General features: G+C 54.5%; 33 protein-coding genes, 1 other RNA gene and 1 pseudogene (1 of these 35 cut by a window edge). 15 read left to right on the top strand and 20 right to left on the bottom strand.

Annotated elements, in window-relative coordinates:
• Positions 1 to 330 precede the first annotated feature (330 nt).
• Positions 331 to 1128: an S-layer family protein gene (locus H6G53_RS14780; RefSeq protein WP_190534221.1), complete on the top strand. Its 798-nt coding sequence runs from the start codon at positions 331 to 333 to the stop codon at positions 1126 to 1128.
• Complete coding sequence (locus H6G53_RS14775) at positions 1125 to 3728, top strand: CHAT domain-containing protein (RefSeq protein ID WP_190534219.1); 2604 nt, start codon at positions 1125 to 1127, stop codon at positions 3726 to 3728. Before H6G53_RS14780 ends, H6G53_RS14775 begins: the two co-directional genes overlap by 4 nt.
• Here H6G53_RS14775 and H6G53_RS14770 read toward each other — a convergent pair.
• From H6G53_RS14770 to menA, 4 genes are all read right to left on the bottom strand, one after another.
• The gene (locus tag H6G53_RS14770) at positions 3708 to 4442 is read right to left on the bottom strand and encodes a DUF928 domain-containing protein (RefSeq protein ID WP_190534216.1); all 735 of its coding nucleotides are present in this window, start codon (positions 4440 to 4442) and stop codon (positions 3708 to 3710) included. The two genes, H6G53_RS14775 and H6G53_RS14770, sit on opposite strands and share 21 nt — an antisense overlap.
• Positions 4443 to 4605: 163 nt before the next feature.
• Positions 4606 to 6039 carry an AMP-binding protein gene (locus tag H6G53_RS14765; protein ID WP_190534214.1) on the bottom strand — a complete coding sequence of 478 codons (1434 nt, stop codon included), beginning with the start codon at positions 6037 to 6039 and terminating at the stop codon, positions 4606 to 4608.
• A complete protein-coding gene (locus H6G53_RS14760) occupies positions 6021 to 6998 on the bottom strand; it encodes an o-succinylbenzoate synthase (RefSeq protein WP_347343146.1) in 978 nt (325 codons plus the stop codon). The genes H6G53_RS14765 and H6G53_RS14760 overlap by 19 nt, the downstream gene beginning before the upstream one ends.
• Before the next feature lie 36 nt (positions 6999 to 7034).
• The gene (gene menA, locus H6G53_RS14755; RefSeq protein ID WP_099533213.1) at positions 7035 to 7973 is read right to left on the bottom strand and encodes a 2-carboxy-1,4-naphthoquinone phytyltransferase; all 939 of its coding nucleotides are present in this window, start codon (positions 7971 to 7973) and stop codon (positions 7035 to 7037) included.
• A gap of 289 nt (positions 7974 to 8262) precedes the next feature.
• On the opposite strand from menA, the gene H6G53_RS14750 reads away from it, so the two are divergent.
• Both H6G53_RS14750 and H6G53_RS14745 read left to right on the top strand, forming a co-directional pair.
• Entirely contained in the window at positions 8263 to 9732 is a 1470-nt protein-coding gene (locus tag H6G53_RS14750; RefSeq protein WP_099533214.1) for an isochorismate synthase MenF, read from the top strand.
• Positions 9733 to 10248: 516 nt separating this feature from the next.
• Complete coding sequence (locus tag H6G53_RS14745; protein WP_099533216.1) at positions 10249 to 10533, top strand: DUF1816 domain-containing protein; 285 nt, start codon at positions 10249 to 10251, stop codon at positions 10531 to 10533.
• Between the two features lie 252 nt (positions 10534 to 10785).
• On the opposite strand, the gene H6G53_RS14740 is transcribed toward H6G53_RS14745, so the two are convergent.
• Positions 10786 to 14133, bottom strand: a complete 3348-nt coding sequence (locus H6G53_RS14740) for a type ISP restriction/modification enzyme (protein WP_199309268.1) — start codon at positions 14131 to 14133, stop codon at positions 10786 to 10788.
• A gap of 54 nt (positions 14134 to 14187) precedes the next feature.
• Positions 14188 to 16773 (bottom strand): CHAT domain-containing protein, encoded by a 2586-nt coding sequence (locus H6G53_RS14735; protein WP_190534212.1) that lies wholly within the window; start codon positions 16771 to 16773, stop codon positions 14188 to 14190.
• 215 nt (positions 16774 to 16988) lie between these two features.
• Between H6G53_RS14735 and H6G53_RS14730 the strand changes: the two genes are divergently transcribed.
• Positions 16989 to 17579, top strand: a complete 591-nt coding sequence (locus tag H6G53_RS14730; protein ID WP_190534210.1) for a thioredoxin family protein — start codon at positions 16989 to 16991, stop codon at positions 17577 to 17579.
• Positions 17580 to 17694: 115 nt separating this feature from the next.
• Positions 17695 to 18678 (top strand): DUF2927 domain-containing protein, encoded by a 984-nt coding sequence (locus H6G53_RS14725; RefSeq protein ID WP_190534208.1) that lies wholly within the window; start codon positions 17695 to 17697, stop codon positions 18676 to 18678.
• Positions 18679 to 18907: 229 nt separating this feature from the next.
• Here the strand turns inward: H6G53_RS14725 and H6G53_RS14720 are convergent, their stop codons facing one another.
• Positions 18908 to 22597 (bottom strand): AAA-like domain-containing protein, encoded by a 3690-nt coding sequence (locus H6G53_RS14720; RefSeq protein WP_190534206.1) that lies wholly within the window; start codon positions 22595 to 22597, stop codon positions 18908 to 18910.
• A gap of 1 nt (position 22598) precedes the next feature.
• On the bottom strand, positions 22599 to 23900 hold the full coding sequence (locus H6G53_RS14715; protein WP_242030926.1) for an AAA-like domain-containing protein: 1302 nt from the start codon (positions 23898 to 23900) through the stop codon (positions 22599 to 22601).
• Between the two features lie 829 nt (positions 23901 to 24729).
• Here H6G53_RS14715 and H6G53_RS14710 point away from each other — a divergent pair.
• Entirely contained in the window at positions 24730 to 26937 is a 2208-nt protein-coding gene (locus tag H6G53_RS14710) for an ATP-binding protein (RefSeq protein ID WP_190534201.1), read from the top strand.
• A 95-nt stretch (positions 26938 to 27032) separates the two neighbouring features.
• Here H6G53_RS14710 and H6G53_RS14705 read toward each other — a convergent pair whose 3' ends face one another.
• From H6G53_RS14705 to dnaG, 3 genes are all read right to left on the bottom strand, one after another.
• Positions 27033 to 28649: a sensor histidine kinase gene (locus H6G53_RS14705; protein ID WP_199309267.1), complete on the bottom strand. Its 1617-nt coding sequence runs from the start codon at positions 28647 to 28649 to the stop codon at positions 27033 to 27035.
• Positions 28650 to 28682: 33 nt separating this feature from the next.
• Positions 28683 to 28814 (bottom strand): hypothetical protein, encoded by a 132-nt coding sequence (locus H6G53_RS19020; RefSeq protein ID WP_255512377.1) that lies wholly within the window; start codon positions 28812 to 28814, stop codon positions 28683 to 28685.
• 442 nt (positions 28815 to 29256) lie between these two features.
• Complete coding sequence (dnaG, locus tag H6G53_RS14700; RefSeq protein ID WP_347343145.1) at positions 29257 to 31365, bottom strand: DNA primase; 2109 nt, start codon at positions 31363 to 31365, stop codon at positions 29257 to 29259.
• Here dnaG and H6G53_RS19015 point away from each other — a divergent pair.
• Positions 31354 to 31488 (top strand): hypothetical protein, encoded by a 135-nt coding sequence (locus H6G53_RS19015; RefSeq protein ID WP_255512378.1) that lies wholly within the window; start codon positions 31354 to 31356, stop codon positions 31486 to 31488. The genes dnaG and H6G53_RS19015 overlap by 12 nt on opposite strands.
• Positions 31489 to 31532: 44 nt before the next feature.
• On the opposite strand, the gene H6G53_RS14695 is transcribed toward H6G53_RS19015, so the two are convergent.
• The 3 genes from H6G53_RS14695 to H6G53_RS14685 form a co-directional block, all read right to left on the bottom strand.
• Complete coding sequence (locus H6G53_RS14695; RefSeq protein WP_190534195.1) at positions 31533 to 31784, bottom strand: UPF0175 family protein; 252 nt, start codon at positions 31782 to 31784, stop codon at positions 31533 to 31535.
• A 200-nt stretch (positions 31785 to 31984) separates the two neighbouring features.
• Complete coding sequence (locus H6G53_RS14690; RefSeq protein ID WP_190534191.1) at positions 31985 to 32593, bottom strand: hypothetical protein; 609 nt, start codon at positions 32591 to 32593, stop codon at positions 31985 to 31987.
• A gap of 218 nt (positions 32594 to 32811) precedes the next feature.
• Complete coding sequence (locus H6G53_RS14685; protein WP_190534161.1) at positions 32812 to 33372, bottom strand: hypothetical protein; 561 nt, start codon at positions 33370 to 33372, stop codon at positions 32812 to 32814.
• Positions 33373 to 33747: 375 nt separating this feature from the next.
• On the opposite strand from H6G53_RS14685, the gene H6G53_RS14680 reads away from it, so the two are divergent.
• The gene (locus H6G53_RS14680; protein ID WP_242030925.1) at positions 33748 to 34923 is read left to right on the top strand and encodes an Npun_R2821/Npun_R2822 family protein; all 1176 of its coding nucleotides are present in this window, start codon (positions 33748 to 33750) and stop codon (positions 34921 to 34923) included.
• 9 nt (positions 34924 to 34932) lie between these two features.
• On the opposite strand, the gene rnc is transcribed toward H6G53_RS14680, so the two are convergent.
• Both rnc and rnpB read right to left on the bottom strand, forming a co-directional pair.
• Positions 34933 to 35769: a ribonuclease III gene (gene rnc / locus H6G53_RS14675; RefSeq protein ID WP_190534153.1), complete on the bottom strand. Its 837-nt coding sequence runs from the start codon at positions 35767 to 35769 to the stop codon at positions 34933 to 34935.
• A 24-nt stretch (positions 35770 to 35793) separates the two neighbouring features.
• Positions 35794 to 36318: RNase P RNA component class A (gene rnpB, locus H6G53_RS14670), an RNA gene on the bottom strand.
• Between the two features lie 261 nt (positions 36319 to 36579).
• Between rnpB and H6G53_RS14665 the strand changes: the two are divergent.
• From H6G53_RS14665 to H6G53_RS14650, 4 genes and pseudogenes are all read left to right on the top strand, one after another.
• Positions 36580 to 37404, top strand: a pseudogene (locus H6G53_RS14665) (Npun_R2479 family HD domain-containing metalloprotein); the annotation flags it as partial.
• A 426-nt stretch (positions 37405 to 37830) separates the two neighbouring features.
• Entirely contained in the window at positions 37831 to 38076 is a 246-nt protein-coding gene (locus tag H6G53_RS14660) for a hypothetical protein (RefSeq protein ID WP_143473012.1), read from the top strand.
• Between the two features lie 17 nt (positions 38077 to 38093).
• The gene (gene ruvA, locus H6G53_RS14655; protein WP_190534150.1) at positions 38094 to 38723 is read left to right on the top strand and encodes a Holliday junction branch migration protein RuvA; all 630 of its coding nucleotides are present in this window, start codon (positions 38094 to 38096) and stop codon (positions 38721 to 38723) included.
• Between the two features lie 196 nt (positions 38724 to 38919).
• Complete coding sequence (locus tag H6G53_RS14650) at positions 38920 to 40347, top strand: WGR domain-containing protein (protein WP_190534147.1); 1428 nt, start codon at positions 38920 to 38922, stop codon at positions 40345 to 40347.
• 322 nt (positions 40348 to 40669) lie between these two features.
• Here H6G53_RS14650 and rpmA read toward each other — a convergent pair whose 3' ends face one another.
• Together rpmA and rplU are read right to left on the bottom strand one after the other, a co-directional pair.
• Positions 40670 to 40942: a 50S ribosomal protein L27 gene (gene rpmA, locus H6G53_RS14645; protein ID WP_099533229.1), complete on the bottom strand. Its 273-nt coding sequence runs from the start codon at positions 40940 to 40942 to the stop codon at positions 40670 to 40672.
• 124 nt (positions 40943 to 41066) lie between these two features.
• Positions 41067 to 41405 carry a 50S ribosomal protein L21 gene (rplU, locus tag H6G53_RS14640; protein ID WP_099533282.1) on the bottom strand — a complete coding sequence of 113 codons (339 nt, stop codon included), beginning with the start codon at positions 41403 to 41405 and terminating at the stop codon, positions 41067 to 41069.
• A 519-nt stretch (positions 41406 to 41924) separates the two neighbouring features.
• Here rplU and H6G53_RS18785 point away from each other — a divergent pair.
• Both H6G53_RS18785 and H6G53_RS14630 read left to right on the top strand, forming a co-directional pair.
• Positions 41925 to 43640, top strand: a complete 1716-nt coding sequence (locus H6G53_RS18785) for an adenylate/guanylate cyclase domain-containing protein (RefSeq protein WP_242030924.1) — start codon at positions 41925 to 41927, stop codon at positions 43638 to 43640.
• A complete protein-coding gene (locus tag H6G53_RS14630) occupies positions 43637 to 45190 on the top strand; it encodes a serine/threonine-protein kinase (RefSeq protein WP_190534143.1) in 1554 nt (517 codons plus the stop codon). Before H6G53_RS18785 ends, H6G53_RS14630 begins: the two co-directional genes overlap by 4 nt.
• A gap of 145 nt (positions 45191 to 45335) precedes the next feature.
• Here H6G53_RS14630 and H6G53_RS14625 read toward each other — a convergent pair whose 3' ends face one another.
• A complete protein-coding gene (locus H6G53_RS14625; protein WP_099533232.1) occupies positions 45336 to 45797 on the bottom strand; it encodes a DM13 domain-containing protein in 462 nt (153 codons plus the stop codon).
• Between the two features lie 293 nt (positions 45798 to 46090).
• A protein-coding gene (locus H6G53_RS14620; protein WP_199309266.1) for an acyltransferase family protein crosses the window boundary here: on the bottom strand, positions 46091 to 46542 show its final stretch. 745 nt of this gene lie beyond the right edge of the window; the window shows 452 of its 1197 coding nt (coding positions 746-1197); its start codon lies beyond the right edge, outside the window; it ends in the stop codon at positions 46091 to 46093.

The following is a 46542-nucleotide window of genomic DNA, read 5'->3' as shown; positions in this document are numbered from 1 at the left end:
AATGAGCGTAACATTGGTGTACTACTTTTTGATTGTTTGGGGTAAGAATTACATCTTCTTACCCCTTTTTTATAACCTGAATCTGTCATTCAACACTTCTGCCTTAATCCTACAACTGGTCAAGTACAAGTAGCAGGTAATGGTGGAAGAATTAATATTTTTGCTGGTGAAAGGATCGAATTAGATAATTTACGTCCTAATCCACAAAGGTCAACAGGACTTTTCACTAGTACAAATTTCAACACAGTCGATAATATTTCCATTGATCCTAGTACTCCTTTTCCATCAGGGCGTGCGGGAAATATCCGCATTGTCACTCCCGAATTGATTTTGCGAAATGGAGCGCGAATTACTGCTACTAGCTTGGGCACAGGTGGCGCAGGAAATATTGATATTCAGGCAAATCGAATTCGGGTGATTGGTGAAAACAGCGTGATTCGATCGCTCTCCGGCGCGGGTGATGCGGGAAACATTCGCATTCAAGCTAATGAAATCGAACTGCGTGATGGCGGCGCAATCACCACCGATGCATTCTTTACCTCAACCGGCGGCAACATCGAGATTGATACTGATACTCTGGTGGCCCTCGGCAATAGCGACATTTCCGCCAATGCCGTCACCAACTTTGGCGGACGGGTGAACTTGCGGGCCCAAGGGGTGTTTGGGACGGCTTTTCAAGAGGCATTGACCGATCGCAGTGATATTACGGCTAGCTCGGCGCGGGGGCCAGAATTTAGCGGCACGGTGCAACTGGAGGTGCTGAATCCCGACCCGGCCCGAGGGGCGATCGCCCTGCCCAGTGATGTGGGTGTGCCGCCGGAGCCTACCAGTCCCTGCGGCCCCCGATCGGATCCGAGGGCGATCGAGTTTTTTGCCTTGGGGCGGGCCGGCCAAGCACCAAACCCGATCGAGGCGGCCACCCTGGAAGCCATGCCCTTTACGGCGGACTTGCGCCCGATCGCCCCAACGACCACCGCCAAAGCCGAAGCCACCCCTCCGCTGCGGGAGCCGATCTTGGAAGCCACCCATTGGCAAAGGACAGAAGCCGAACAAATTCAGTTAATGGCCGGCGCTCCGGTGCAATGGGCGGGGGGTGAATCGAGTTGCCGTTGGGGAGCTGAACCATGAATCGATCCTGGTCTCGGCGATCACTGTTGGGTTTGTTGGGTTGGGGCGGGGCGATCGCCCTGTCGGGTCTCGGAGAGCGGGCCCAAGCTCAAGCGCTGGATGATTTGCTCGAAGCGGGCCGGCAAGCCTATCACGAGGGTCGCTACCGGGAAGCGATCGCCCTTTGGCAATCGGTACTGGAGCCAGCAACGCAACGGGGCGATCGGGAAACCCTGGGGCTGGTGGCGAGCTATCTGGCTTGGGCCCACTTGCAATTCAGTGAAACCACGGCGGCCCAAGCTTGGGTCGATCGGGGGCGATCGGCCCTTGCGGGGGGTCTGTCGGCGGCCGTGGCCGCTCGGCTGTGGGGAGCGGCCGGAGCCACCGCCGCCCTCCAACAGCAGTGGAGTGTGGCGGAACAGGCTTTTCAAATGGCCGCCCAGCAATACCAAGCGGCCGGCGACCCCGTGGGAACCCTGAACAGCCAAATTGACGAGGCCGCCGTTTGGCAGGGGGCCGGCAACCAGCGCCGGGCCTTGGTGCGGCTGTGGGATTTGCAGCGCCACTGGCAACAGGAGCCACCCCGGGAACCGGAAGCGATCGCCGTTCGGGCCCGGGGGCTACATCGTTTGGCCCTGGCGTTGCTGTTGGCGGAGGATTTTGAACAGGCTTGGCAGGCGGCGATCGAGGCGAAACCGGTTTTGGGCGCGGTGGCGGAACTGACTTTGGCCCAAATCGCTAGTCGGCGGGCGACCCTGGGCGAATCCGCCACCGAGCAGGCCACTTGGGCTGAAACCGCGATCGAGCACTATCACGCGGTGATTTTGGGGCCCGATCCAACCCTGTGGCGATCGGCCATGGTTGGGCGATTGGAATTGGCCACAGAACGCGGGCGGCCAGAGTCGTCGGAGTGGGCGGAACAATTGCGACTGGCGGCCCAGCGCTGGACAGGGGGACGATCGACGGTGGCGTTGCAGTTGGCGGCGGCCCGGGCCTTAAGCCAATTAAACCAACCGATGCCCATGGCGCAGGTGTTGTCCCTGGTGCAACGGGCCCAACAACAGGCGACATCCTTGGGCGATCGGGCCCTGTTGGGCTGGACTTGGCAATTGCGCGGTCAGGTGTTGGCGCAAGGGGGCGATCGGGCAGGGGCGGCCCAAGCGGCCCGATCGGCCCTTGAGCAATGGGAATCGCTCGATCGGCCCGAATGGAACTATGAGGCCCTGTGGCTGTTGGGGCGGATGGCTCACCATTTGGGCCAAGCCCGCGAGGCCTTGGCTGCTTACCGCTTGGCCGCTGAAGCTGCCCAAGCCGCCCGCTCCAGTTTGGCGGGCCTGAGTGTGCGGCTGCCGGGACTGCATACGGAAGGGGTGCAAGGCTGGCTCGATCGCGCCGAGCCGCTCTATCGCCAAAAAATGGGACTGCTGTTTGCTTCGGCTGAAACCAGCGATCGGATTGAAGCCAGCCAACAGCTCCAAAATCTGCAACTGCAACGGATTGAGAATTTTCTGCAATGTCGCCTCGACAATCCCGCCCCATCGGACTTGCTCCAGTTGGCTGACTCAACTACCGATGAACGGGCGGCGGTGGTGGTGGTGGCCATCACGGAATTGCCGCCGGATTTGGCCTCGGGATCGGCCAACCGGTCGATCGATACCCTGGTGCGTTGGAAGGATCCCCAAACGGGCCAAGAACGCCAAAACCTGCACCGCCAGCCAATCAACCAATCTGACTTGGACAAGCTCCTTCAGCGCCTCGCCCTCAACTTCAGAAAAATGGGCAGGGGCCGCGCCTTACAACCGGACAGCCAACAGCTCTATCGCTGGATTTTGGAACCCCATCGCCCCATCCTGACAGCGGCGGGCATTAACCTATTGGTTTGTGTATTGGATCCTTCCCTGCGGAACTTGCCGATCGATGCTTTGTTTGATGGGGAGCGCTATTTGGTGGAATCCTTTGCCTTGTCGATCGCCCCTGATGTGAAGCTGGATCCAGCCTCCGATCGGGGACGGCGCGGCCCGGCCCTGTGGGCTGGCTTGTCCGAATCGCGCGAGGACTTGCCGGCCCTGGCTCCCGTGCCCCAACAGCTTGCCCAGTTGGGAAAACTGCTGAAGGGGCAAATTTTGCTCAATCAGGAATTTACGCCCACGGCCTTGACCCAAGCCTTGGTCAGCCAACCGATCACCGTGTTGCATTTGGCCACCCATGGGCGATTCAGTTCCCAGCGCGATCACACTTTCTTGCTGACCTGGGAAGGCAAGCTCAACATGGAGGATTTGGATCAGTTACTGAAAGAGCGCCGGGCCAAGCGATCGGAACCACTGGATTTGCTCACCCTGTCCGCTTGCCAAACGGCCACGGGCGATCGCTACGAAACCTTGGGTTTAGCAGGGCTGGCGGTGCGATCGGGTGCGCGTAGTCTGGTGTCTTCCCTGTGGAATATTCCCGCCGATGATGCGGTCAATCGGCTTTTTAGCGAGTTTTACAGGGGGTGGCTGGCTGGACTGTCCAAAGCCCGCGCCCTCCAGCAAGCCAAGTTGAAACTGCTGAGCGATCGAGGCGACCTCGCCGCCGATCCCCACTATTGGGCCGCCTTTGTCCTAATTGGTGACTGGCGCTAGCTGGGGCGGCGCGACCAAGGGGGCCTCGCGTAAATCGCTAAAGCCCTCCTGATCCAAGAGTTCTATCAATTGGGGCGATCGCCCTTGGCCGCCGGGACTCAAGAGCCGATCGAGCTGATCCAACCAATATTCCGTTTTGGCATTGGCCGCATGGACGATCGTGCCCGCCACAAAGTCCACCGATTCCTCGGGTCGATTGGCACAGTTCACCCGCAAATACCAGGAATAGAAACGATTAGGCGCAAGGCCCGGGCCGTTGGGCGATAGGGGCAATCGCAACAGCCCCGCTTGGGAACCCATCACCAAGCGCTGCTGATCCAGGGCATAACCGTCCGCATCTTGCAATTCCCATTCCAACACCGTGCCCGCTGGATAGCCCACATAAAACCACAACCCAGGCTGAGCATGGCGGGTTTCGCCCAAAACCACCGTTTCCCCATTTTCCCAAACAACCTGTGGAACCAGCGCCACCAGCAGCTTGGCCGGATCCGCCGCCCCCTCCATGGTGCAACCGCTATAGCTCCCGGCCCCACGCCCGCGGCCATTGATCGGTCGATCGCCCCGCACGGGGGGTCTGGCTTGTTTGGGTTGCTGCTGGGTTTGGCTCAGGGTGGGATTGGCCCGGCGGGTGATCGGCTGAAGCGGTTCGATCGCCCAGCCCGGCAAAGCTCCGAGCGTCACCCCTGCCAACAAACCAGCCAAAACAAGACCCATGTGGGTTAGTCCAAACCCAGCACAACGAGACTGAACATGAATCATGATCAGGAAAAGGGGAAGATTAAGTGCTCATTAATCATCTTCCTCGAAATTTCTCTGATTCGCCTGAATCCCGTGGTTATCCTTGGCTGTGGCGAGCAGGCGAGTCCACCGGCTTGGTTTAACCGAATGGGCGAAACTGAGCGGCTAAGGCCAGCCGATCGACCTTGCCTTGGGCGTTGCGGGGAATCTGGGTTAGGGGTAGCCAGCGTTTGGGAATTTTGTAGCGACTGAGCCGATCGCCCAAGGCCGATCGCAGTTGATTGGGCGTGATCATGGCGTTCACCGGCACATAGGCCGCCCCGATCGCCTGTCCCCATTCCCGATCGGGCAACCCCAACACCACCACATCAACCACCCATCCCGTCTCCCAAAGGGCCGCTTCCACCTCGGCGGGATAGACATTTTCGCCCCCGGTGATAATTTTGTGGCTGGCGCGGCCCACCAAATGCAGCCGTTGGGCCCCGTCAAAATAGCCCAGATCATCCGTCAGGAATTGCCCCGTGGCAGTGGTGTCCAGAGGGGTAAACCCTGGGGCGCTCAGATAGCCGGCCGCCAAGGAATTCCCCGCGATCGCCACTCGGCCAAGGGTTGAGCTGTTCCCAAGGGAATCGTGGGCCCAGTTTGACTCGATCGCCACCGTCGCATGGGGCAACACCTGTCCTGCCCCTCGGGCCCCGGCCAGAAATTCAGCGGGCCGCAGGGTGGCCACCTGGGAGGCGGTTTCCGTGGAGCCATAGGTGGGAGCCAGCCGCACCCCCACCGCTTGGGCTTGATCCAGCAGGGCCGGCCAGGCGGGCGCGCCCCCCAACAGAATCACGCGAAATTGCTGGAGCCACGGGGTTTCTGGCCCCAGCAGCCGCAGGAGCTGGGTGGGAACCAGGGACAAAAACCCGATCGACCCCAAGCGCAATCCTTGGGCGATCGGAGCCAGGGCTAACCGGCCGCCGCCCCAAAAGCAACGCAAGACCTGCATTAACCCGCTGGCATGGCACAGGGGCAAGGTGCAAAGGGTGCTGTGGGTTTGGGGGCCGGGCCAATCTTCCGCAAAATAAGCGCAAAAGCCGGCCACGGAAGCGGCTAGCGATCGGGGTTGGTGCAGTGCAAAGCGGATTTGGCCCGATGTGCCGCCCGTGGGTAGCCCAATCCAAGGTTCCGCCGTCGGGGGCAAGGGAGCACGATCGCCCGGGGGCTTATCTAGGATGGTTTCGCCCTGGTTTTCCCAGAGTCGATCGGGCTGCAACCAAGTCAGCACCTGGGTTCGTTCAGCGGTGCTCCATTGGGCATTACCTAAAAAAACGGAGCAGCCTTGGGCAACGGCCGCGAAAAATCCCGCCAAAAAGGGCAATGGCTCCGATTCCAACAGCAAAATTCGCCGTTGGGTTCCCTTGCAGCCCGATCGCGCCAGGGCCGCCGCTCGTTCCTCCGTGGCCCGCAGCAGCGCCTCGGCCTCAATGCCCCACAGCCAGCCGGCCGCTGTTCGATCGCGCAATGTGGCCAACCAGCGATCGGGCGCGGCCCAGGCCAAATCGGGCGTTAGGATCGCCGGTTCCATAGGCCTTCCAACCAGCGCGGGGGCAAGGGATCCAGCCAACTGCCCACCCCAAAGCCCAAGGCCCTTGCGCTCCCAGGCCGCGCCCCCACTTCCGCCAACCGCAGCGCAGCCCCTTGGCCCACAAAACTTTCAAACACCGAAGAAAACACGCAATCGAGGCCGCGGGTTTGAATGGTGGCCTGAAGGCGACTGGGAAATCCGGCAATGCTGGGTTTCAGAACAAACAAACCGCGCCAGCCCCCTTGGACGGCGGCTTGCAGGTGTTTGAACTGGGTCACCGATTCATCAAGGGCGATCGGGGTGCGGAAATGGGGGGCGATCGCCTGCATGGGAGCCACCTGGGCCAGGGGCTGTTCCAAAAATTCCACCCGATCGCCCGCTCCGTCGCACCGTTCCAGCCAGCCGCGACAGGCGGCCTCCGTGAGCGCCCCGTTGGCATCCAGTCGCAACCGGCCTTCCGGCGGCAGGTTCCCCAACAATTGTGCAAACCAGCCCCATTCCAATTCGCTGGCAAAAACGCCAATTTTCCACTTGAAGGTGCGATGGCCGGCTGTCCAGGGAGTTTGCCAACTGCTCAACACCCGTTCACCGGCCGGTAACAGGGCCGCCAAGCGATCGGGCGGGAGGGTAAAGGGGGCCGGTTCCCGATCGTTGGCCAGGCTTTTGAAGGCCGATTCCAGGGCAAATTGACAACAGGGCAAAGTGTCTGGAATTTGCCACAGTTGAGCCGGTGAAATTTCCCCATCCAGCGATCGTAAAAAGGTGATCGCCTGCTCCAGGGTTTCAGTGCCAAACCAAGGCAAGGGTGCGATTTCTCCCCAACCGAATCGATCGGCTTCATCTCGCAGCCGCACCACAATTCCTTCGCGCTTGGCCCAACTGCCATAGCTGGTTTGTAACGGACGCACAAAGTTGCGTTCGTAATATCGAAATTGCACATTCAAGCGATTCGATCGCACCAGTTTCCTCCTGATTTTAGGCCGGGGGGTTGGCCACTACTGTAACCAAGCCCCCAACAGAAAACCGCCACTGAGGGCTAAACCGCTCCAAAAATGAAATTTGACGGCGATGAATTTGCTGTTGCTGACCCGATCGGGCTGGTCGTGGTGTTGCCCCACATGCCGACACAAATGCAGGGCGATCGGCAAGCTCAAACCCGTGAGCAACGTCCAAAGGGGGAAAGCCCCCCACAGGACTCCCGCCACCACTACTCCAAAGGCTGTGCCACAAAACCAGGGCAGCAGGGCGGCCGATCGAGCCGTGCCCAGCCGGGCCACGGGCGATCGTTTGCCCGCCCGCAAATCATCCGCCACCTGATGGAAATGGGAACAGAACAAAATGAGGCTGGTGGTGATGCCCATAAAGACGGACGCGCCCCAATTCAACAGCGACCAACTTTGGGTTTGGCTATAGTAAGCAGCGGCCAGGGCCATGGGCCCAAAGGTGACAAAACAGATGGGTTCTCCCAACCCTAAATAGCCAAAGCGAAAGGGCGGCCCTTGATAGCTATAGCCCAAAACACAACTGGCTAAAATGATTGCCAAAACCGTCCAATCCTGTTGGAGCCAAGCGATCGCCCCAATGGATGCAATTCCAGCCACTAAAAATAGATTAGCGATCGCAAAAACCAGCGATCGGTTACCGGTTAAATTCACCACGGAATGGGCTTTATTCACATCAATGCCCGTATCAGAATCAAACACATCATTGGTTAGATTCAACCAAGCAATAATGGCAATGGCCGCCCCTAAAAACAGGGCCAAAATTCCCCCATTCAGCCGTTTGGTTTCAAAGGCGGCGATGGCGGATCCCAATAGAATCGGCATCACTGCCACGGTATACATGGGCAGTTTAATCGCCGCCTTCCAAAGTTGACGGCGGGAGGGCGCTTCGGGCGGGCTGTTGGGTGGGGCAGAAAGACTGGGAGCAGTCATAGGGCGATCACGACAGTCAACGGTGGTAGATGGTGGCTTGGGCAGCCGACAGGCCCAGAGCGGCCTCACCAATGCCCAAGGGGGTTCAGGCAGGATTCAGGCGCGGTTCAAGCAGGGCGATCGGGCAGAGCGATCGGGTGACTGCTGAATCATGCCAAATTTACCAGATGCGCCTTAGGGGGCGGGTATTATTGAGGAAACTCGATTAAGATAACCAGTAGTCGAAGCATTGCGGCAGTTCGGACGATAATTAATTTTTTTTACAGCCTTTAATCAAATCTGAATTCTAATGTTAAGCGCACTGGGTCAGCAAACAGATTTGCTCTCACCAACGCGCCTCTATTGCATACTTGAGGCAGCTCGGGACGAGTTCTTGCGATCGTTTCGATCGCAAATTGTGCGTTTAACTTTTGAAATTCCGGCGCTCGATCCCCTGGAAGTTTTTGCTGAGTTTTCCCAGGCGGATTGCCTCAGTTTTTATTTTGAAAAACCCGATCGTCGATCGGCAATTGCTGCCTTTGATCGCACGGTGGCCTTGGCGGTGGCCGGAAGCGATCGGTTCACAAAAACCAAGGCCTTTGCTCGAAAGATTCACGGCCTGTTGCGAGCGAGCGAGCGGGCCTATGGCATGGCCGAGGGCGATCGCCCGGCCTCGACCCGATCGATTCCCTCGCTGCTTTGTGCGTTTCCCTTCCTTGACGAACCGCGAGACCTGGGCAGTCCCTTTGGGGAGGCGTTGATTTTTTTACCCCGCTGGCAAGTGGTTCGCCGCACCACCGCCCAGGGCCCCATCACCACATTCACGGCCAATGCTTGGGTGGATGGTTGCACCGATTTGGATCAGCTCTGTGGGGAACTGTGGCAACCGCTCGATCGACTGTTGCAGTGGCGCAGCAGCAGCACCAGCTTGACTGCCAGGACAGCCCGTTACCAGTCCGGTGGGTGGGAGCTGGCCGCGCCGGATGATCCGGCCTTTTTGGCGGCGGCTCGATCGGCCCTGAAAGATATTGCTGATCGGCAGTTTTGCAAGGTGGTGCTGGCCCGGGCGATCGACTGGCAAGCCCCGGAACCCTTGGATCCGGCCCTGTTGCTCCATAACCTGCGCCACCGTCACCCCGGTTGCTACACCTTTGCGGTGGGGAACGATCGGGGGCAAACCTTCTTGGGAGCCAGCCCTGAATGCTTGGTGGCCATTGATCACGGCCGGATTGCCACGGAAGCCCTGGCTGGGTCGGCTCCGCGCGGCACCACACCGGAACTCGATCGAGCCTGGGGCGATCGCCTGCTCAACAACCCCAAGGAACTGCACGAACACCGATTGGTGGCGGACTTCATTGCCGATCGCCTCGCCCAGTTGGGGGCCCATCCCAAGGTGGCCGTCAAGCCTGGCCTGCGCAAATTGAGCAATATTCAACACCTGCAAACGCCAATCTGTGGCCGGTTGCCACGCAATGTGGATCCATTGGATGTGGTGGCGGCCTTGCACCCCACCCCAGCCGTGGCGGGTTTGTCCCGATCGGCCGCCATTGCCGCCATCGATCGCTACGAACCCTTTGAGCGATCGCTCTATACCGGGGCGATCGGTTGGCTCGATCCAATGGGGAATGCGGAATTTGCGGTGGGGATTCGATCGGCCCTAATCCAGGGCGATCGGGCCCGGTTGTTTGCGGGCGCGGGCATTGTGGCCGGATCCGACCCCGAGCGCGAGCTAGCCGAAATTCAACTCAAGCTCCAAGCCCTCTGGGCCGCCTTAATTTAACCATTGGCCACGCTAAGAGGTTGCAAGTTTGTGGATCCAATTACCCAGCGCCACCGGACATCCGGGCGATCGCCCCCATGGATCCCACTTCAACCCAGCCTCTAACTCAGTCTTTAACCCAATCAAGAAGGACGAAGCGCCAAACCCAGTTTTTGATCAGTACCAAAAATCTTTGCTACGCTGCAGGAGCTTAGCAACCGGAGTCATCACCGGATCAGCCGGGATCGCCCTCCAGTCTTTACTGATCCCCATTTCCTTGACGAATCGCCATAACTTTCCTTCGGACAGTGCTTGGAAAAATGGGCTAAGCAGAGTATAACGAAGTGTAAAGATCTCGATCGAGAGACCAACCGTTTCGATGTGACTGCCCCCATCGAGCGTGATTCTGTATCCTATTGCGCTTTCCTCAAAGCCACATTCCTCCACACTGACCGGAGTGTCGTCTGTTGCAGTCCGCGTCTTTCCCGTATATCCATAGCAATTGACTTTGAATAGCGCCCGCAAGCCACAGCGCCTATGAAAGACTTCTCTGCCCGTTTAATGAATGCCCTGGGCCTGGCCTATTGGGTCGAAATCACGACCCAGGTTCCTCGGTGCACCTACTACTTTGGTCCCTTTAGCTTGGAGTCCACAGCCAAAGCATCGGTGGCCGGTTATGTGGAAGATTTGGAAATCGAAGGAGCACAGGGCATTGCGGTGAAGGTAGCCCGCTGCAAACCCACGGATTTGACCATTTTCGATGAAGCAGAGGAGGCGGCCCCGAGCGATCGCCCTTTCTCGATGGTCAGTAGCCAGGCTTAGGGCCCCTGCGATTCTCGGAAAACTCCTCGTGCGATCGCCCGGCAGCCCTCGGTGATGGGGATGATCCCAACGGGCGATCGGGAGGTGAAGAATCGAGCGACCTGGCTACTCAATTTGATTCTGCATTGAGGGATGACGGTCAGTGCCATCTAAACCGTCATCCTATCTGGCATTCATGAGCCGTCATGAACCGTTTGGACATCTGTGTTCGCAACCTGTTGAGCTTACCTAGAGATTGCTAAGAACTAGACTTCAAAGTAACGGAATTTGACCGGGACTCACAGCAGACTTGCTCTTAACCACCGTTTCAGTCAGAGCGTTTGCCTTGATGAGTTGCTGCCGAGATAACGTGGCCCCCTGGCAAATCCGATCAAGTAATTCCGCCTGTTGGGGTTCCAACTCCACCAGCCAGCCCAGCACATTCAACAGGTTCAGTAACTCCGTGGTGTACTCAGGCAGCCAGTGATCGGGTTGGATCTCGCTCAAGGGAGAGGGGGGACGGCGATCACCCAATAGGGGACGGCTGCGATCTCGCTTGCGATAGCTGAACCAATGCAGAATCACCGGTTTACCAGAAACCTCATAATTCCAAACCGCAGCGGACACGTTGTCGATATAGCCATCGCCCACATGGAGTCGATTCAGGTTGGCATTGTGGCTAATGGTGTCTGGCATTCGGTCAGGATCAGCCGGAATTGTGCCCCCCTTGGGAATCGTCGGGCGGCGATCGCTCGGCAGACGCGGCGGCCCCGGCGGCCGGCCCTGGCTTGGGTCAGCACAGCGGTCGCCAAAGGTATGCAGCCACAGAACCTGTCGCCCGATTTCCACCGCCTCAGCGAATAAATTGGGATCGGCTGTCAATGGAATCCGAATACCTGGTGTTTTCAGCTCTGTTTTAAAGCGTTTTGTAAAACCTGAATGGGCAGCGATCGCTGCTAAATATGCCAACAGTAACTCTGGGCTAAAAAGCTGATTGTAAGTGTGACTTAAACAGTCTAAAAATTCAGGTTTAAAGTTGGAAACTTGAGCCTCTGAGTCAACCCATAATGGAAAAACTCTGCCACCACGAGCATTGTAGTGATCTAAGTCTGGGATAAGTGCGGTAAACGTCAGTCCCGGGCCGGTGGTCGGGGAAGTTCGATTGACAGCAGTTAGATAAATCTGATGGTCTGAGTGCCACTGCCAAATGGTTGGATTCGGTTGATTGATTAATCGATTATCAGGAATAATCCATTGGCGATCAAATGATCGATAGGCATACCCAACTGGTAGTAAAACTGATTGAGTATCATTTGCCACCGGTATTAAGCGTTGGGGTTGACCGGCTAAAGGCTGACTGATGATCTTTGCTGAGTGTTTGTCACCCGGCTTGCCTTTTCTGAGATGAGGATGAAAAAGCAGTTCTTTTTGATGACTGGGAGCCTTGACTAGGGTTTGCCAGCGTTGACTTAATGATTCAACATCAGGTGCAATCACCCAGGTACGACCTGGCATCACGCCCGAGCCGTTGTAGTTAAAAAAGTCCTGTAGGCAAGGATAGGTTGACCAAGCACCCGTTGAGCCAGGAGCGAAGGGCGATCGACTGCCCGATTGTGAACAGTCTGTATCCAAGCGACAGTCGAGCCAACCAGACCCATCAAGAGTAATTTGGCTCAATTCAGTAAACTTTTGATCTCGCAATCCGATCGGTAGTGTCCGAAATTTTACAGTCGCCAGCTCATTTGCTTTCTGCTGCTTAGAACGACTCGCTAGAACGATACAAACAGGCTGCTGAACACCTTGAAACAGTCGCGTGTTGACATCCGGTTGATGCCCTTCGGGAGAGCAGTCAATTACCCAGATGCGATCGCAGGCTTCCCGCAAATATTGCCGCATTCGCTGAAAACCAGGCCCGTTTAAAAAGCCGGAAACAGTGATAAAGCAAACGATTCCCGTACTGTTATCCGGGTGGTGGTCAAAAACTTTCCAAGTAGCCCAGCGCCAAAAATAAACATACAAATTTCGTAAGTGCTTCGCATGGGCACTTACACCCCAATCTTTCAGCGGTTGCCAGTCATTTAACGGTGCAAGGGTTCCCGTTTGAGAATTACCAGACTCGACCCAACCACCACGCCCTTTTGCTTTTTCCTTATAGGGTGGATTGCCAATCACAACGGTAATTGGTTCTGTACGTTTGATCTGGTTGGCGGCTTTGCGGGATTGGGCGATCGGGGCCAGCAGTTGCGGGATCCACCCGGCATCATCCTCAGGATCAGCCAAGGTATCAGCCACAAACATTCGCAGTGATTCGGTCGGACTATCACCAGTTAACGTAATAATTTCCGCTAAAATTCGCAATTGAGCCACAGCAAACGGCCCCAATTGCACTTCAAAAGCAATCAATCGCTTCAGAGCTGTATTAATCGCTTGGGGAACCGCCCCTTCTCCTTCGTTCTCGCGCACTGATTCAGCAATGCGCTTGAGAATTCCCAGCGCATAGGTTCCTGTGCCCGTTGCTGGATCGATGACCGTTACGGATGGTGAAGCTAAACCCGAATGCAGACCAAAATTGGGGCTTTTTAAGAGATCATCCACCAGCCGCACCATCGTTTCGACCACAATGGGCGGCGTGTAGTATGACCCAGTTTGTTTGCGTAGCTCGTTATCATAAACTTCTAGAAAATCTTCATAGAAGTAAAGCCAGGTTTCAGGATCACCTTTGCTGATGGTTGGCCAATCGACAGCATCGAGAACCTGAGTAAGCGATCGCAGCGATGTTTTAAGCGTCGCCTGATTTTCAGACGTTTCCGTTAATAATCGCAACGCTGCACCAATTAGCGAATGGTTTGTTTTGAGGGTAATGGCAACGCGATCGAGTCCCTGAGCTAATTCAATTCCATTAGCCCGAGCCATGAGCAACCCAAAGGTTACTGCTTGTGCATAACCATCTGCAAATTTCTCGTCCGTTGCATCGGGAAATAACAGTTTTCGCCAATCTTCTGCAAGGGCTGTCAGTGCCTCGGAACCCAAGGCTAATTGCTCGACTACCTCATCTCGTAATAACCGACAAAGACGCGCACTGATAACCGCCAATTCCTTTGCATTACGCGGTGGAACTGCCTGCCAAAATAGGAATTGGCGAAATAAATCAAGGAGACTCGCTGGTGCAGTTAATTGTTGTCCTGCCTTTGCAATGTCTCCGGAGCAGGAAACGATCGAGCCAACTAATTCCCCATCTTGCCAGAGGCTAAAGCTATTGCCATCGGAATAAATCAGATTGGGAAGTGCTTTTAGTTTTTCCCATTGAGCCTTATCGTGGCGATCCTTAAACTTTCTGGGATCTGACCCTTTTCCTGGGGCTTTGAGTTCAATAAATCCCACCAAAACGCGCCGCACAGTAACGGAATAATCGGGGCGGGTTTTCAAATCCCCAATGGCTGATTCTCCGACAGGGATCACATCGCCCTTTTTGAGACCGATCAACTCAGCGAGATCTATTAATAATTGCTCAAAGGGGCCTCTGAGCTGATCTTCAGGTTGTCCACTAGTCGCTGGGTTGGAAAGCTTGCCCTTAACTGCTTTTCCGAAAGCTGCAATTGAAGATTCAAGGCTTAGAGGCATTTTCGAGGGGCGCTGGATTGTGTGGATCGCTAAATCAGGTGCATTCTATTCACTTTACCAAGGACTGCCGATCGCCACGAAGGCAGCCCAGTAGTAGGGATGAGCCAGGGATCCGGAATTGTCGGGAAGCGACGGCAACGGGATCGGCCCCCGGGCGCTGGATGTGAGGCCGCTCCCTTCAACGCGGACTCGTCCTTCAATCATGGCCATTTGGGCCTGACGCAGGGCTTGGGACTTTGTGGGGGCGATCGAGAGTTGTCGATAAAACTCGCTCATGAGGGCTAGGGTTCCTTCATCGCTCACATACCAAAGGCTGGCAAGGGCAGATTTCACACCCGCCTGTACGGCTAGCCCTGCAAACCCCAACTCCGCATTCGCATCACCCACGGCCGTGCGACAGGCACTCAGCACCAGCAACTCCACGGGGGGATTGTTCAAACTCAGTTCCCGCAGTCGATCGAGCGTCAGGCGCTCCTGATTCCAGAACTGAATGTAGGAATTCACCGGTTGGCCAGGTTTGAATTCGCCGTGGGTGGCCAGGTGCAAAATGGGAGCCGGTTGCCGTTGGCGCTGGTTTTGCAGGTTGGCGATCGTGAAGGCTTCGTTCAAGAAGGTGGTGGTTTGGGCCCGTTCCTGGGCAATGGTTTGCAGTTCCATGGGGACGGCAGGCAGGGGATTTAACCCCGCTGGAAATTCAGAAGCTCCCATGGCCAAAATGGGCGCATTTCGAAGGCTGACGTAGCGGGCATCGGTTAGGTTAACGCTGGGGGTCATGCCTAAGGCAAACCGCTGCACCAAAAATTGCTGACCATCATGCAGGGCGGCCCAGGGGAGCGATCGCAGGCCCACATCGGGGGAGATCAGCAGGGTATCGATCTTTTGGGCGGCCAGTTCTGAGGCGATCGGGGCAATCAACCAGCGATCGAGCTGTTCTGCTGCCGTGCGGTAGGCGTTGCCCCGGCGCAACACAGGATTGGTGATCGCTTGGCGCAGGCGATCGGCGGCGGCCAACACTTCGGCCCGGCCCACGCCCGATCGCCGGTAGATCGGTTCCCCGCTGCTGGTAATCACCACCAGATCCGTTTGTTGTTCCTGCAACATCACGTAGATCAAGGCAGTTTGGCTGTTGGTCTGTTGTCGAATGTCGCTCAACAGTTCCCGTAAAGAGGCACTGCTGACGGGGTTGTTGGAGATTGAACTACCCAAATAGGTCTCAATTTGCTGCGTCCAGGTGTTTTCCAGTTGATCCAAGCCTAGGTCAAAGTTTCCTTCCAAGAAGGTGTCGCCTAGGCTGGCATCCAGGGCTAGATCACCGGCCTCAATGTCAGCCAGCATGGCGAGACTTTCGGGGCCCAGTTCACCGGGGCCAAATTCACCATCGGGCCCCAACTCTCGGGGGTCTGGGCCAAATTCACCATCGGGCCCCGGAGGGTGATCGGGGCCCAACTCCCCTGGATCAAAGGCTAGATTTCCCTCTCCCCCCGGGCCAATGGGGCCAAAGTCCCGATCGCCAAACTCCCCTTGCAGGCCGGGCGGGTCAAACTTTCCGGCTTCAAAGTCGCTGGCAATATCTTGGGCGTTGTTAGGGGGTAGCCGATCGCCCAGTTCATCGAGAGATCCGGGGCGATTGGGAACGCTTGGCAGCACAGGGAACGGCGATTGATCGCGCAACACTTGCAAACCCGTGCCCCCCTCTTGGCCATTAACCGGCCCCGTCACCAAGGCCGCGCCCGGCTCCAGAGTCACCGTTGCGCCAGTGCGGGTGAGTTGCACGGTTCCATCGTCCCCCACGGCAATGCTGGTGGCGACGTTTTCAGCGGGGCCGCTCAGCAGTTCCGGTAGGGTGAGGGGTGCAAAGAATCCCGTATCAGCGGGCCGAATGGGGCTGTTGTTGGGGCTGCTGAGGCCAGGGATGCCAATGTCGAAGCTGAGAATGTTGCCGATCGCCTGGATGCGCACCACCCGATCGCCCTCCACGGCGGCCACTGTGACGGCGTTGGCCCCTGAGGCGATCGATCCCGTAGAAAGCACGGTTCCCCCCAGGAGGGCCACCTGTTGATTCGCTTGAATGGTTCCATCATGAACGATCGACCCGGCCAGGAACGGCGAAAAGGCAAAGGCCGTGGGCGTGCCGTTCAATCCCCGTAAATCATTGCCTTCAAAGACGTTGAACCACTGAAGACCAAATTGCACAGCGTTGGCGCTGGTGGCATAAAAGCTGCCGGGTACGTTCACTTGGGCCGTGCTGCCAAAGACGATGCCCGCCGGGTTCAAAAGATAAAGATTGGCGGAACCGCCGCTCATTTGCACCAGACCATCAATCACCGAGGGATCGCCACTGGTAATGCGGCCAAAGATGTTCTGGATGCTGGGATCGATGATGAAGGTGGCTCTGTCGCCCGGTTCCAGGTCAAATTGCTCAAACCCATGGAAGAGGTTGGTTCCACTGCTCGATCGACTGCCACCTGTGATGTTGAACTGTTGATCATTGGGGCGATCCACAAGGGTTCCCAATCCGTCATCAGCCGGAACCACGTCGGCCAGCGCTGGGCCGCCGATCCAGACTGGGCCGAGGGCGATCGTGAATCCCAACCAAACTCTCAACCAGGGCCAAACTTGCGAGAGTACGCGAAAGGACATGAGGCGATCCTGAGGTAGGGGAGTGGAAATGATGGTTGGCGATCGGGCAATTTCTCGGGACTGGATGAAGCGCCTATTATTCTAGGCTTCGTCCCCTCTTCGTTCGCTGGTTGACCAAAGCCGGTTAACCCAAGCCGGTTAACTCAAGCTGGTTAACCCAAGCTGGTTAACCCAAGCTGGTTAATCAATTGCCTATTTCAGGAGACTAAGCCGTTATGGTGCTAACCGCTTCAATGATGTTGGAATTGGGTACTCTGGCTCCAGATTTTGCCCTGCCGGAGGTGACCACGGGCGAGACCATTTCCCTAGCAACGGTGGCCGATCGCCCGTTGCTGTTGGTGATGTTTCTTTGCCGCCATTGTCCCTATGTCAAGCATATTCAGGCGGAGTTGGCCCGGTTGGGTCGAGATTGGGGCGATCGCGCAGGGATCGTTGCCATCAGCGCTAACGATGCGGTGGCCTATCCCGATGATGCGCCCGATCGGCTGGCGGACTGGGCCCGGGACTGCGGATTCAACTTCCCCCTGTGCTATGACGAAACTCAGGCGGTGGCCCAGGCCTACTCGGCCGCCTGCACCCCAGATTTCTTTGTGTTTAATCGCGATCGCGCTTTGGTCTATCGTGGCCAGCTCGATCGCAGCCGCCCCGGCAACCCAGAACCCAATGATGGGGCAGATTTGCGGGCTGCGTTGGCGGCCGTTTGGGCGGGGGAACCGGTTCCGGAACCCCAAATTCCCAGCTTGGGTTGCAACATCAAGTGGAAACCCGGCAATGAGCCGACCTATTTTGGTCTCAGTGCAGTTTAGGGGGCGGTTTAGGGGATTGCCGGTTGGTCGGATGCTGCCGCCGCCATGCGTTTGGGTTTCGGCCTGGGTTTCAATCTAGGTCTCAATAATGGGCACAAGAAGTTAGCCAACAGCTATGAGCGATCGTCCCCGTTCTCGAAAGAGTCAATCCAAGAGTGGATCCAAGAGTGGATCCAAGATTCAACCCAAGCGTCGATCAACGAGTCGATCAATCCCCCGAAATACCCTATGGGGGGCGATCGGGTTGGTGATGTTGTTGTGGGGGGTGGGTTCTTGGGGCCGCGCCATTGATCCGGCTCCGGGGCGATCGGTCTTGGCGAGTAATCAGCTCATTGGTAATCCGCTTAATGACCAGTTTACTGATCAGTTTGTTGGCCGATTTATTGGCCGATTGGGCGATCAAATTAATGATCAACCCAATAATCAACCCAACGATCAGCAATATCTCAAGAACCAACCCCATCAACCGCTTACTCAGTGGCTGATGAGCACGCGCCGATCGAGCGATCGGCGCTATTCTCGGGCCGCTTTGGACTACTTCATGGAAGTGGCATTTGGAAACGAATTTTCCAATAATCCTGATACAAACTACATTCGCAAGTGGGCGAGTGATCTGCGGTTGGCGGTGCGAGGTGGGCCGACGGCGACCGATCGGGAAACGCTCGATCGAATTGTGGGTGATCTCAATCAATTATTGGGTGGCGCAATTCGGATTCGCTTCACCACCCAAAATCCCAATGTCGTCATTTACTTTGTGCCGGAAGCGGATTTTCCGAAATATGACCCCCACTATGTGCCCCGAAATTTGGGTTTTTTCCGGGTTTGGTGGACGGGCAATTTAGAAATTCAACGGGCCCAAATTTTAATTAGCACTACGGGAGTGACCCAACGGGAGCGATCGCACCTGATTCGCGAAGAACTGACCCAATCTTTGGGCTTGATGAACGATGCGGAAACCTATCGCGACAGTACGTTTTATCAAGGCTGGACGGAAACACAGGATTTTTCACCGCTCGATCGGGATTTAATTCAAATGCTTTACGATCGCCGGGTGCGCAGTGGTCAAACCCGTGAACAAATTCGCCAACTTTTCCGCTAGAGGCGGTCTGAAAAGCAACTCACCGGTAATCATCCAATCATCGGGGCAAGGGGCTTAAGCCCCTTGTCTTTGTCGATTTTAGTCTCTTGTCTCTATCGATCAATGAGACAAAAAAGGCAGTAACTTTGGCTTTTTAGATATTTGCTTTTCAGGCATTTACTTAGAGAGAGTCTGATCACCTTTTACTTTTATTTTTGCCTTTCAAATTTTACTTTTTGCCTTTCAAATTTTACTTTTTACTTTTGAAATCCAAATAAGGCCGACATAGGGGTAAATCAAAATCCTGTGCCCCATGTTGCAAGCGATCGGCAACCCATCGACAGCCATATTCCACAAAATTGAGCGATCGCACTTGGGACAAATTCCAAAGGGTTGCCGTTCGATCTTCGCTGCCGGAAGCGAGCTGTTGCCCATCGGGACTAAAAGACACGCTGCTGACGATCGAGCTATGGCCGCTGAGGGTGGTGATCAGCTTGCCTTCGGGCGATCGCAGCTCGATCGCGCTGTTGTTTTTCGCGATCGCCAGCAACTGCCCATCGGGACTCCAAGCAACCCGCGTCAGACCACTATCACCTTGGGTGGGAATTTGGCGCAGCAGCTCGCCCCGTCGGTTCCAAATCCGCACCTCTTGGTTGCGGCTGGCGGCGGCGATCTGTTCACTGTCGGCCCGAATCGCCAAGCCCCAAATGCCGCTGCCCGTGCCCTTCAGCACTTGGGCCGGTTGTTCCTGAAGTCGGCTGCGAGCGCGATCGGCCCAAGTCCAAAGCTTCACGGTGCTATCGGTGCTGGAGGTGGCCACATAGGAACCATCGGGACTGAAAGCCACATCCCAAATGCGGGCTTTGTGGGCCGGGAACCGTTGCAACTGCACATAGCGCCCATTGTTCTCGTGCCGCCAAAGGTTGAAGTGCAAATCGTCGCCCACCGCTGCCAAATAGCGCCCATCGGGACTGAAGGCCACGCCATGGATCGGGGACTGGCTGCCGGTCATGGATTGGCGGCGATCGGTGGTCACATCCACCCAAGTCAGCTTGCCGTTGGCATCCCCCGCCACAAACTGCGGCTGAGTGGGGTGCAGGGCCAGGCTGTATAGCTCTCCCTCGCTGAGATTGGTGAATTCCCGCACCGGCCGCCCGTTCCGTTGCCAAAAACGCACATCGCTGGCGGTGATGGTGGTCACTTGTGGCCACAGGGGAGAAGACTTGGCGGCATAATTTACCCGCCAAACGGTGGTGGGGTGGTCTTGCAATTGCTCAAAAAAGGCGTTTTCGGTGGCCCAAAACCGCAAAAAGCCATCTTCGCTGACGGAGGCCAGGGTTTTGCCGTCCCTGTTGAAGGAAAGGCCGCGGATGGTGGCCGCATGGCCCGGATAGATCCGCAGCAGGCGACCGGTGGCCGTTTCCCACAGGCGCACGGTGCGATCGGCCGAAGCGGAGGCAAACCGTTGGCCATCGGCGCTGAATGCCACATTAATCACCGCTGCCTCATGGCGCAAAATGGTGCGTACCGGTGTGCCATCGGCCCGCCACAGCCGTAATTGATTGTCTGCGTGGGCCGAGAGGATCAAGTTGCCATCGGGGCTGAAAATGGCATCCCAAACGGCGCTGGCTCCGGCGTTGAATTGGTGTTGGCGTTGCCCCGCGATCGACCAAAGGATCATTTGCCCATCAATGCCGGTGGAGATTACCCGTTGGCTGTTGGGGTGAAAGGCCACGGACCAAACGGTGGATTTGTGGCCCCGCAAGGTGGTTTTTAGATTGCCTGTGGTGGCTGACCAAATTTTGGCGGTCAGGTCGCTGCTGCCGGAAACAATCCATTGCCCATCTTGGCTCCAGTCCACGGACCAGATTCCCCCTTGATGGGCGGTAAATTTCTTGAGCAACCGGCCGGAGTTGCGATCCCAAATGTGCAAGTTGCCGTCAAGGGAGGCGGTCAGCAGCTTTTGATTGTCGGGGCTGAAGGTGGCATCGTAAACCAACGAACTGTGCTCCAAGGTATGAACCAACGAGCCGTTTGAGCGCCACACCTTGGCGGTGCGATCGGTGCCAGTGGTCACGATCGATTGACCATCGGGACTGAATTCCGCGGCCAATGCGCCGCCGGGGTGAGCAAAGCGCTGATTTTTCTCGTTTTCGCCATAAACCGCCTGCTCCAAAACGCTTTGGGTGCGTTGCTTCAGTTCTTGGCGAGTTGGGGCCGGCACAAGGCGCAATTGTTGGAAGCGATCGCGTGCTTGCAAAGCTTGCAATAGGGCATCCAGTCGTTGATCGGAGGCAAAACTCCCTCGGGAGGCGGCAATGGTCGATCGCACGTCGCTGATGGCGGCCTGCTGGTAGGCGTACAGGGTGATGCCACCGGAAACCAAGGAAGCGGCGAGGGTAATGCTCAGGGCCACGAGCAGTTGGCGTTGGCGCTGGACACTGCGTTGCTCAATTTCCAAACGGGCTTCGGCCTCCCGCAGGCGATCGAGTTCCAGTTGTCGCTGAATTTCCAGTTGCTCCAGTTCCTGGCTAGCGGCCAAGTAGCGATAGTCCAAATCATCGAGACTGCGCTTTTGCATCCAATCCAAGGCTTCCCGCAACGGATTGCCCCGCAACAGATAGGACGCATCGCGGTAGTTCGATTCCACCCAAGCATTCAGCCAAGTGGCATAGGGGCGCAGGTCGTCTAACTGTCGATCGACCCAGGCCAGGTTAAAGACTTCCCGGTAAATGCGACATTTAACCCGCAGGTAGCCGTCCCGTTTTTCCACAATTCCCGCCAACAGCAATTCCGTTTGGGCCGCAGACCCATCCGCCTGCACCAGGGGCACGGTGGCTTGGCCCGGTGGGTGGGGCGGTGGATCGGCGCTCAGTTCGGCGCGGCAAATTTGGCGATAGAGCATCAGCCGTCGCCCGGCCGATCGCTCGTCATACAGCAGTCGATCGCGGATGGTTTTCAAGTGCTCCGGTTCATCGGAGGCTTCCCAATGGTTCAGGATTTGGCTTTGAATCAGCCGATCGACAAAAGCCCTGGGCGAAAACTGGGCAGGCGGATTGGCATCGGCGGATAGGTCAGCCACACGATCGGCCGTGCGATCGGCCGCGCGATCGGTAGTTTGGTCAACCGCTGCGGTGGGCATGGCCGCTGATAATTGGCGCGATCGCAACACCAACGCACAAATTTTTTGCACCAAAAATGGTTGCCCATTAGTCCAACGCAAAATTTCCCAAAGTACCCGCTCTGGCTGCGGAACCACATTCACCAACCCCGCCGCCAAACTGCTAACTTCTGAGTGCTGAAACCCTGTTAATTGAATTGCTTGGCCAATGTTGAAGGGTGTTCGACTTTTATCAGAAATTAGCTCGCCGGGAGTGGTGACTCCAAACAGGGCAAAGGTTAATCCTTGATAAAGATCCAACTCCGCGCGGCGGTTGTAGCAGGTGCGAATTAGGGCAAAAAAATCATCCGTGGGAAATTTTAAATTCAGAATCGTATCAATTTCATCAATTAAAATAACTAGGCGGTTTGTAATGCCCGATCGCAAAATTGCATCAATAAATTCCCCCAAACGAGCCGCCGGAGGTAAATAGGCATATTCCTTCCACCAAGACCGCAAATCAAAGGGCAACGGCAGGGGTTTACTCAGCATGGCTGCGATCGCCGCGTACCACTGTTCAATTTCAATTTTTTGCGACCCGATCGCCGTCAGGTCGATCGCCGCGCAGCTAATGCCCTGTTGTTGCAGTTGCATCATGGTGCGCAACCGCAGGCTCGACTTGCCCATCTGCCGCGCATTGAACACATAGCAAAACTCGCCCGCCAGCAGCGCTTGCAAGAGGTAGTCGTCCGCTTGGCGCTTCACGTAAGCCTGCGATCGGGGCGGTACACTGCCCCCCACCTGATAGACAAAATCCGAAGGAGAGGCGGGGTTGATCATGTCATGAAAGAGTTAGGAAAAACTGTCGAAACAGTTCACAACTGGGAAATGCCAAGCGCTGATCAAAAGTAACCAACCCTAATCCCTGGAGTCGAAAGGCCTGTGTGTGGGGCAGTTCTAACCCCTTGGGCGATCGCACCACCTGCTGCATGATTTCTAGGAGTTCCTGTTGTTCCAGCAGCTTCAGCAAGCGGCGTAAGTAACTACTAAAAACGCTATCGGGATTCGTTGCCTGTTGCGGCAAATCCGCCAGGGAAAGTTTTTGATGCGCCAAATAAAATAAGCCAATTTGAGATAGGAAAGGATTCCCCCCTAAAAACGTAAAAATAGCATGGCCATATTCTTTGGCCGCTGTTAGTTGATATTGTTGGGCAAGGGTCACCACCTGTTCACAGGTGAATGCAGGGAGTTCCAACAACAGTCCCACATTAAACGGCGATTGATTGAGACTTAAGGGCAACCAAACTTCCGTGGAGTGGATAATTGCAATGTGTAATTTATGCCAAATAGTTCGATTTTCCAAACCATAGCGCCCCTGCTCATACCAAGATCGCAATAAGCCGAAAAAATCCGTCGCTAATTCGGGATACCCAAAGAGCCGATCTAGCTCGTCTAAAACTAAGAGTAATGGCGCATCCGATTCCGCCAATAGATAGTTTTCAAAATATTCTGAGCAAGCATAACTCACCCCAAACATCGGATCCCACTGATCCGCCAGGCGATCGGCTAGCCCCAAGCTTTTAGCTGCACTGGCGCAAAACCACTTTAAAAACCAGTCTAAGTCTCCTAAAACCTGTCGATCAGCTCCCTGTAAATTGACAACTGCTGTCCGAAATCCTCGCTGCTGAACTTCGCTCAGGGTACGTGCTATTAGGGATGTTTTGCCATATTGCCGAGGAGCCTTGATTCGCACCAGTGATCCCGGCTGAACCACCTCTTCAATACAAAGACTTTCGAGGGGTGGTCGATGAATATAAAACGGAGAGTCGATCGGTAACTGCCCCCGGGGTGGAGCCACTTGCATTGCCCAATCAGTTGATTTTTTGGTGCGTTCAAGATTGCGAACTTGCATAGAAGTTAAATAGTCTCCCTCGCTGAGATCTAAACCAAAAGCCTGAAAATAGAGAAGGAGTGATTGAAAATCCACTAATTTTTCGCGACGGCGCACCTTCGTTAAGGTATTAGGACTCAATTGAGTGAAGCAACTGAGCTGTTCTAAGGTGTAGGGCTTTCCCTGGTTTTGTTGGGTTGCAGAAATTTGCTCTGCGGACTGCAAGCGTTGCCAACCTTGAGGACTTAACATAACGCCGCGATATCGTTTACAGACTTTTGGAATTTCGGCCATTCAGCCCCCAAACCTTACAACTAACTTCGGGGAATTCTGCTGCGATCGCTGCCTTGAGACAGGGCGATCGCCTGTGAAAATAGATGATCTCAATGGATACTTAGGTCGAAAATACTATAGAATTTGTCCATTTCAGCTCCTTTGAGCTTAAGTTGTGGCCTTAAGTTGCGATGTTTAGATGTCAAGCAAGCTGAACTTGTCTAGAATTAATTCTGATCACAAATATCCAATTTTGCAAATGATTGAATTTGTTCTTGAACAGTTTTCATCTGTTTTAATCACTTGATTTCAACGAACGACGATGCACAAAATTGTGTTTTTAGAGGATGTCTGAGCAGTGAATTGAAGTGCTAACTAAGCAGTAACAGGCATGGGATCAAGAAACTTAGACTCCTGATCTTTGCTGCTTGGGAAGACCCGCAATGTATCAATTTTGGCTTCCCAGACATCCTCTTAAAATAATGAAGACGCTTTGCAAGATTCACCATAACAAATCACCATGGCAAAGGCCAACCTAGGTTTTGGCTGCCCATAATTTTGACGCTTTGCATATTTTGATACAGCATGGGTTTTTGGTAATCTTGACCTTGCTCCCGTTATTCCTCTCATTTTCTGAGGATTGAGCTAAGATGGGGAGCTAACAAGCAATGAGCTAATAATTATTTAAACTTCATTTTTTGTTAGGATGCTTAAATGGATCAAGCAGCTCAAGTGTTGCTAATTCTCGAAACCAGAAACATCATCTCCTGCTCATAGTGACCATCTCCCGCTACAGCGAGTACCTTCAATGGATTTGCAAAAAATCAAGGAAATTTTTGAAGCGATCGTTTTGGGCAGCCAATCTTATATGCCCCATGGTCATTGTTATTTGTGGCAAACGCCCTTAGTAGGGCTGCATGTGGTTAGTGATTCACTAATTGCGATCGCCTATTTCTCGATTCCCGCCATGCTGATGTACTTTGCCTATCAGCGTCGGAAATTTTTGCCTATCAGTATTTTTCTGATGTTCGGGGCATTTATTATCCTATGTGGCTTAGGTCATTTGTTGGAAGTTTGGACCCTGTGGTATGGGGCCTATTGGCTAGCGGGAATTGAAAAAGCTTTAACAGCTTTAATTTCTTGTTACACGGCCGTTTCTTTGGTGAATTTATTGCCTCAGTTTTTGTCGCTGCGCAGTCCGGACGAACTGGAGCGAATTAATCAACAATTGCAGCAGGAGGTTAGCAGTCGTGAGCTTATTGCCCAAGAATTAGCCCAAATTAATCAAAATTTGGAGGCCCGAATTGCCGATCGCACCGTTGAGTTACAAACCAAAAATACTCAACTGATGCGAGAGATTCAGGAACGCCAATCGATTGAACAGTCTTTGGCGCGGCGGTTGGCCTGTGAACAAATTTTTTCTAAAACCTTGCAGCGTGTTTGGACGACGGCAGACTTTGAACCCCTGTTTCAAACCCTAGTGCAAGATGTTCGAGAATTTTTGCAGGTCGATCGGGTGCTGATTTTTCAGCTCAATGGGGACTTCAGCGGTGCAATTTCAACGGAATCTGTTTCGGATCCCAGCTTGAGTTTGTTGGGACAATCCTTCACAGATCCTTGTTTTCAAGAAAAACATGCTCCTCTGTACCAAGCAGGACGCATTTGCATGATTGAAGACATTGAAGCCAGTCCCTTGCAAGAATGTCATCGAGAATTTTTGCGTAGTTTGCGAGTGCGCAGCAACTTAGTAATTCCAATTTTATGGAAATCAGAATCTAGTGATTTAGATTGGCAGGAAAACCTTGATGATCAAGCAATTACTCCGGCTCATTTTTATCTTTGGGGATTATTGATTGCCCAATCCTGTCAGGGGGCACGATCTTGGGACAATTTGGAAGTGGAAGCATTGCAACAATTAAGTTTGCAATTGGGAATTGCCCTGCGTCAAAGTAAGTTGATGAACCGATTGCAGGAAGAATTGCAAGAAAAACAACAAACTGCTTTGGCCCTGCAAGCTTCTGAACAAGAAGCACGACAGCAGGCCGCATCATTAGCCACAACATTAAATCAACTGCAAGCAACCCAAGCTCAGTTGGTGCAGTCCGAAAAGTTGGCTTCTTTGGGCAAAATGGTTGGCGGCATTGCCCATGAAATTAATAATCCCTTGAGCTTTATTTATGGCAACTTAACCCACGCTCAAGAATATAGTCATCAAGTATTTCAAGGACTTGACCTCTATCAACAGCATTATCCTAATCCAGTGGATCCGATCGCTCAGTGGCTCTCGGAAGTGGAATTTGAATTTCTAAAAACTGATTTTCCTAATCTTCTGACATCTATGAAAAACGGAGCCGATCGAATTCGTGAAATTGTGTTGTTGTTGCGCAATTTTTCGCGATTGGATGAATCAGAACTCAAATCCGTTGACATTCACGACGGAATTAATAGCACACTCAGCATTTTAACTGAGCGATTTCTAGAGTCCACTTGCGGTCAAGTGATTCAGTCCCATTGCGCCTACGATCGCGATATTCCCACGGTGGAATGCTATCCCGGTTTGCTGAATCAAGCGCTGTTTAATCTGTTTAGCAATGCGCTGGATGCCATTGAGGAACGCTGTCGATTGCAAGAAATGTTTGTGCCCATGGTGAAGGTGGAAACACGCCTGATTTGTCAGCAACATGCCAATGGTTTGACCTTGCAACGGTTTGCACAAATTCAAATTACTGACAATGGTTCAGGGATTGACCCAGCGTTGGCAGATAAGATTTTTGATCCCTTTTTCACCACCAAACCGATCGGGCAGGGGACTGGAATGGGCCTGGCGAATGCCTACCAAATCATTGTGAAACGACATCACGGGGAACTTTGGTATCAGGTGAATGAGCAGGGACAAACCCAATTTGTGGTGAAAATCCCGATCGAGCAATATTTTTCCAGTCCTGCTGCCACCGAGCGATCGGTTTCACCGGCCATGACGATCGATTCCTTGAGCAATTTTGCGCCCCGGATCTAGGAGTTAATGCTCAAGCACTCGAACCCCAGAATATTTCTAGAAAAATTTGTCTAAAATGATCAAATGATTGGCAAAAGAGCAGCAAGCTCGAAGTTTTAGGACTCTGATTCACGAGCCGGAAACGATCGATAAATTTCCATAATAAAGGCTGTTCCCTTGCCTGGCTCCGACAAGCAGGACAACATTCCTCCGTGCAAGTTCACAATAATTTGATGGCTAATGGCTAGCCCCATACCGATTCCTTTACCCACTGATTTTGTGGTGTAAAACGGGTCAAAAGCTTGGCGGCGTAATTCGTCACTCATCCCCAAGCCATTGTCTGAAATCGCAATTCGCACGCGGTCTGGCTCAACGGTTTCAGTGCGCACGGTGATGGTTGGCAGGGTATCCGGTGGGTAGCTGTCGCCCACACCCTGATCCAACGCTTCGATCGCGTTTAAAAGCACTTGCATAAAGCATTGGTTTAACTGCCCGATCGCACAATCAACCAAGGGCAAATCCCCATAATCGCGCACCACTTGAATGGATGGACGTTTGCCATTTCCGGCTAAGTGAACCCCCATCAGACTAATAGTCGCGTCAAGGTTTTCATGCAAATCAGTAAACTTAATCGTTGACTCATCCAAGCGCGAAAACATGCGCAAGAGATTCACGACGGTTTTAATGCGATTAGCTCCCACGAACATAGAGCTAAAAAGGGGCGAAAAATCTTCAGTAATATATTCCAAATCCAACTCCGCAAGGACTGTGGTAATATCCTCGTGGGGATTGGGATAATGTTTTTTATAGAGGCTCACTAAGTTTAATAGTTCCTCTAGATAGGTTTGGCAGTGATGAAGATTGCCGTGAATAAAGTTAATGGGATTATTAATTTCATGGGCCACGCCCGCCACTAAACGCCCTAAGGCTGACATTTTTTCTGCATGAACTAAGGTGATTTGCGCCTTTTGTAAATTCTCAAGGGCTTGGGCTAGTTTTTTACTTTTTTCGGTAGCGACTTGGGCAATTTCCTGGCGACGCTTCACCTCCGCTTCCAGTTGAATTGCTTTTCGCCGCAGCTCCAATTGGGCAATGACCTGACGACCCAGCGCATCTAGGGCTTCCATTTGCTGGGTTGTTAGCTGTCGGGGCGTTTTGTCAATCACGCACAATGTCCCGATCGCATGGCCATTGGTCGTAACCAAAGGTGTACCGGCATAGAATCGAATTTTTGGCTCGTTCAGTACTAGGGGATTATTGGCAAAACGTCCATCCTCCAGGGCATCTTCCACAATCAAAACTTCATCGGGCTGGCAAATCGCATGGGCACAAAAAGCCTGGCTGCGTGGAGTTTGTGTGGCATCAATTCCATGACGAGACTTAAACCATTGCCGCTCGCCATCCAGCAAGCTAATGAGCGAAATGGGAGTGCCGCAAATTTGGGCTGCAATCTTGGTCAAATCATCGTATTGACGCTCGGGAACCGTGTCCAAAATTTGATAGTCGAGCAGGTCTTGTAATCGTTCCTCTTCATCAGTGGGAAGGGGAAACAGCCCATGACCATCATGGGCTACGTCACTGGCTGGCAAATCCATGTCCAACTCCGGGGATGGAACGCGATCGGGATTGAGATTGTGATCAGCGTGATCAGATGAATTCAGCTTCAAAGTTGGTTGCTTAGGAGTGGTGTGGATCAGGTCAGGATAGCTGGCAAAGGCGGAGTTTTCTGACAAAGGAGAACCCAACAGAGCGGTCGATCGCGCGGCCTAGGTTGCTGGAGCCATGGAGGTTGAATCATAGCCCAAAACTGCCTTAGCCTGGGCGATCGCGCCCGATTGACGCTTAAAGAGCAAGCGGCGCTGAAGCCACTGAAACCAAGCCTTGAAGATGCGCATCATTGGGCGTTTGATTGACCTGCTGATTGGCCTGCTAGGTTCACTGACCTACTGACTGTCGATCGCGGAGGTGTCTCCCCAGGTTACTCTAACGTCGCAAGATGGTAAAACTCGGGAAGAGATGATGTACTGACATCACAATTTAGCAGAGCCAGGAACACAACTTAACCCCCTGAAATGTTTCCTGAATTCATTGAATATTCAATCAATGTTCATGCCAGAGGGGCTGGTTTCAGGAAACCCAATCGGTCAGGATCTTTAAGCAGCAGCTTGCGAAGATTACCAAAGCGCCAATCGTTATAGGATCAAGGGTCTGAACTCCCTTGTTTTTATGCACTTGTCTTTGTTGATCGCTTGGGCTAGCCGTGCATTGTTTTTGGCGATTCAGACATTTTTTTAGGATATAGCTTTCACTCGGGATTTTCTAAAATTGCTTGATTTCCACTCAAAACAATTGATTAAGTGGCGAAATTGACCCATCACTAGGATTTTGCGCCAAATCTTCAAAGGTGGTGAATCGTTCCTGTTGCAGTTGTTGTAAGTAGCGGCGTTCTTGATAATAAAGATCGTGGAAGGTTTGTTGCTGTTCGTAGGCACGATTGAGATTTTCTTCAAGGCGTTCCAGGTCGATCGGGTCGGGAGCCAGGGCCAAATTGCCGGCCACACCGCCGCCGCCGCCGCCACCGCCGCCACTCCGCAGACTAATCACCTTATCGTTTCCGGAGCCGATCGGGGGTTCACCGGCAAAGACCCGCCGCAACGCTTCGGCAGCCACTTCCGCTTGCAGGTAATGGGAGAGCCAAGCATCCAGCAAGTGGCGGCAACGCTTGGCACATTGCAGGCTTTCGAGGGTGGCGATCGCGGCGCGGATGGTCAGGCCGGGGCGATCGAGATCCAAAAGGGTACGTTCATCTAAGCTCAAAAGCCGATCGACCATGGCCAAATCCTCATGGGAAAGGTCTGGATTCGATCGCAACTCGATCGCCAATTCAGTCGCCTCCTGACCCCATTGATCCTGGAGCTGCAAAATCTGCCGCCACAAAAAACGATGGTGTGACAGGCCAAACTCCAACTCCCGCTCCTCCAAAATGGCCAAGATTTGCTGGCGACGATCGGGACGGTGCAAATAAATCCGCAAGAGTTGTCCCTCCGCCGACTCCCGCAGGCTGCTATCGCCCGATCGTTGCCACTTGGCCGATCGCCCGTGCCAGCGCTGGCCCTGCACCTGCGATCGCAAGTCCTGCTCCAATTGCAGCGTGAAGTAGCTGTCCTTTTGGCCCAGCAGGTCGGCACAGCGGCGGATGTAGTGGCTGCGGGTGGCGGGATTGGGCAGTTGGCTCAGGAGCTTCACCGCATCGCCCACGGCCGCCTGGAATTGGTCGGCTAAGCGCAAATCCCGGGAACCGATCGCCCGATCGAGCTGCCAATCGAGCCAGAGGGGCGCATCGGCGATCAGGGTGCGGTAATGATCCGGGCTGTAGGTTTTCAGGAACTCATCGGCATCCTTGCCCCCCGGCAAATTCAACACCCGCAGTTGAATTTCGCCCCGATAAGCCAGCCCTTCCACCTCCCCGATCGCCCGCTCCGTGGCCTTTTGGCCCGCCGAGTCCGCATCGAAGTTCAGGATAATTTGCTTCGATTCCGTGAACCGCGTCAGCAGCTTCACCTGGGCCAAGCTCAGGGCCGTGCCCAAAGCTGCCACAGCGTTTTCAATGCCCGCCGTATGGAGCGCAATCACATCGAAATAGCCTTCCACGACGATCGCCGCGTCGGTTTTGGCGATCGCCGTTTTGGCCTGGTCTAGCCCAAAAAGCGTCTTGCCCTTGTCAAATAGCTCCGTTTCCGGCGAGTTCAGATACTTTGGCTCGTCGCCGTTCAGCGTCCGCCCCCCAAAGCCGATCGTCCGGCCCTGGGGATCGCGAATGGGCACCATCAGCCGATCGCGGAATCGATCGTAATAGCCACCGCCCGCCTTCCGGGGCACAATCAACCCCGCCTTTTCCACCAGCGAAACGGCATAGCGTTTTTGATCCACCAAGTACCGATACAGGGCATCCCAGCCGGCCGGCGAGTAGCCCAAATTAAACGCCTGAATCGTGTCCTGGCGCAGTTGCCGTTCTTCCAGCAAGTAATCCATGGCCCGCGCCCCCACAGGTTGGGTCAGGGCATGGGCATAGAACCCGGCCGCCACGGCCAGGACTTCATAGAGCTGTTCGCGCTCGGTGATTTGCCGCTGAATTTCCTGGCGTTGTTCCGGTTCCAGGGTTTGCACGGGTACTTGGTAGCGCCGCGCCAAATCCAACACCACGTCACCAAACGATCGCTTGTCCAGCTCCATCAAAAACTTGATGGCATTGCCCCCAGCCCCACAGGAGAAGCAGTAATAGAACCCTTTGGTGGCGCTGACGGTGAAGCTGGGGGATTTGTCGTCGTGGAAGGGACAGAGGCCTTTGAAGTCTTTGCCGTTTTTTTTCAGCACGACCCGTTCCGAGACCACATCTACGATGTCGGCTCGTTGTTTGACGGTTTCTACGGTGTCGGGATGAAGACGCACGATCGGGCGGGGCAAGTCGAACGGCTATTGTCCTATTATCGCGACCCGATCGGGGGATTGAGCGGCCAAGGGCGATCGCGAAAGCTGAATTTTTGTGGATCTCACCCATGGCAGGTCGAATAGACCAAGGGCAAGATTTTGAAAAACAACAGGATCACGGGCAAAAATTATCGCCAGCCCCGATCGCGCAGATGTTGAACATCTTGCTCAAGGTCTTCTACGTCGTAATGAACGCAAATGCCGCGATTTGCCAGCAGCTTTTGAAAGCTCATGATTTCTATCCCGGCAATTTTGCTGGCGCGACCGAGGGAAATTCGCTCTTGTTGAAACAGAGCAATGGCAATTTCTCGAAGCCAGTCGCTCTGGTTAAAAGTTTCTGCCTGACTAAGGCTATCAGGTAGGTTCAGAGTAATTTGCATCGAATTTTCCTCACGGATCATCTGCGGTCTGATTTACCTTTGTATGCTAGCCTAAGCCGTCTTTAGTCTGTAGAGTAAGTATTGTTTACCTACACCTAATAGTCGATATAGTCGATCTCTAGAGCAATTTGATCGCATTGCGAGAAACAGCGATCATTGTTTTGAGCATGGATACCGTTTGGCTAGATAGTGATGGCCTGCTAACTACTCCTTTCGGGCAAGGCTTTCTGAGTGGCAATCTGAAAGTCAATACTGCTATACATCTCAAGCCTGCGCTGAAAATTGTTATAGTCTGCAATGCAGTCATTTAACTTATGAAGAATTTTAGATTCCACGAAATATTCAATCGAATATTTATTTTCACGATGTTTGTAAATTGAGATTTCTTGAACAAAAATTGTAATTGCTTCATACAAAATTTTGAGATCTTCTAAAGACTCAACTTTGGTTAAGCGAATTGCGAGCGAACGAAATTCAGAGCAAATTTCTGGTGCTTTTTCTTTAGGAATTCCATGATCTTTATAGTAAATTCCCAATAATCTTGCCAAAGATTGAGATTGTTTCGCAGTTTCCTGAATCTTGAATTGGGCTTTCTCGATGGGGGCAAGGAAGCGATCAAGCAATAACTGCTCAACAAACTGATCTCGTAAATTGGAGTTATCAATGATTTGAAGCTCCATCATCTCCTTACGAAATTTCATGATCTTTCGCTCATGGGACTGCTGCTTTTTCTGACGTAGTAACCCAATAATTCCACCTAGCATACCGCTGCTACCACTCACAGCCGAAAATGCTTGAACCGGGTTCATATCAGATCTCCAATAAATCTTATCTGCACTGAATTTTAATCAGAAGACCGCCTTAGACCGCAAGCAAATGTGGATTATTAGACAGTCAATCGGGTGAGTATTACCCACCTACACCTAATAACCCATCGCTAAAGCAATTCGATCACACCTTGGGAAGTGGCGATCATTGTTTTGAGCATGGGTAGCATTGGGCTAGATAGCAGTGAGCAGTGCTCGCCTTACTCGCTCTTGCGCTGTTCTACTGACTCGCGCAAATTAACAAAGTCTCTGCCCGTTTCAGTTGTCCACACGTACTCTGACAAATTTTCACCGTGCTCAGGAATTCTGCCAATAACATTGTCTTTCACCTCTATATAACCAATGACACGAAGATAACGAAGTTCGCGATCTAGAATTCCATTAGGCTTTTTATGATATTTGCCAAAATCACCTGAAGCTATTTTCTTTAAGCTTGTGTACGTGCCAGAACCCATTGAGAGTAATAGTAGATTGTCGATCTTGTCCTCATTAGACTCAATCTTGGCTTGGGCCTCTATCAAATTATCCTCAGTTGTCTTTAACCTCGAACTGATATCGCTCAGCGCAATCTGTTGTTCATCTCTACTGAAATTAGATTTTGTTACGTCCTCAAGCCAAAAAGAAAAGATTAAGAGGGTTGTGATGGCAATAATAGCGAGCAGGAGACCTGTAGCAAATTGGGTGGTTAGTAGCTTGACGAGTAAAACTGCGTCAACTATAGCTACTCCAATAAAAACTGCCCATGACTTAGTTGATGACATCATTACTGCTTCATAGCCTCTTCTGCTAGATTGAATCAGTTCCTTCTATTTACTTTTTAGCCCTACCAAGTACGATATCAGACCAAGAGCAAACACCGAATTAGGAGTTGGTAGGATGGGCAAACTCAACCTGATCGCTAAAGCAATCTGATCACGCTATGGGAAGCGGCGATTATTGTTTTGAGCATGGATACCATTGGACTAGATAGCAATAGCAGTGGCTAATGCCTGCCCTACTTGCTGTAACGCCTGATTTTGCAATTCTAGTAGCGTCATCAGCGCCCTCTCAATGACTCTCTATCAATTGTAATCAATTCTAGAGTGCTGCTGCTCTCGGTCTCAGTCGATCGATCAATCATCACCTCACATCACCTTATGGGGTCACAGCCCCCGAATGGCCAGCGCGGTGATCCCAGGGGCGATCGGTTAAACCTGAAGGAGGCGCGATCGGGTGGCTTCCACAGAGTAGCGATCCCAAACGCGATCGGATTCACAAAGACCCGGGGGGGAATTTTTATGGATGGTCTCTACACATTAGCCAACGATGTGGTTCTGGATCAGCTCATTGCCTTTTTGAACAGCGTTGAAGCCAACGGCGGCCGCTTGGCCGATGGCAGTCCTTATCCAGTGCTGGTTTGTCCCTATGACCATCGGATCGATCGCCTGAAAACCGTCTTGGCCGACTGGCCCCACGTGCAAATTTTGGAAGATTGGGACTTAATTGCCCACTGGGATCAATTTTCCAAATCCGTCATTGAAGCCACCCCCCTGGCCTTGCAGCTTTATGAACAAGAACCGAATCTTTATGGGCGCACCATGGGCGGGCGACGGCGGTTAGCGGCCTTCGATGGCCCGTTCGATCGATTCATTTATCTGGATGCGGATACCTTAGTGCTCCAGCCCCTCGCGCCCTGGTTTGCGGCCTTGGAAACCGCCGATTGGGTCACCTACGATTTTCAGTACAAAGACCCCGCCCATGTGTATCGGGTGGCGAGTCCTCTGTTGCAATCGCTGTTTTCACCGGAGCAAATGCAGCAATCGCTGTTTTGTTCGGGGCTGTATGCCACCAAGCGAGGCGTGCTGACCCTCGATCGCTGCGATGAATTGTTGAAACAGCTTCAGGCCGGCGAGTCAGATGTGCTCTATCCCCGATCGGCCGATCAGGCACTGTTGAACTATTTGGTGATGCGATCGAACCTCAAGGTTCATAACTGTGCGCACCATTGGCCCAAGGAAAAGGTCACGGGCAATAGCGTCACTTCAAAACATTTTGTGGAGCGATCGGGGCAAGTGTTCGATCGCGATCGCCCCCTGCTTTATTTGCACTACATCGGTCTATCGTCGTCCCTATTTTCCAGGGTTTGCGCGGGCGAAAACATCACCTTTCCCTATCGCGACACCTTCTTGCACTACCGCTACCTCAAGCATCCGCAGCAGCGCCCCCGCTTGGTCGGTCGCCCCCGGGCCCATAATGCGCCTCCGAGTTTATGGGAGCGGGCCCAACGGAAATTCAAGCAGAAATTTAAACAATGGATGCGCAAGTCAGCCTAATGTTCGCGATCATTCGCGATCGCCGGGCGCATCACCAGGTGAATTGCTTGATTGATCGCCCGGTAAAGGGCCTGGCAAATTGCTGGGTAAATCACCGGGTAAATCACTGGGCAAATCATCCCGATCGCACAGCCATAAAAAGGCTTCTTGGGCCGCGGCCTGTTCCGCCAACTTGCGCGATCGACCGCGGCCTTGGCCCAAACAACGGCCATGGAACCAAACCTGGGCCTCAAAGCGCTGCACATCCCCATGGACAGCGCTCAGTTCCCGCACTCGATATTCCGGCAAGGATTTGTAGCGCCCTTGAGTCCATTCCTGGAGGGCTGCCTTGTAGTTTTGGCGGGCCGGGTCGTTGCGCACCTGGTGGGCGATCGCTCGAAAATGGTCATCGAGCCAAGGCCGCACCAAATCCAGCGATCGCACCGAAAGATATAAGGCTCCGATGGTTGCTTCCAGAGCATCGGCCAAGCGCGATTGCCGCCCTTCCAAATCCCGAGCCGCGCTGCCGCCCATGATCAGGTAGCGCTCCAGATTATAGGTGTCGGCAATTCGCGCCAACATCCGATCGCTCACCAAAATGGCCCGCGCCGCCGCCATTTCGCCCACGGGCCAATCGGGATAGGTTTCCCACAGCAATTCGGCCGCCGCCGTCCGCACGATCGCATCCCCCACGAATTCCAACTGTTCGTAGTTGGTTTGGGAATCCGCCGTGGGGTGAGTCAGGGCCCGATCGAGCAACACCCAATCGACAGTTGCCCCCTCATCCAACCCCATGCGCGATAACAGGGCTTCGAGATCCCGTTGTCGGCGGGGATAGCTTAATACGGTTGATGCCAACGAACCCATGAACGCTTCTGGACAACAAATTAAAAGGAGAGGCAGGACGTAAGCCGGGTTCTGTCCTCAATTGGCCTCGGAGCACAGCAAGCCACACGCCAAGGGCCAATCAATGGGCGGTTATCTATCTGGGACGATCGTTACCGATCGCCTCAAGCGGTTCTCAAAGCGGGACAGGAAAAAGACCAACCCTTGCCCCTCACCTTGCTTCCGGCCGGGGTTTACCGAGCCAGCACCTCTCGATGCTGCTGGTGCGCTCTTACCGCACCTTTGCACCCTTACCGAGTCAGAGCCGTTAACAATTCAGTCACCGAAAACAATCTTCTGCCGCAGCAAAGTGGGACAGTTTGGGTGGGGAATTTTTAAGCGGCTCGGTGGCTCGGCGGTATTTTTCTGTGGCACTATCCTCACGATCGCTCGCACTGGGCGTTACCCAGCAAGCCTGGTCTTTCGGAAGCCCGGACTTTCCTCAGATGACGACCGATCGCCCCTTGAACCGGCCACAGCCAGCCCAAGCAAGCACAGGCTCGTCATCCGCAACCGCCTCGCCTACACTCTCCGTCCATCCAGTTTATCGCTTGGTTGCAAAACTGACTCGTGACCCTGACTCGTGGCCCCGGATGAATGCCCGTCCCCCATGGATCTCGCACCCCCCAGGGCGATCGCCGTTGCCCCCAAACCGGTTCCCAAAGCCTTAGGCTAGGGCCGCGCTGATGGGCAAACCGTTACTCAACAACGGCAAGCCACTCTCAGACTCAGTTACAATCGACTCGGATTCCAACGGATGCGCTGCGATCGCCTCCCGCGACCCCCTCGCCTATGTTGTTTAACGCCACGGAAATTCTGATTGATGCATTTGTCGATCGCCTCAAAGAGGGCTATCGGCGTACCTACGGCGGCTGGAAACCGGAGTACGAAGACATCATTGGCTGGGCCGGCAACATGGCCCTCGAAAATATTGCCAACAGTGACGCGCTTTACCACGACGTGGAACACACCATCCTGGTCACCCTGGTGGGCCAGGAAGTGATCCGGGGCAAACATATTCGCGAAGGGGGCGTGTCGCCAGAAGATTGGCTGCATTTCATCATCTCCCTGCTCTGTCACGACATTGGCTATGTCAAAGGGGTTTGTCGCCTAGACAATGGCCGCTACTACGCCACCGGCCGCGGAGATGAGTTGGTGAAGCTGCGGCCGGGGGCCTCCGATGCCAGCCTCACGCCCTACCATGTCGATCGCGCCAAAATGTTTATAAAGGAACGCTTTGGGGGTCACAAATTAATTGACTCCGAGGCGATCGAGCGCAACATTGAACTCACCCGCTTCCCGGTTCCCAAGGAAGAAGATCACCAAGACACCCTGAACTATCCAGGCATGGTGCGGGCTTCAGATTTAATTGGTCAATTGTCCGATCCGCGCTATCTGAATAAAATCAGCGCACTTTATTACGAATTTGAAGAAACTGGCACCAATCAATATTTAGGCTATGCCCACCCGGGTGATCTGCGCAAAAACTATCCCAAATTCTATTGGAATGGTGTTTTTCCCTATGTGAAAGATGCATTGGAATATTTGCGCCTGACTCAGCAGGGCAAGCAAGTGATTGCAAATCTTTATTCCAATGTGTTTGTGGTGGAGCATGAACCGGAAGATTCGGTGGTTCCGCCCGATCCTGGCGATCGCAAAGAGGATCCAAGCAGTCAGCGCAGTGGAGATCGAACCCCTGACCGCAATCCTGACCGCAACTCTGACCGCAATGATGATTTAAATCAGAATTTAGATCATGCCCTGAATGGCGATCTCACCGAGCTGAAACGAGAAGAACGCACTGAAGAAGCCCTAGAGGCGTTGAATAGTGCTGCAAAAATTCCGGTGATTCAAACCTAAGCTTAAGCCTGCCTAAGCTCAAGCCTGCCTAAGCTCAAGCCTGCCTAAGCTCAAGCCTGAAACCATCCGGGAGTTCTGGCCCCAATGGGTGGCGAAACTCCCTCGAACCCGCTAGGACGATTAGGGTAGGATGGCCCCAATCGATCGCCCTAGCAATAGCCCTAACAGAGGAGGTGAATTGCAATGTTTGTCGGTACGCGCATATTCATGGGTGTGGTGTCCTATCTCATCGTGTTGCAGTTGTTGTCACCGGCTTTGCAGGAATGCCCAGATGGCTCCTGCCTGTGGCGGCCGTTACTGTGGGCTTCTGAATGCTGGCGGCCCAACAATTGCTATGCGCCCTGCGATGCCTATGAATACCGGAGCTGTGGCCCCACGACGGTGACGGAGCGGCCCCGACCGGTGCGGCCGGTGATGGTGGGTAAATAGGCGCGAATGAGGCGCGAATGATTGGATCGTTGCGTGGTCAGGTTGTAGCCCTTCAGGTGCAGGGCAATCGGGCGATCGGGCTGTTGGATGTGGCTCAGGTGGGCTATGAAGTGCAACTGTTGCCCCGATCGACCATGGAATGGATGATTGGCGAAACGGTACAGGTTTTCACCCATTTGCAACTGCGAGACGATCGATGGTTGCTATTTGGGTTTGCCACGGTGGCGGAGCGGGATCTGTTTCGTCAACTGATTGCCGTGAATGGCGTGGGGCCGCAGTTGGCGATCGCCCTGCTCGATCGCCTGGAATTACCGGTGCTAATCCAAGCGATCGTCAGCGGCAACGCCAACCTGCTGGCAAAAACCCCCGGCATTGGCCCCAAAACCGCCGGCCGAATCGCCCTAGAACTAAAGACCAAGTTGGCGGAATGGCGCGATCAGTCGGGGCTGTCCACCACGCCCGCGGCCGGGCCGGTGGGGCTGGTGCGGGAAGATGTGGAAATGACCCTTCTGGCTCTGGGCTACAGCGATCGGGAAGTGACCCAAGCCTTGGAGGCCGTGGGCCAGCAAACCGCCCTCAGCAAGGAAGGCGATCCAGAGCGGTGGATTCGCGAGGCGATCGCCTGGCTGAGTCAATCGGCCCTTTGAGGTATTTGAGGCGATCGGGTGACGCGATCAGGTGGCGCGATCGGGTAGCGCGATCGGGTGGCGCGATCGGGGAATTCAGTCATCCTGCCGTCCAAATTGCCCCCCATTGGCAATCAGTTGATCAACCCATCCACAGAAGCTAGGTTGGAGCAAGTCTTCCCGATCGGGCAGATTTCAACTCTCCCTCAGCCCCCCCATGAGCCATTCCGTCACCTACCTGGAGCTGTCAGAAGCCGACGGCGGATCCCACAAGTTCTATGAAGTCACGGTGCAAGACACCACCGTCAGCATCCGCTACGGCCGAATCGGGGATTCTGGACGGCTGCAAACCCAGGACTATCCCACCCCCGAAAAAGCCCAGGCCGCTGCCCAAAAAAAGATTCAAGAAAAACTGCGCAAGGGCTATGAACCCGCCGTGCAAGGGGGCCGGCCCAAGCGTTCCGTCACGCGCCGCCAGGTCACCAGCAGTCGCTCCACCGCCCGATCGGCCCCCGTGCTGTGGCAATTCAACTCCGGAGCCGCCGCCTTTGGCATTTTCATCGGCCCCACCGCCTGTTGGGTAGGCAATCAATCGGGCCAAGTGTTTGCTCTTGACTTGGAAGGCCAAGTTCTCAATCAATTTCAGCTACCCGACGGTGTGAAATGTTTGGTAGCCGATGATTTATGGTTCTATGCCGGTTGCGATGACGGCAATGTCTATGACTTGTCGGGAAAACTGCCACGACTGGCCTATGAAATTGAAGAAAACATCGACATTTATTGGCTCGATATTTATGACGGATGGCTAGGCGTTTCCGATCAAAATGGTCAGGTGGCGCTGTTTCACCCGGAAGATGAAGAGCGCAATTGGACTAGGCTTTCCACGGGCCAAGCCGGTTGGATGGTGCGTTGTGATGACCAAGGAATCTACCACGGTCACAGCAATGGCATCACCTGCTATGACTTTTTGGAAGGGCGCGTGCAATGGCAACAACCCACCAAAGGCTCTGTGCTATTTGGTTGGCAAGGGTGCTCCACGGTTTATGCAGGCACGAGCAGTAAATTGGTTTATGAGTTCAGCAAGCAGGGCGAATTATTAACCCAATGCCAGTGCGATTCAGCGGTTTATTCTTGTGCGGCTGATGCGGCGGGGCAATATATTTTTGCGGGGGATAATTGCTCGTCAATTTATTGTTTCGATCGCACCGGAACACGGCTTTGGAAGTTAGCAAGCGGCTGCGGATCGGCCCTGTCTATGCAATGGCACGATCGCCGGTTGTATTTGGTGACGACCAATGGCTATTTGGCTTGTTTGGATGTGAGTCCCGAGGCGATCGAGGCGGCCCAGCAGGGGCAAATCCCCGCACCGGCTGAAATTCTTGCACCCCAAGGGGAAGGCACGGCGGTTTCGGATGTGGTGGAACGGGTCAGCAGTCCCGGCGAAGGCATCGTGGTGCAATGTGTGCGCGATCGGGACAAGTTGCGAGTGCGGGTTTTGTCCCCTGGTTACCATGCCGATTGGAATGTGCAGTTTCCCCGCAATGTGCGCGAAGAGGGCGCTAAGTATGTGGTGAGCGAGTTGCGGGAATCGGCCCGGGGACAGTTTTATCGCGTTTGCGGGGAAATTAAGCGGCTGGTGGACTAGGAGCCGTGGCCCAATCCCCCAACTCCCTGTTCTGTCGCTGCAAAATCGTGAGGGGCAAGGGGCCTTGGGGTCTGTTGTCAAATCGCCCAAAACCCTGACATTGCCGTTGCGAAGTCGTGAGGGACAAGGGGCTTAAGCCCCTTGCCTAGGGCGATCGGGTTGGGAGCCGCAATCGATCCAGCCATGACTTAAGGGGCGATCAAGCCTTAGATCCAGAGTTCAAAAAATTCGCCCAATGATGGCTGAATGTTCTGATCCTGGATCGCTCGATCGCCCCTCAAAGGTCAATCTAATGAGCGATGCTGAGAGACGGAGAAAGTCCCTAGGCTTCGACAGCAGCAGCAGCGGGATAAACGCTGACCTTTTTGCCGCTCTTGCCGCGACGCTCGAAGGTCACCACACCATCCACTAAGGCGAACAGGGTGTCATCGTTGCCGCGACCCACATTGTTGCCGGGGTGGAACTGAGTGCCCCGTTGACGCACCAGGATGTTTCCAGCGCGGACGATTTGACCGCCGTAGCGCTTCACACCCAAGCGCTTGGAATTAGAGTCGCGACCGTTACGAGTACTACCTGTCCCTTTTTTATGAGCCATGACGAGCTACCTCTAAAAACTTCGGTTGAATTTCGCTACTGTGGGGGCTGCCACTCGATCGCGCCTTGGCCCATGCAACCACCAGCGGGCTGATGGAGATGAACCAAAGCAATTCCCGATCGATTTATTCCGCCGCAACGGTCTTGCCACCGTAGGTGATCGACTCAATCACCAAACGGGTCAATTCTTGGCGATGACCTTGCTTTTTGCGGGTTTTCTTTTTGGGGCGCATCTTATAAACAATAATCTTCCGGCCGCGGAAGTGGCGCAGCACTTTGGCGGTGACGGTGGCCCCTTCGAGGGTGGGTGCGCCGATGTCGATCGTTTCGCCGTCGCGAACCAACAGAACGCGATCGAGCGTAACGGTTTCGTCTACTTCTGCGAACACCCGGTTCACGTCATAGAAACGACCCGGTTCGACACAAAGTTGTGTGCCGCTGGTTTCAACAATTGCGTAGGCCATGGAAGTTCCGAAAATGAGGGTTGCCGTACGGGTAGCTGGCGCGGAGGCTGGCTTTTGCTCGACCCGATCCGAGCAAGATTGCAACGCGACGCGATCGCAGCCGTTTCAAACAAGCGGGGCGATCGGGGGTCGCTAGGTCGTCGTTGGCTGACTAAGCGCCGATTTACCATCATCCCCAAGGCTTGGTGTTCTGTCAACTGCTATTGAATCTGATAGCCATCTTGATTGTGGCCGTTTGGTGATGGCCATTTTGGGCGATCGGCCAATCTCAATTACCCAACCCAATCACCCAATCCAATTACTCAACTCGTGACCCCACTCATGAGACCTAATTCATGATTGAAAATGCCCCGCTCATGAACTAATCCAGGAACTCATCGTCCTTATCCCGATTTTCCAGCGCCGGCCTTGATCGATGCTTCAGCGTTTCTCGCATTAGGATCTCCATTAGCATTGCGTCCGATCCACCCCCGATCGCTCCCTCCCCACTAGGCTCCCCAAGCAAGCGCCCAACGGATTTTGAATCATCGCTGGCTGGTTAAATTTGGGAAACTTGCGCAACCCGGCTCCCGAGGAGAACTGGTCGGGTCAATTATTATTGTGGTGGCGATCGCCTACGGACTCGCGGCCTATGTGGCCGTGTCCCTGCCGGGGTTGCACCAAATTGGCACGGCGGTTTGGCCCTCGGCCGGCATTGCCCAAGCGGCCCTGATGTTGGGTGGTTTTCGGCTGTGGCCGGCGATCGCCATCGGCATCAATTTCTATGACCTGATCCACTCAGGGATCACCATTCCCCTGTTGGGACTGTTTGGCTGCACGGGCGCAACGGTTCAGGCTGTTCTTGGGGTGTGGCTGTTTCGGCGGCTGGGGGGCAGCAATGTGTTCGATCGCGTGTCGAATGTGCTGAAGTTTTTGGTCAGCGGTGTGCTAATTGCCCCCCAAATTAATTGCACCTGCGGTGTGTTGGCCCTGTGCTTAACCGGCAACTTGCCTTGGTCGGAGTTTGCGACGGTGCGTTGGGGCTGGTTTTTGGGCGATGCCATGGGGATATTGGTCTTTGTGCCGCTGATTTTGATGGTGGCCCAACTCCAGCAACAAGATTGGCAACGAATCACCCGCCTGCGCCGACACAAAAGCACGCGCCGATCGCTCCTGCGCACCCTTTGGCTCGGGCTATTACTCGGCAGTAGCGGCATTGTCTTTTGGGCCCAAACGGAGGCGGATATTGCTCGCTATCCTTTGGAATATTTGCCCTTTCCCCTGGTGGTGTGGGCGGGGATGCAGTTTGGGCCAAGGGCCGCAGCGGTGGGGTCATTTCTGATTTCAGCGATCGCGATCGGGGGCACGGCCTTTGGGATGGGCCCCTTTGTGGCCAAAGCCAGCAGCACCCAACAGGCGGTGCTGTTTTTGCAGGCCTTTTTGGGCGTAATCACGATTACTTCGATGGTGCTGTCGGCGGCGGAATCCGAGCGCTCCCGATCGGCGCGATCGCTCGCGGCCCTCAACCGTGAACTAGAGCAGCGCGTGGCCCGCCGCACGGCTGAACTGGCGGCCCAGACCGATCGCATCAACGACCTGTTGCACAACATCTTGCCCGCTGGCGTGGCGGAACAACTGGCCAGCGGCTCCCAAACCGTGGCGGAAACCTTCAACGATGTGACCGTTTTGTTTGCGGATCTCGTGGATTTCACCAGCTTTGCCGCCCAGCACCCGCCAACGGTGGTGGTGCAATTCCTGAATGATGTGTTTTGCACCTTTGATGATCTGGTGGAGCAATACGGCCTGGAAAAAATCAAGACGATCGGGGATGCCTACATGGTGGTGGGCGGTGTGCCCAAGCCCCGATCGAACAGCGCCTTTGCGATCGCCCATTTAGCCCTGGCCATGCAACAGGCGATCGGGCAATATCGCAAGCCCGATGGCAGCCCTTTTCGGTTGCGAATTGGCATCCACAGCGGCAGCGCCGTAGCCGGGGTGATTGGGATGAAAAAGCTGGTCTATGACCTCTGGGGCGACACGGTGAATGTGGCCAGCCGGATGGAAACCCTGGGGCAGCCGGGGCGAATTCAAGTCAGCCAAGCGGCCTTCGATCGCCTGCACAGCTATTTCCACTTGGAGCAACGGGGCACAATTGCTGTGAAGGGCAAAGGCGAAATGATCACCTATTGGTTAATCGGTGAACTCAGCAGCCACCAAGATTCAGATCCTGGTTTGCATCCACATCCCCCGTCATGAGCTACTGCTTAAACTCCCGTTGCACGGCCCCCGAAAATGACGATCATGCAGCGAACTGTGCTGCCTGTGGCCGACCGCTGCGGCTGGGCGATCGCTACTTGCCCCAATCCCCGATCGGACGCGGTGGATTTGGCTACACTTTTTTGGCCAAAGACCTAACCCAGCCCGATCGCCCCCCCTGCGTGATCAAACAGTTGGTGGGTTCCTTTGCGGAAGATCCCAAAGCCCGTCGCCTGTTCACCAGCGAAGCTCGCCTGTTGGCCGATCTCGGATCCCATCCCCAAATTCCTCAGTTTTTGGACTTTGTGGAAGCTGACCAAACCATTTATTTAATGCAGGAATGGATCGAAGGGCCCACCCTGAATCGCGAAGCCCTGGGCGGCCCTTGGTCTGCTCGCAAAGTCGAAGCCTTGCTGCGGGATGTGTTGCCAATTTTGCAATTCGTGCACGATCGCGGCGTGGTGCATCGGGACATCAAGCCCAGCAACTTCATTCGCCGCCTGAGCGATCGGCGAATGGTGCTGATCGACTTCGGCATCGCCAAGGTGATTGATCCCTATTGGTGGGACAAAACCGGCACGGTGATTGGCTCCCCGGAATATATCGCCCCGGAGCAACTGGCCGGCAAAGCTCTGCCCGCCAGCGATCTCTATAGCTTGGGTGTTACCTGCTTGCGGTTGCTAACGGGGGTGTCGCCCTTCATGCTGCGCGACAGCACCAGCGATGCTTGGGTTTGGCGAGATTTTTTGCCCCCAAGGGTCACGATCCCGCCCCGATTGGGGACGGTGCTCGATCGCGCCGTTACCCGAGCCACCGGTCAGCGCTACGCCACCGCCGCCGACATGTTGGCCGCTTTGGATCGATCGCCCCAGCCAGCGCCAACCCCCGAAAAGCAACGAGCACGAGTCGATCGGCCCGCCGCATCCCCCAACGACCAACCCACCATCACCACCTTTCCCCTACGACTGCCCAGCCACGAAGTGCCCACCCAAACCGGCTTGGGCAGCAGCAACCAGCCGCCCTTTCGCCCCTTGCCCAGCCTGTCCGCGCCCCAACCCCCTTGGCTAAATCGGTTGTTGCCATCCCGACTGGTCAAAACTCCCCTGTGCGATCGGGGCGTGGTGGTGTCCGTGGTGGGCCTCGATTACCACCCCCTAGAGCGGCTCTTAGCCACCGGGGAATGGCAACAGGCCGACGAACTAACCCGCCAACTGCTCTGTCAGCAACTGGACGGGCGACGGCGTTTTGTGCAAGTGGGCGACATTCCCCGCCTCAGCCGGCCCGATTTGCTGGCGATCGACCTGCTGTGGATGCACTACAGCCACGGCCGCTTTGGGCTGATGATCCAAAGCCGCCTGATCCTTCAAAGCCGGGACTATAACCAGTTTTGCCAGACAGTGGGTTGGCCCGGCAGCCGCTCCGACACCCGAGACGAGACCTTTCAGTTTCGAGCCGATGCCCCGATCGGGCATTTGCCTTCCCGCAACTGGGTGGGCGGCCCCCGATGGTGGAACCATGCCCAAACCCTGGCCGATTACTTAATCCGTTGACGATCCATTGGCACTGGCCGCTCATCACCTGGCCACTAATCACTTGGCCATTAGCTACTTAGCCATGAGCGACATTGTGCTAAATCGCTGGATGCCAATTGGGTTGGGTATGGCTCTGATTCACAACTTCAAAATCAACGGAATTCTAGTTCAGCGTTGCGGCCCCAAAGGTGGCATTGAACTGTTGGCACCAAATGGCCACGGATTGGTATTGCGCCAAATTGAGATTGTTGGGGATCACGTAACGTTGGGAACCGGAGGTTTTTTGCAACGCACTCAACACCACGTATTGGCCTTCCGTTAGTTGCATTCCCGGTCGGGCAGATCGATGCAACACCACCCTCAGAGCTGGGCCGCTGTCACTGCGGAAGTTATTGCCAAATTCCAGAATTTTCTGAGAGCCTTCCATCACGATTCGGGCTGTGCCTTGGGTGGGATGCTCCAGGGCCATGAAGTTTCCGGACTTGAGCACCCTGGTTGACTGTTTGGGCAGGGTGACGCGGCTTTGCTGGGCTAGGGTGGCAGAGGGGGTTTGTGCAACGGCCATGGCAGCAACCGGGGCGATCGCGCTCATAGCCAAAACCAACGCTACAACAGTCCGTTTCATAACCATTCAGTCCTTGGAACCTAAAGATTGGGTGACACTGAGAAACCTGGCGTGGCGACGGCAAGGCAGCACCCCTGAGGAATCCACAGGGTCTCTACACAACAAGGTTTGAGGCGATCGCGCTGGTTGGAGTTGCTGGGTTGCCTGTCCACATTTACCAAGGTAGGCGGGCAAGATGAGTCCCAGATGAGTGGGAAATGAGGCGCGACGATCGGGTCGATCGGGTTGCTAATTGCTCTGCAAATTCCCCAATTCTCAACGTTGCCAGCCCATACTCGTCGCGGTCTCAAGCCTCAAACCTTCAGAAACCAGCCCCGGCGATAGAACCCATACATGGCCAACCACCACAGCAGCACCATCGCGATCGCAAACAGCAGCGAGCCGCTCATGGGGCCCGCCCAGGAAGCGAACAGGGTTTGATAGAGCCATTGGTAGGTGCTGGGGGCATCGGGGCCGCTGCCAATGTGGGTGCGATTCAGCAGCCGACCCACCAACCCGGAACCCACAAAAGCCGTGATTGCGTTCATCCCAAAAATTTCAAAGGGGCGGCTAATGCCGTGGGCGCGCCGGATTTCCGTGAGGGCATAGCACCCTGCGAGCAAGACGATCGACCAACCGGCGGCATAGAGCGCATAGGAACTGGTCCAAAGTTGCTTATTCAGCGGTAGCGCCAAATCCCAGAGGCGACCCAGGGCGATCGCCCCTACGCCGGCCCCCGTCAAGCGCCAGGCGGTGAGGGCTTTGA

The sequence above is a fragment of the Limnothrix sp. FACHB-406 genome, from assembly GCF_014698235.1.
Classification (GTDB): Bacteria; Cyanobacteriota; Cyanobacteriia; order CACIAM-69d; family CACIAM-69d; genus CACIAM-69d.
This window is presented reverse-complemented; position numbering and strand designations above follow the sequence as displayed.

Excerpts from the sequence above, each read along its gene's own strand:
- H6G53_RS14720 (WP_190534206.1), bottom strand. The coding sequence starts at position 22,597 with ATGATCAACCCCGCCTCTCCTTCGGATTTTGTCTATCAGGTGGGGGGC.
- H6G53_RS14735 (WP_190534212.1), bottom strand. The coding sequence starts at position 16,773 with ATGTCCTTTCGCGTACTCTCGCAAGTTTGGCCCTGGTTGAGAGTTTGG.
- menA (WP_099533213.1), bottom strand. The coding sequence starts at position 7,973 with ATGACTGCTCCCAGTCTTTCTGCCCCACCCAACAGCCCGCCCGAAGCG.
- H6G53_RS14770 (WP_190534216.1), bottom strand. The coding sequence starts at position 4,442 with ATGGGTCTTGTTTTGGCTGGTTTGTTGGCAGGGGTGACGCTCGGAGCT.
- H6G53_RS14775 (WP_190534219.1), top strand. The coding sequence starts at position 1,125 with ATGAATCGATCCTGGTCTCGGCGATCACTGTTGGGTTTGTTGGGTTGG.
- H6G53_RS14725 (WP_190534208.1), top strand. The coding sequence starts at position 17,695 with ATGAGCGATCGTCCCCGTTCTCGAAAGAGTCAATCCAAGAGTGGATCC.
- H6G53_RS14660 (WP_143473012.1), top strand. The coding sequence starts at position 37,831 with ATGTTTGTCGGTACGCGCATATTCATGGGTGTGGTGTCCTATCTCATC.
- H6G53_RS14765 (WP_190534214.1), bottom strand. The coding sequence starts at position 6,039 with ATGGAACCGGCGATCCTAACGCCCGATTTGGCCTGGGCCGCGCCCGAT.
- H6G53_RS14650 (WP_190534147.1), top strand. The coding sequence starts at position 38,920 with ATGAGCCATTCCGTCACCTACCTGGAGCTGTCAGAAGCCGACGGCGGA.
- H6G53_RS14625 (WP_099533232.1), bottom strand. The coding sequence starts at position 45,797 with ATGAAACGGACTGTTGTAGCGTTGGTTTTGGCTATGAGCGCGATCGCC.
- H6G53_RS14685 (WP_190534161.1), bottom strand. The coding sequence starts at position 33,372 with ATGTCATCAACTAAGTCATGGGCAGTTTTTATTGGAGTAGCTATAGTT.
- H6G53_RS14730 (WP_190534210.1), top strand. The coding sequence starts at position 16,989 with ATGGTGCTAACCGCTTCAATGATGTTGGAATTGGGTACTCTGGCTCCA.
- rplU (WP_099533282.1), bottom strand. The coding sequence starts at position 41,405 with ATGGCCTACGCAATTGTTGAAACCAGCGGCACACAACTTTGTGTCGAA.
- ruvA (WP_190534150.1), top strand. The coding sequence starts at position 38,094 with ATGATTGGATCGTTGCGTGGTCAGGTTGTAGCCCTTCAGGTGCAGGGC.
- H6G53_RS14710 (WP_190534201.1), top strand. The coding sequence starts at position 24,730 with ATGGATTTGCAAAAAATCAAGGAAATTTTTGAAGCGATCGTTTTGGGC.
- H6G53_RS14680 (WP_242030925.1), top strand. The coding sequence starts at position 33,748 with ATGGGGTCACAGCCCCCGAATGGCCAGCGCGGTGATCCCAGGGGCGAT.
- H6G53_RS19020 (WP_255512377.1), bottom strand. The coding sequence starts at position 28,814 with ATGATGCGCATCTTCAAGGCTTGGTTTCAGTGGCTTCAGCGCCGCTTG.
- H6G53_RS14745 (WP_099533216.1), top strand. The coding sequence starts at position 10,249 with ATGAAAGACTTCTCTGCCCGTTTAATGAATGCCCTGGGCCTGGCCTAT.
- H6G53_RS14750 (WP_099533214.1), top strand. The coding sequence starts at position 8,263 with ATGTTAAGCGCACTGGGTCAGCAAACAGATTTGCTCTCACCAACGCGC.
- H6G53_RS14690 (WP_190534191.1), bottom strand. The coding sequence starts at position 32,593 with ATGAACCCGGTTCAAGCATTTTCGGCTGTGAGTGGTAGCAGCGGTATG.
- rnc (WP_190534153.1), bottom strand. The coding sequence starts at position 35,769 with ATGGGTTCGTTGGCATCAACCGTATTAAGCTATCCCCGCCGACAACGG.
- H6G53_RS14715 (WP_242030926.1), bottom strand. The coding sequence starts at position 23,900 with ATGTTAAGTCCTCAAGGTTGGCAACGCTTGCAGTCCGCAGAGCAAATT.
- H6G53_RS14695 (WP_190534195.1), bottom strand. The coding sequence starts at position 31,784 with ATGCAAATTACTCTGAACCTACCTGATAGCCTTAGTCAGGCAGAAACT.
- H6G53_RS14740 (WP_199309268.1), bottom strand. The coding sequence starts at position 14,133 with ATGCCTCTAAGCCTTGAATCTTCAATTGCAGCTTTCGGAAAAGCAGTT.
- H6G53_RS14630 (WP_190534143.1), top strand. The coding sequence starts at position 43,637 with ATGAGCTACTGCTTAAACTCCCGTTGCACGGCCCCCGAAAATGACGAT.
- H6G53_RS19015 (WP_255512378.1), top strand. The coding sequence starts at position 31,354 with ATGAAGACGCACGATCGGGCGGGGCAAGTCGAACGGCTATTGTCCTAT.
- rpmA (WP_099533229.1), bottom strand. The coding sequence starts at position 40,942 with ATGGCTCATAAAAAAGGGACAGGTAGTACTCGTAACGGTCGCGACTCT.